The organism is Gluconacetobacter sacchari (assembly GCF_014174255.1).
Lineage (GTDB): Bacteria > Pseudomonadota > Alphaproteobacteria > Acetobacterales > Acetobacteraceae > Gluconacetobacter > Gluconacetobacter sacchari.
In genome coordinates this window covers 55,668-110,350 of sequence record NZ_JABEQJ010000005.1, presented here as the reverse complement: position 1 = coordinate 110,350, position 54,683 = coordinate 55,668, and the positions used below count along the sequence as shown (strand labels likewise).

The 54,683-nt window shown below is 69.0% G+C and carries 53 protein-coding genes and 1 other RNA gene (1 of these 54 only partly in view); 27 read left to right on the top strand and 27 right to left on the bottom strand.

Going from position 1 to position 54,683, the window contains the following annotated elements:
• The first annotated feature begins 1,027 nt into the window (after positions 1 to 1,027).
• The 4 genes from HLH48_RS05655 to HLH48_RS05640 all read left to right on the top strand — a co-directional run bounded on the left by HLH48_RS05655 (position 1,028) and on the right by HLH48_RS05640 (position 5,696).
• The gene (locus HLH48_RS05655) at positions 1,028 to 1,933 is read left to right on the top strand and encodes a hypothetical protein (protein ID WP_182996521.1); all 906 of its coding nucleotides are present in this window, start codon (positions 1,028 to 1,030) and stop codon (positions 1,931 to 1,933) included.
• A gap of 232 nt (positions 1,934 to 2,165) precedes the next feature.
• Positions 2,166 to 3,614: a class II fumarate hydratase gene (gene fumC / locus HLH48_RS05650; protein ID WP_182996520.1), complete on the top strand. Its 1,449-nt coding sequence runs from the start codon at positions 2,166 to 2,168 to the stop codon at positions 3,612 to 3,614.
• 157 nt (positions 3,615 to 3,771) lie between these two features.
• A complete protein-coding gene (locus tag HLH48_RS05645; RefSeq protein WP_373320255.1) occupies positions 3,772 to 4,839 on the top strand; it encodes a quinone-dependent dihydroorotate dehydrogenase in 1,068 nt (355 codons plus the stop codon).
• A complete protein-coding gene (locus HLH48_RS05640; RefSeq protein ID WP_182996519.1) occupies positions 4,839 to 5,696 on the top strand; it encodes a TIGR01459 family HAD-type hydrolase in 858 nt (285 codons plus the stop codon). Before HLH48_RS05645 ends, HLH48_RS05640 begins: the two co-directional genes overlap by 1 nt.
• Here the strand turns inward: HLH48_RS05640 and HLH48_RS05635 are convergent, their stop codons facing one another.
• Positions 5,697 to 6,281, bottom strand: a complete 585-nt coding sequence (locus HLH48_RS05635; RefSeq protein WP_182996518.1) for a YqgE/AlgH family protein — start codon at positions 6,279 to 6,281, stop codon at positions 5,697 to 5,699. It lies immediately after the preceding gene.
• Positions 6,282 to 6,383: 102 nt separating this feature from the next.
• Here HLH48_RS05635 and HLH48_RS05630 point away from each other — a divergent pair, with 102 nt between their 5' ends.
• From HLH48_RS05630 to HLH48_RS05620, 3 genes are read left to right on the top strand one after another with little or no spacing between them, the layout of a single operon-like run.
• Positions 6,384 to 7,157, top strand: a complete 774-nt coding sequence (locus HLH48_RS05630; RefSeq protein ID WP_220795007.1) for an SDR family NAD(P)-dependent oxidoreductase — start codon at positions 6,384 to 6,386, stop codon at positions 7,155 to 7,157.
• A complete protein-coding gene (locus HLH48_RS05625; RefSeq protein ID WP_182996516.1) occupies positions 7,154 to 8,068 on the top strand; it encodes a polyphosphate kinase 2 family protein in 915 nt (304 codons plus the stop codon). The genes HLH48_RS05630 and HLH48_RS05625 overlap by 4 nt, the downstream gene beginning before the upstream one ends.
• A gap of 2 nt (positions 8,069 to 8,070) precedes the next feature.
• Positions 8,071 to 8,523, top strand: coding sequence for a hypothetical protein (locus HLH48_RS05620; RefSeq protein ID WP_373320256.1), 453 nt, complete (start codon positions 8,071 to 8,073; stop codon positions 8,521 to 8,523).
• Between the two features lie 78 nt (positions 8,524 to 8,601).
• Here the strand turns inward: HLH48_RS05620 and clpA are convergent, their stop codons facing one another.
• Together clpA and clpS are read right to left on the bottom strand one after the other, a co-directional pair.
• Positions 8,602 to 10,935, bottom strand: a complete 2,334-nt coding sequence (clpA, locus tag HLH48_RS05615; protein ID WP_182996514.1) for an ATP-dependent Clp protease ATP-binding subunit ClpA — start codon at positions 10,933 to 10,935, stop codon at positions 8,602 to 8,604.
• A gap of 241 nt (positions 10,936 to 11,176) precedes the next feature.
• A complete protein-coding gene (clpS, locus tag HLH48_RS05610; protein ID WP_182996611.1) occupies positions 11,177 to 11,587 on the bottom strand; it encodes an ATP-dependent Clp protease adapter ClpS in 411 nt (136 codons plus the stop codon).
• A 269-nt stretch (positions 11,588 to 11,856) separates the two neighbouring features.
• Here clpS and HLH48_RS05605 point away from each other — a divergent pair, with 269 nt between their 5' ends.
• The 3 genes from HLH48_RS05605 (at position 11,857) to ggt (ending at position 15,755) form a co-directional block, all read left to right on the top strand.
• Positions 11,857 to 12,987, top strand: coding sequence for a D-alanyl-D-alanine carboxypeptidase family protein (locus tag HLH48_RS05605; protein ID WP_182996513.1), 1,131 nt, complete (start codon positions 11,857 to 11,859; stop codon positions 12,985 to 12,987).
• 133 nt (positions 12,988 to 13,120) lie between these two features.
• The gene (gene map, locus HLH48_RS05600; RefSeq protein WP_182996512.1) at positions 13,121 to 13,930 is read left to right on the top strand and encodes a type I methionyl aminopeptidase; all 810 of its coding nucleotides are present in this window, start codon (positions 13,121 to 13,123) and stop codon (positions 13,928 to 13,930) included.
• A 103-nt stretch (positions 13,931 to 14,033) separates the two neighbouring features.
• Positions 14,034 to 15,755, top strand: a complete 1,722-nt coding sequence (ggt, locus tag HLH48_RS05595; protein WP_373320165.1) for a gamma-glutamyltransferase — start codon at positions 14,034 to 14,036, stop codon at positions 15,753 to 15,755.
• On the opposite strand, the gene HLH48_RS05590 is transcribed toward ggt, so the two are convergent.
• The 9 genes from HLH48_RS05590 to HLH48_RS05550 are packed head-to-tail and all read right to left on the bottom strand — an operon-like array spanning position 15,701 to position 26,895.
• Entirely contained in the window at positions 15,701 to 17,245 is a 1,545-nt protein-coding gene (locus HLH48_RS05590) for a carboxylesterase/lipase family protein (protein WP_182996511.1), read from the bottom strand. The genes ggt and HLH48_RS05590 overlap by 55 nt on opposite strands.
• 10 nt (positions 17,246 to 17,255) lie before the next feature.
• Positions 17,256 to 18,050, bottom strand: coding sequence for an ABC transporter permease (locus tag HLH48_RS05585; protein ID WP_182996510.1), 795 nt, complete (start codon positions 18,048 to 18,050; stop codon positions 17,256 to 17,258).
• Positions 18,047 to 18,934 (bottom strand): ABC transporter permease, encoded by an 888-nt coding sequence (locus HLH48_RS05580; RefSeq protein WP_182996509.1) that lies wholly within the window; start codon positions 18,932 to 18,934, stop codon positions 18,047 to 18,049. Before HLH48_RS05580 ends, HLH48_RS05585 begins: the two co-directional genes overlap by 4 nt.
• The gene (locus HLH48_RS05575) at positions 18,931 to 20,016 is read right to left on the bottom strand and encodes an ABC transporter ATP-binding protein (RefSeq protein WP_182996508.1); all 1,086 of its coding nucleotides are present in this window, start codon (positions 20,014 to 20,016) and stop codon (positions 18,931 to 18,933) included. The genes HLH48_RS05580 and HLH48_RS05575 overlap by 4 nt, the downstream gene beginning before the upstream one ends.
• A complete protein-coding gene (locus HLH48_RS05570; protein ID WP_182996507.1) occupies positions 20,009 to 21,064 on the bottom strand; it encodes an extracellular solute-binding protein in 1,056 nt (351 codons plus the stop codon). Before HLH48_RS05570 ends, HLH48_RS05575 begins: the two co-directional genes overlap by 8 nt.
• Positions 21,064 to 22,068, bottom strand: coding sequence for a membrane dipeptidase (locus HLH48_RS05565; RefSeq protein WP_182996506.1), 1,005 nt, complete (start codon positions 22,066 to 22,068; stop codon positions 21,064 to 21,066). Before HLH48_RS05565 ends, HLH48_RS05570 begins: the two co-directional genes overlap by 1 nt.
• Positions 22,061 to 23,542 carry a flavin-containing monooxygenase gene (locus HLH48_RS05560; protein ID WP_182996505.1) on the bottom strand — a complete coding sequence of 494 codons (1,482 nt, stop codon included), beginning with the start codon at positions 23,540 to 23,542 and terminating at the stop codon, positions 22,061 to 22,063. Before HLH48_RS05560 ends, HLH48_RS05565 begins: the two co-directional genes overlap by 8 nt.
• Positions 23,529 to 24,509 carry a LysR family transcriptional regulator gene (locus tag HLH48_RS05555; protein ID WP_182996504.1) on the bottom strand — a complete coding sequence of 327 codons (981 nt, stop codon included), beginning with the start codon at positions 24,507 to 24,509 and terminating at the stop codon, positions 23,529 to 23,531. Before HLH48_RS05555 ends, HLH48_RS05560 begins: the two co-directional genes overlap by 14 nt.
• A gap of 7 nt (positions 24,510 to 24,516) precedes the next feature.
• Complete coding sequence (locus HLH48_RS05550) at positions 24,517 to 26,895, bottom strand: TonB-dependent receptor (RefSeq protein WP_220795005.1); 2,379 nt, start codon at positions 26,893 to 26,895, stop codon at positions 24,517 to 24,519.
• Positions 26,896 to 27,136: 241 nt separating this feature from the next.
• Between HLH48_RS05550 and HLH48_RS05545 the strand changes: the two genes are divergently transcribed.
• From HLH48_RS05545 to folB, 7 genes are all read left to right on the top strand, one after another.
• Complete coding sequence (locus HLH48_RS05545; protein ID WP_246386954.1) at positions 27,137 to 27,751, top strand: 2-hydroxychromene-2-carboxylate isomerase; 615 nt, start codon at positions 27,137 to 27,139, stop codon at positions 27,749 to 27,751.
• Between the two features lie 174 nt (positions 27,752 to 27,925).
• Positions 27,926 to 28,022, top strand: an RNA gene (ffs, locus tag HLH48_RS05540) — signal recognition particle sRNA small type.
• Between the two features lie 68 nt (positions 28,023 to 28,090).
• Positions 28,091 to 30,124, top strand: a complete 2,034-nt coding sequence (locus tag HLH48_RS05535; protein ID WP_182996502.1) for a DNA polymerase III subunit gamma/tau — start codon at positions 28,091 to 28,093, stop codon at positions 30,122 to 30,124.
• Positions 30,125 to 30,136: 12 nt separating this feature from the next.
• Complete coding sequence (locus HLH48_RS05530; protein WP_182996501.1) at positions 30,137 to 30,460, top strand: YbaB/EbfC family nucleoid-associated protein; 324 nt, start codon at positions 30,137 to 30,139, stop codon at positions 30,458 to 30,460.
• A 28-nt stretch (positions 30,461 to 30,488) separates the two neighbouring features.
• Complete coding sequence (gene recR / locus HLH48_RS05525) at positions 30,489 to 31,085, top strand: recombination mediator RecR (protein ID WP_182996500.1); 597 nt, start codon at positions 30,489 to 30,491, stop codon at positions 31,083 to 31,085.
• Between the two features lie 55 nt (positions 31,086 to 31,140).
• Positions 31,141 to 31,932, top strand: coding sequence for an SDR family oxidoreductase (locus HLH48_RS05520; protein ID WP_182996499.1), 792 nt, complete (start codon positions 31,141 to 31,143; stop codon positions 31,930 to 31,932).
• An 11-nt stretch (positions 31,933 to 31,943) separates the two neighbouring features.
• Positions 31,944 to 32,342, top strand: a complete 399-nt coding sequence (folB, locus tag HLH48_RS05515) for a dihydroneopterin aldolase (RefSeq protein ID WP_182996498.1) — start codon at positions 31,944 to 31,946, stop codon at positions 32,340 to 32,342.
• A gap of 40 nt (positions 32,343 to 32,382) precedes the next feature.
• Here the strand turns inward: folB and HLH48_RS05510 are convergent, their stop codons facing one another.
• Positions 32,383 to 32,709, bottom strand: a complete 327-nt coding sequence (locus tag HLH48_RS05510) for a TIGR02300 family protein (RefSeq protein ID WP_182996608.1) — start codon at positions 32,707 to 32,709, stop codon at positions 32,383 to 32,385.
• A 196-nt stretch (positions 32,710 to 32,905) separates the two neighbouring features.
• Between HLH48_RS05510 and aroA the strand changes: the two genes are divergently transcribed.
• The 3 genes from aroA to rpsA all read left to right on the top strand — a co-directional run bounded on the left by aroA (position 32,906) and on the right by rpsA (position 36,857).
• A complete protein-coding gene (gene aroA, locus HLH48_RS05505; protein ID WP_182996607.1) occupies positions 32,906 to 34,255 on the top strand; it encodes a 3-phosphoshikimate 1-carboxyvinyltransferase in 1,350 nt (449 codons plus the stop codon).
• Positions 34,252 to 34,908: a (d)CMP kinase gene (cmk, locus tag HLH48_RS05500; RefSeq protein WP_182996497.1), complete on the top strand. Its 657-nt coding sequence runs from the start codon at positions 34,252 to 34,254 to the stop codon at positions 34,906 to 34,908. The genes aroA and cmk overlap by 4 nt, the downstream gene beginning before the upstream one ends.
• A gap of 236 nt (positions 34,909 to 35,144) precedes the next feature.
• A complete protein-coding gene (gene rpsA / locus HLH48_RS05495; protein WP_182996496.1) occupies positions 35,145 to 36,857 on the top strand; it encodes a 30S ribosomal protein S1 in 1,713 nt (570 codons plus the stop codon).
• A 268-nt stretch (positions 36,858 to 37,125) separates the two neighbouring features.
• On the opposite strand, the gene HLH48_RS05490 is transcribed toward rpsA, so the two are convergent.
• The 3 genes from HLH48_RS05490 to HLH48_RS05480 are packed head-to-tail and all read right to left on the bottom strand — an operon-like array spanning position 37,126 to position 42,024.
• A complete protein-coding gene (locus HLH48_RS05490) occupies positions 37,126 to 38,325 on the bottom strand; it encodes an MFS transporter (protein ID WP_182996495.1) in 1,200 nt (399 codons plus the stop codon).
• Between the two features lie 49 nt (positions 38,326 to 38,374).
• Complete coding sequence (locus tag HLH48_RS05485) at positions 38,375 to 39,310, bottom strand: arginase family protein (RefSeq protein WP_182996494.1); 936 nt, start codon at positions 39,308 to 39,310, stop codon at positions 38,375 to 38,377.
• Positions 39,311 to 39,321: 11 nt separating this feature from the next.
• The gene (locus HLH48_RS05480) at positions 39,322 to 42,024 is read right to left on the bottom strand and encodes a M16 family metallopeptidase (protein ID WP_182996493.1); all 2,703 of its coding nucleotides are present in this window, start codon (positions 42,022 to 42,024) and stop codon (positions 39,322 to 39,324) included.
• A 100-nt stretch (positions 42,025 to 42,124) separates the two neighbouring features.
• Here HLH48_RS05480 and HLH48_RS05475 point away from each other — a divergent pair, with 100 nt between their 5' ends.
• The 3 genes from HLH48_RS05475 (at position 42,125) to HLH48_RS05465 (ending at position 44,155) form a co-directional block, all read left to right on the top strand.
• Complete coding sequence (locus HLH48_RS05475) at positions 42,125 to 43,297, top strand: serine hydrolase domain-containing protein (protein ID WP_182996492.1); 1,173 nt, start codon at positions 42,125 to 42,127, stop codon at positions 43,295 to 43,297.
• A 71-nt stretch (positions 43,298 to 43,368) separates the two neighbouring features.
• Positions 43,369 to 43,575, top strand: a complete 207-nt coding sequence (locus HLH48_RS05470; protein ID WP_182996491.1) for a (2Fe-2S)-binding protein — start codon at positions 43,369 to 43,371, stop codon at positions 43,573 to 43,575.
• Positions 43,576 to 43,633: 58 nt separating this feature from the next.
• Positions 43,634 to 44,155 carry a hypothetical protein gene (locus HLH48_RS05465; protein ID WP_182996490.1) on the top strand — a complete coding sequence of 174 codons (522 nt, stop codon included), beginning with the start codon at positions 43,634 to 43,636 and terminating at the stop codon, positions 44,153 to 44,155.
• Here HLH48_RS05465 and HLH48_RS05460 read toward each other — a convergent pair whose 3' ends face one another.
• Genes HLH48_RS05460 through HLH48_RS05420 form a run of 9 tightly spaced genes read right to left on the bottom strand, consistent with a single transcriptional unit; the run spans position 44,156 to position 49,986 of the window.
• Positions 44,156 to 44,308, bottom strand: coding sequence for a DUF1674 domain-containing protein (locus HLH48_RS05460; RefSeq protein WP_182996489.1), 153 nt, complete (start codon positions 44,306 to 44,308; stop codon positions 44,156 to 44,158). It lies immediately after the preceding gene.
• Between the two features lie 59 nt (positions 44,309 to 44,367).
• A complete protein-coding gene (locus HLH48_RS05455; RefSeq protein WP_182996488.1) occupies positions 44,368 to 44,664 on the bottom strand; it encodes a hypothetical protein in 297 nt (98 codons plus the stop codon).
• A 28-nt stretch (positions 44,665 to 44,692) separates the two neighbouring features.
• Positions 44,693 to 45,412, bottom strand: a complete 720-nt coding sequence (gene ccmI, locus HLH48_RS05450) for a c-type cytochrome biogenesis protein CcmI (RefSeq protein ID WP_182996606.1) — start codon at positions 45,410 to 45,412, stop codon at positions 44,693 to 44,695.
• A gap of 7 nt (positions 45,413 to 45,419) precedes the next feature.
• Complete coding sequence (locus tag HLH48_RS05445; protein ID WP_182996605.1) at positions 45,420 to 45,893, bottom strand: cytochrome c-type biogenesis protein; 474 nt, start codon at positions 45,891 to 45,893, stop codon at positions 45,420 to 45,422.
• Between the two features lie 8 nt (positions 45,894 to 45,901).
• The gene (locus HLH48_RS05440; protein ID WP_182996487.1) at positions 45,902 to 46,480 is read right to left on the bottom strand and encodes a redoxin domain-containing protein; all 579 of its coding nucleotides are present in this window, start codon (positions 46,478 to 46,480) and stop codon (positions 45,902 to 45,904) included.
• Positions 46,477 to 48,456 (bottom strand): heme lyase CcmF/NrfE family subunit, encoded by a 1,980-nt coding sequence (locus tag HLH48_RS05435; RefSeq protein WP_182996486.1) that lies wholly within the window; start codon positions 48,454 to 48,456, stop codon positions 46,477 to 46,479. Before HLH48_RS05435 ends, HLH48_RS05440 begins: the two co-directional genes overlap by 4 nt.
• 5 nt (positions 48,457 to 48,461) lie before the next feature.
• Positions 48,462 to 48,992 (bottom strand): cytochrome c maturation protein CcmE, encoded by a 531-nt coding sequence (gene ccmE, locus HLH48_RS05430; protein WP_182996485.1) that lies wholly within the window; start codon positions 48,990 to 48,992, stop codon positions 48,462 to 48,464.
• Positions 48,989 to 49,144: a hypothetical protein gene (locus HLH48_RS05425; RefSeq protein WP_182996484.1), complete on the bottom strand. Its 156-nt coding sequence runs from the start codon at positions 49,142 to 49,144 to the stop codon at positions 48,989 to 48,991. The genes ccmE and HLH48_RS05425 overlap by 4 nt, the downstream gene beginning before the upstream one ends.
• Positions 49,141 to 49,986 carry a heme ABC transporter permease gene (locus HLH48_RS05420; protein WP_373320228.1) on the bottom strand — a complete coding sequence of 282 codons (846 nt, stop codon included), beginning with the start codon at positions 49,984 to 49,986 and terminating at the stop codon, positions 49,141 to 49,143. Before HLH48_RS05420 ends, HLH48_RS05425 begins: the two co-directional genes overlap by 4 nt.
• Before the next feature lie 136 nt (positions 49,987 to 50,122).
• On the opposite strand from HLH48_RS05420, the gene HLH48_RS05415 reads away from it, so the two are divergent.
• The 3 genes from HLH48_RS05415 (at position 50,123) to HLH48_RS05405 (ending at position 51,848) form a co-directional block, all read left to right on the top strand.
• Positions 50,123 to 50,416, top strand: a complete 294-nt coding sequence (locus tag HLH48_RS05415; RefSeq protein ID WP_182996604.1) for a YciI family protein — start codon at positions 50,123 to 50,125, stop codon at positions 50,414 to 50,416.
• 3 nt (positions 50,417 to 50,419) lie between these two features.
• Positions 50,420 to 50,836, top strand: coding sequence for an EVE domain-containing protein (locus tag HLH48_RS05410; protein WP_182996482.1), 417 nt, complete (start codon positions 50,420 to 50,422; stop codon positions 50,834 to 50,836).
• 136 nt (positions 50,837 to 50,972) lie between these two features.
• Positions 50,973 to 51,848 (top strand): SDR family oxidoreductase, encoded by an 876-nt coding sequence (locus tag HLH48_RS05405; RefSeq protein WP_182996481.1) that lies wholly within the window; start codon positions 50,973 to 50,975, stop codon positions 51,846 to 51,848.
• A gap of 39 nt (positions 51,849 to 51,887) precedes the next feature.
• Here HLH48_RS05405 and HLH48_RS05400 read toward each other — a convergent pair whose 3' ends face one another.
• Positions 51,888 to 52,412, bottom strand: a complete 525-nt coding sequence (locus HLH48_RS05400; RefSeq protein WP_246386950.1) for a hypothetical protein — start codon at positions 52,410 to 52,412, stop codon at positions 51,888 to 51,890.
• A 189-nt stretch (positions 52,413 to 52,601) separates the two neighbouring features.
• Here HLH48_RS05400 and HLH48_RS05395 point away from each other — a divergent pair, with 189 nt between their 5' ends.
• Positions 52,602 to 53,474 (top strand): EcsC family protein, encoded by an 873-nt coding sequence (locus HLH48_RS05395; protein ID WP_182996480.1) that lies wholly within the window; start codon positions 52,602 to 52,604, stop codon positions 53,472 to 53,474.
• An 18-nt stretch (positions 53,475 to 53,492) separates the two neighbouring features.
• Here the strand turns inward: HLH48_RS05395 and HLH48_RS05390 are convergent, their stop codons facing one another.
• Positions 53,493 to 54,683, bottom strand: the 3' portion of a protein-coding gene (locus tag HLH48_RS05390; RefSeq protein WP_182996479.1) for a PTS fructose transporter subunit IIC. Its footprint extends 570 nt past the window's final position; the window shows 1,191 of its 1,761 coding nt (coding positions 571-1,761); its start codon lies off the right edge, out of view — the gene reads right to left on this strand; the stop codon is at positions 53,493 to 53,495.

Below are 54,683 nucleotides of genomic sequence, written 5' to 3'. Positions count from 1 at the left end.
GGCACCAGATCCGAGATTGGCCAGACGGTCGGGGTGGTGTCGGCGACGTGTGCGATCTGATTGATCGTGGGTGCCGCCCGTGAAAAAATATCGGCATCCCGTCATGTACAGTGCATTCTTCAAGACGGGCTCTGCCTGGCGGCCGGCTTCGTCAATGTAGCTTCGTGTGCCGTAATGGTCCGTCGGACTGCGTCATTCGACCGCAGCAAGTCGAAACAGGCGACGCACAGTCGGGCGATGCTGGAAAAAAGTAACGGTGCAGGCGCGGCTTGTATGATCGTTCTCGCGTAGTGCTATCGTCCATCTTTGTGGTCGCTGGATTACCCATGCCAGTGAAGGGTGGTCGATCGCATGAGCAACGATCGTGAAACGCGGTGATCGGTGCTTTATGTGGTAGGGAGATCGCGGTCTTCGTCCTGCATTCGATGGCCGTATGGCGGAGAGTGCTCCAACGCATGCTTCGCCGGCCATGCGATATCGTTCATGAATCGCTTGTTCGATGGGCTTCGAAACCCAGCCGGACGGACAGACCTTCAACGTATCTCATGGGGCGGTGGAGAGAGAAAATAGCCGGACTGCATGGACGATTTCCCGTCGCTGCGATTCCCGGTCGACGCGGGGCATCAGTGCCATATCGAAGAGCCAGACAGTCGCGACCTCGCGTGTCGGCAGTTTTGAGGTGGACGACGCGCGAAGCGCCATCCGCTATATAATTTGAAAAATACTATAAATAATAAAGAAAAATTGTAATTTATCTCTTTTGTCATGTGGGTCGGCGATGTCGGTCCGTGATGTCGTTCAAGAAAAAAAGACGTCTGGTTCGTGCTTTGACTTGACAGCGGCCGCCACAACGCCGAGATGATGCCAAAGAACAGAGATATTTTTGCCCGACACCCGAGTGGGCCATGGCCGGGAATGGAAACGGTCTTTAACGATTTTGGGTTCCGATCACGTCACTTTGGCGCATCGTCCTGGACGGATTGTCGATCAGCAAGACCATTAAGACAATGAAAGGTTGCATATAGTAATGAGTGACGAAACGAACGCTACCCGGCGCAAATCCCGCAAAAACGTCGAGACGGTGGTGGTGCCGGTCCCTGCCCCTGTGGCGCCTGATGTTCCGCCGGTGAAGCGCGGGCGCGGAAAGGCCAAAGCAATCGCCTCCAAGATTGAAACGGCCCCTGTCGTGGCAGCGCCCGTCGCGGTCAAGGCTGAGGAAAAGCCGGTTCGTCGTCCCCGTGCCGCGAAGGCGACCAAAGTGACGGCTGAGCCGGTTGCCGCGCCTGTCGTGCCGGCACCCGTGCGGCGACGCGGAACGGCGCGCGCGGCATTGAAAGTCGGGCCGGTCGCGGAAGAAGCCGTGACGTCGGCGCGCAAGCCCGCCAAACCGGCAAAGAAGATAGCGGTCAAGGCGGCTCCGGCGCGTAAGGTTGCCGCTGTGGCGGCGCCGGTCGTGCCGGCGAGTGCCCCGCCGCGTCGAAAAGTTGCCGTGGCACCGGTCGAGGTACCGAAACGGAGTGTGAAGCCCCGTGCCGCCGTTGTTGCCGAGGCGAAGCCGGCGTCGGTAAAGGCGCCTAAAACCTCGACGAAGTCGGCTAAGGTGGCGCCGAAGCTCGAAGTGAAGGCGCCCGTCGTGAAGGAGCCGGTCGCGAAGGCGAAGTTACCCGCCGGCCGCAAGGCCGCGCCGCAGAAGGTCGTGACGAAAGAGCCAGTGAAGAGCGTCGCGAAGGCTGGCAAGGTTCCGGCAAAGGGTTCGAAGGTGCCGGCGCCCGCCAAAAAGGCGGCTGTTGCGAAGGTCGCGCCGGTTTCCCCGCGTGGAACCAGCCGTCGTCTGGCAAAAGGAGATCGTACTGCAGTCGATTCCTGGCGCGAGGCGCGCGAGGCGCGCAAGCAGGTGCGTCTGGCCCGTCTTGCGGCGGCACGCGGCCAATAACGTCCGGCGCATTGCGCCGCTGGACTGTTCCGTTTGAAAAGGGGCGGCACGTCTTGGACGTGTCGCCCTTTTTTCTTTGAGCCTGACTGGAGACGTGTGGGGCGGACGCGTGCCGAATTGGTGATGGGGATTTGGTAGACGATGCATGGCACAGGATGGCACCGTGCCGCAGGCGGCTCGTGACGGCGCAGGCACGTCGCGATGGTGGACTCTGACGTGACGGGGGGACGACATGTCCGAATACCAATTGCATTCCGATCTGCCGGTTGGTCTGAACGTGCGGGGCGAACGGCAGGAGCATGACGCGCTGGGTATGGTGGCGGTAGCGGCCGACCGTTATTGGGGCGCGCAGACTCAGCGCAGCCTGATCCATTTTTCGATCGGCACCGACCGGATGCCGCTGGAACTGTGTCGGGCCTATGCTTTGGTGAAGAAAGCGGCGGCGCAGGTGAACCGGGAGGCCGGGCGCCTGCCCGAGTGGAAGGCTGCCGCCATCATACAGGCGGCGAACGAGGTCGCCGATGGACGGCTGGACGCGCATTTTCCATTATTCGTCTGGCAGACCGGGTCGGGAACCCAGACCAACATGAATGTCAATGAGGTCATCGCCAATCGCGCCATCCAGTTGCTGGGCGGCACGGTTGGGAGCCAGACGCCGATCCACCCCAATGACGACGTCAATATGGGGCAATCCAGCAACGATACCTTTCCCACCGCCATGCATGTGGCGACCGTGCATGAGATCGATACGCGCCTGCTGCCGGAACTGGATGCGCTGGCTGCATTGATCGAGACCCGGTCGCGAGAGTGGCAGCATGTCGTGAAAATCGGCCGCACGCACTTACAGGATGCCGTGCCGCTGACGGTCGGCCAGGAATGGTCGGGGTGGGCGCACCAGATTCGCGATGCCATGCGTGCCGTGCGGGACGCGCGGGGAAGCGTATTGGAATTAGCTGCCGGCGGGACGGCGGTGGGAACCGGCTTGAATGCGCCGGCGGGTTTCGGGCGCGCCATCGCGGCCCGGTTGGCGGAGTTGACTGGGGCCGCTTTTGTCACAGCACCCAATAAATTCGCGGTCCTCGCAGGGTTGGATGCGATGGTGCGCGTATCGTCCGCCATTCGCGGCTGTGCGGTGGTGATGATGAAGATCGCCAATGATATGCGCTGGCTGGGCTCCGGTCCGCGTTGCGGGTTGGCGGAACTGTGCTTGCCGGCGAACGAACCGGGATCGTCGATCATGCCGGGGAAGGTCAATCCGACCCAGTGCGAGGCCATGGTCATGATTTGTACCCAGATTTTGGGTAATGACGCCGCCATTGCCTTCGCAGGCAGTCAGGGGCAGTTCGAGCTGAATGTGATGCGGCCGGTGGTGATCGCGAACCTGTTGCATTCGTTGCGGATACTGGCGGACGGAGCCCGCACGTTCAGGGTCTTCTCGGTTGAGGGGACGCGGCTGAATCTTGAGCGGATTCGCCGTTATGTCGAGGAATCGGTGATGCTGGTGACGGCCCTGACGCCCGCCATCGGCTATGATCGCGCGTCGGCGATCGCGCATGATGCGATGGAGCATGATCTTTCGCTGCGCGAGGCAGCCTTGCGGTCCGGGCTGGTGGACGCGGAAACCTTCGACCGTTCGGTTCGGCCGATGGATATGGTAGGGCGCGGCGAAGCCGGCGCGTGAGAGCCTGGTTGCGCATATGTGCTGGTGGCGATCCGGCGGCCCTTTCCCATGCGGCATCTTCGATCGGGCTCTTGTCTTGGCGTGGATTGGGGAGTCAGGCGGGTTTTTGCCGCAAGACCCTTTTAACGCAGGGGGATGTACGGCAGAAAATCGGACCATGATGGATATCGTGTCGAAAATGCTGATGAAGCTGGTACGGCGGCTGGACCCCGAGGACGCGCATCGTCTTGCCCTGAATGCTCTGATGCTCGGTCTGGGGAGTGGGGCTGGTCAGGACGATCCGGCGTTGTCGGTGCGGACGATGGGGTTGCGCTTTCCCAATCCGATCGGCATTGCCGCAGGGTTCGACAAGAATGCCCAGGTGATCCGCCCCCTGGCGCGGATCGGGTTTGGTTTTGTCGAAGCCGGGACGGTGACGCCGTTGGCGCAGGAAGGCAATCCGCGTCCGCGCCTGTTCCGACTGACCGAGGACCGGGCCATCATTAACCGGATGGGCTTCAACAACCAGGGCATTGACCGGTTTACGGTCCGGATGGCACGGCTGCATCGCCTGCCGGCAAAGGGAAATGGTACCGGCGCGCGCGTACCCGTGGGAGCTAATCTGGGTATCAACAAGAACGGTGCCGACCCCGAGCGCGACTATCCCCGGTTGGTCGGGCGAGTGAAGCATTATGTCGATTATATCGTACTGAACCTGTCGTCGCCGAACACGCCCGGCCTGCGCGACTTGCAGCAGGCCGATCGCTTGAAGGCCATCCTTGAGGCGATCGGCGAGGCGCATCCCGATCGGCCGCCGCTACTGGTCAAGCTGGCGCCTGATCTGGCCCGCGATGATCTCGAACCGGTGATCGAGGCCGTGATCGCCGGCGGCGCGCAGGGTGTCACGGTGACCAACACCACGATTTCGCGGCCCGACGGGTTGCGCAGCCCCCATGCTGCCGAGGCAGGAGGATTGTCGGGACGCCCGCTACGTCCGCTGGCGACGGCGGTGTTGCGCGACGTGGCGCAGATCGCCGCCGGTCGATTGACCCTGGTGGCCTGCGGCGGGATTGAGACCGGCGCCGATATCGTGGACCGGGTGCGCGCCGGGGCCGATCTGGTGCAGATCTACAGTGCTTTCGCCTATGAAGGACCGGGAATCGTGCGGCGCCTGAAACGCGAGACCGTTCGGGCTCTGAACGCCGAAGGGTTCGAGACATTGGCCGATGCAAAGGGGAGCGCGTGATGCATTTCCTCGATGGCATGGCGCCTCTGGCTGTACGGTATGACGGGTTTATCGTCGATCTCTGGGGGGTCATCCATGACGGTGTCAGCCCTTATCCGGGGGCGCGGGACTGTCTGGCGGCGTTGCGTGCGGCGGGTCGGCGGGTCGTGCTGCTATCCAACGCGCCTCGGCGGGTTGCGGTGGTGCGCGAGGGGCTGCGTGGCATGGGCGTTGCGGACGATCTGTATGACGGCGTGATGACCAGCGGCGAATATACGCGCGGGCTGCTGTCCGATCGCACGGATCCCTGGTTCGCGGGGCTGGGGAAACGGATGCTGCATCTGGGAGCGCCGAAGGATTATAATCTGTTCGAAGGGCTGGATCTGGAGCGGGTCGAAGACCCTGCCGAGGCGGATTTCGTCCTGAATACCGGACCAAACCCGGAGCAGGGCGAGAGCGACCCTGCCCCTTATCTGCCGTTGCTGGAGGCCTGTGCCGGGCGCGGACTGAAGATGGTGTGCGCCAATCCGGACCTGGAGGTGATCCGTGCCGGTCGGCGCCTGATCTGTGCGGGGCTGCTGGCCAGCCTGTACGAGCAGAAAGGATGTTCGGTCCGCTGGATCGGCAAGCCGTATCCGGAGGTTTATGGCCCTGTCCTTCGCATGCTTGGCGTGCCGCTGGCGCGCGTGCTGGCGGTGGGCGACGCGCTGGCTACCGATATGCGTGGGGCCAAGGCGGTGGGCGTGGATGGGTGCTGGGTGATGGGTGGCATCCATCAGGAAATGATCGGCGACGATAGGGCGTTGGCAGAGGCGGAAGCTAGGTCGGCGGGGCTGGAGCCGGTGGCGTGCGTGCCATCTTTTCGCTGGGCAGACTGATTACGCGTGGCCGACGTGATGGCTGAGATGCAGCGGATCCATGTTGATGGTCGCCAGGGCCTGGCGCCATTTGGTGCTGTGGTCCAGGCCGAACAGGATTTCGTCGCTGGGCGGGGCCGGTAGCCACGCATTGCGGCGGATGATTTCGTCTTCCAGTTGATCGTCGCGCCAGCTTGCATGGCCCAGTGCCAGCAGGGCGTTGCGGGGGCCAGCGCCGTCGGCGATGTCGCGCAGCACATCGAGACTGGCGGTCAGCGTGGTGCCGTCATCGACCGTCAGGCTGCTGTCGCCGGCCCAGTCGGAGGAGTGCAGCACGAAGCCTCTGCCGCCATCCACCGGGCCGCCGGCGCAGAGCGCGATCCGCCGACGCGGCGGCACCGGATCGATCCCCAGCCGTTCCAATACATCGTCCAGCCCCGGTTGCGGCAGCCGGCGATTGACGATCAGGCCCATCGCGCCCTCTCCGGGCACATGGGCGCACAGGAAGATCACGGTACGGGCGAAGGGAGTGTCCGCGAGGGCCGGAGAGGCGACAAGCAGGGAACCCGTGAGGGAGTCGGCCGAGGTGGGGGAGACAGGAAACATGACCGTGTACATAGAACAAGAACCGTCGGTCATTGCAACCGCGCCGTGCCGATTTGCGGTCCCGGGGGGATTGGCGCTTAAAGATTGGCGACAGAAGAACGCATGGAGGGTGCCACAGTGACGAGAATTGTTTTGGTGACAGGGGCGACCGCCGGGTTCGGCAAGGCGATCGCGGAACGGCTGGTGGGCGATGGCTATCGGGTAATCGCGACCGGGCGCCGTCGGGAGCGGCTGGAGGCGCTGGCCGGATCGCTGGGGCCGGCGTTGCTGCCGGTGGCATTGGACATGGACGATACCGCCGCCCTGCGCGCGCTGCCCGGCAGCCTGCCGGAAGGATGGCGGGAGGTGGATGTCCTGGTCAATAACGCGGGGCTGGCGCTGGGTATCGGCAAGGCGCAGGACAGCGCGGTCGCGGACTGGCGGCAGATGATCGAGACCAATATCGCGGGGCTGGTCGAGATCACCCATGCCCTGCTGCCCGGCATGGTGGCGCGCGACCGCGGTCATATCGTCTCGATCGGCAGCACCGCGGGGACTTATCCGTATCTGGGCGGGAATGTCTATGGCGGGACCAAGGCGTTCGTGGCGCAGTTCATGCGAAATTTGCGCTGCGATCTGCTGGGGAGCAGGGTGCGGGCGACGAACCTGGAGCCGGGCCTGTGCGGCGGCAGCGAGTTCAGCAATGTCCGCCTGCGCGACGATGACAAGGCGGCGGCGGTGTATCAGGATACGCATCCGATCCAGCCCGAGGACATCGCCGAGACCGTGGCCTGGGTGCTGGGCCTGCCGGGGCATGTCAACATCAACCGCATCGAGATGATGCCGACCTGCCAGGCGGCTGGCGGGCTGGCCGTGGCACGGGGGCTGGACGTATGACGGAAGACGCGATTGATCTGAAGACTCTGCTCGATCGTTGCCGGATCGAGGACGGCGCGCATTTCGACCTGGCGGCTCATCCGACCCGGATCGGGGCGATCGCGGGGATCGACAAGGCGGCGGGCAAGCATCTGCTGCGCCAGGGGGTCAAGCGCCTGGCGGCATTGCAGGAGCTGCTGTACGCCAATGGTACCTGGTCGCTGCTGGTGGTGTTCCAGGCGATGGATGCCGCCGGCAAGGACGGGATGATCAAGCATGTGATGTCCGGGGTGAACCCCCAGGGCGTGACCGTGACCTCTTTCAAGCAGCCGGGGCCGGTCGAACTGGCGCATGATTATCTGTGGCGCGAGCATCTGGTGGCGCCGGCCAGCGGGCGGATCGGGATCTTCAATCGCAGCCATTATGAGGAAGTGCTGGTCACGCGGGTTCATCCCGAACTGCTGGAGCGGCAGAAGATCCCGCTGCCGTTGCGCGATGGCGCGATCTGGGAGGAGCGGTATCGCGACATCCGGCATTTCGAACAGTACCTGTCGAGGCAGGGGACGGTGGTGCTGAAATTCTTCCTGAACCTGTCGAAGGAAGAACAACGCAAGCGCTTTCTCAAGCGGATCGACCAGGACGAGAAACACTGGAAATTCTCGGTCTCGGACGCGCGGGAGCGCGCGCATTGGGATGCCTATCGCGTCGCCTATCACGATGCGATCCAGAACACGGCCCAGGCCGCAGCCCCGTGGTTTGCGATTCCCGCCGATCGGAAATGGATGGCGCGGCTGCTGGTGATGGAGACGATCATCAAGGCGCTGGAGGGGCTGAAGCTGACCGTGCCCGATCCGGCGCCCGAGATCGTCCGCGACATGGCGGTGGTGCGCCGGGAACTGGAAGCAGAGGCGCCGAAAGGGCGGCACGCATGAGAATGAAGCGGATGGCGGCAGGCGCTGCCTGTATCCTGCTGGCGACGGGGCTGGCGCGCGCCCGGGCGCAGGAGGCGATCGGGCCGGCCTGCGACGACGGGCATTTTCTGGCGCTACAGCAAGGGTTTGAAGCCGGGTCGCTGCGCGGGGACCAGCCGGTGCATGTCTGTGGCCGCGTGATCGCGGTGTCGCGCGAGCGGCGGACGCGCAGCGGTTGGCATGGCTATTTCTATGTCGATGTCGGGCAGGGGGTGTCGATCCGCGTCGTGTCGGACCTGGACCGGATGGCGGCGCCGGGGTGGCCCTGGGTTGCCAAGGGAGACAGCGTGGACGTTGTCGGCCGATATTACTACGACAATCCGCGCAGCCAGGGCATCGACTGGACCCATCATGGTACGGGGCGGACGTGGGGAATGCCGGGGTATGTCACCGTAAACGGGACCCGCTACCAGTAGAGAAGCGGTGGGTCCCGGATGGGGGAAGGAAGGGCCGCGCGGGGGATGCCGCGCGGCCCCTTGCCGTGACCAGGGAGGTCAGTCGGCGGTTTCGGATTCGCGCTCGCTGCCTTCGTCGCCCTCGGTGGCCGTTTCGCCATTGGCTTCGATATACTCGAAATCCAGCGCCCCGTCCTTGAGCGTAATCTTGACCGCGCCGCCCTTGACCAGCCGGCCGAACAGCAATTCCTCGGCCAGCGGCTTCTTGATGTGCTCCTGGATCACCCGGCCGAGCGGGCGGGCGCCGTAGAGACGGTCGTAACCGCGTTCGGCCAGCCATTCCTTGGCCGCCGACGAGATTTCGATCGTGACGTTGCGGTCGGCAAGCTGGGCTTCCAACTGGAAGACGAACTTTTCGACCACGCGGCCGACGATCTCGGGCGTCAGGTTGGCGAAGGGGATGATCGCGTCCAGGCGGTTGCGGAATTCCGGGGTGAAGATGCGCTTGATCGCTTCCTCGTCCTCGCCTTCCCGCGTGTCGCGGCCGAAGCCGATCGCTTCCTTGTTCAGGTCCGCCGCCCCCGCGTTGGTCGTCATGATCAGGACGACATTGCGGAAATCGACGGTCTTGCCGTTATGGTCGGTCAGGCGGCCATGGTCCATGACCTGGAGCAGGACGTTGTACAGGTCGGGATGCGCCTTTTCGATTTCGTCCAGCAGCAGCACGGCGTGCGGATGCTGGTCGATCGCGTCGGTCAGCAGGCCGCCCTGGTCGAAGCCGACATAGCCCGGCGGAGCGCCGATCAGGCGCGAGATCGAATGACGCTCCATATATTCGGACATGTCGAAGCGGACCAGCTCGATCCCCAGCGTCTTGGCGAGCTGCTTGGCCACCTCGGTCTTGCCGACGCCGGTCGGGCCGGAGAACAGATAGTTGCCGATCGGCTTTTCCGGGTCGCGCAGGCCGGCGCGCGACAGCTTGATCGCGGCCGTCAGGGCCTCGATCGCGCGGTCCTGGCCGTAGACCATGCCCTTGAGGTCGCGCTCCAGGGTGCGCAGCGTCTCCTTGTCGTCCGACGAGACGCTCTTGGGCGGGATGCGGGCGATCTTGGCGACGATGTCCTCGACATCCTTCAGGGTCACGGTCTTGCGGCGGCGGTTTTCCGGCACCAGCATGCGCGAGGCCCCGACTTCGTCGATCACGTCGATCGCCTTGTCCGGCAGCTTGCGGTCGTGGATGTATTTCGCCGCCAGTTCCACCGCGCCGCGGATCGCTTCCTCGGTGTAGCGGACCTTGTGGTGGCGTTCGTAATTGACCTTGAGGCCGCGCAGGATCTTGACCGCGTCCTCGACCGAGGGCTCGGCGACGTCGATCTTCTGGAAGCGGCGCACCAGGGCGCGGTCCTTCTCGAAATGCTGGCGGTATTCCTTGTAGGTCGTGGAGCCGATGCAGCGCAGCGTGCCGGCCGCCAGCGCGGGCTTGAGCAGGTTGGAGGCGTCCATCGCCCCGCCCGAGGTGGCGCCGGCGCCGATGACGGTGTGGATCTCGTCGATGAAGAGGATGCTGCCGGGGTTATTGTCCAGTTCGGTGACGACCGCCTTCAGCCGTTCCTCGAAATCGCCGCGATAGCGGGTGCCGGCCAGCAGCGCGCCCATGTCCAGCGAATAGATCGTGGATTTGAGCAGCACCTCGGGCACGTCGCCCTCGACGATGCGCTTGGCCAGGCCCTCGGCGATGGCGGTCTTGCCCACGCCCGGGTCGCCGACATAGAGCGGGTTGTTCTTGGTGCGACGGCACAGGATCTGGATCGTGCGCTCGATTTCCGAATCGCGGCCGATCAGCGGATCGACCTTCCCGTCCTCGGCCTTGCGGTTGAGGTTGGTGCAGTAGGCGCTGAGCGCGTCCTGGTTCTTCTGGCTGCCCTTGCCGCGTTCCTCGCGTTCCGTCTCCGGGTTCTCCTGCGCGCTGCCGGTGACCGGGCGGCGGGTGGACCGGTCGGGCGCCTTGGCGATGCCGTGCGAGATGAAATTGACCGCGTCCAGCCGGGTCATGTCCTGCAATTGCAGGAAATAGACGGCATGGCTTTCGCGTTCGGCGAACAGGGCGACCAGCACGTTCGAGCCCGTGACCTCGTCGCGGCCGGTGGACTGGACGTGGATGGCGGCGCGCTGGATCACGCGCTGGAACGCGGCGGTGGGCTTGGGATCGACCGTGCGGTCGGAGGCCAGTCCGGCCAGGTCCTTGTCCAGGAACTCGGTCAGGTCGGAGCGCAGCTTGTCCAGGTCGACGCCGCAGGCGCGAAAGACCGTGACCGCGTCGCTGTCGTCGACGAGGGCCAGCAGCAGATGTTCCAGGGTCGCATATTCGTGGCGCCGGTCGCCCGCCAGGGTGAGCGCACGATGAAGCGTCTGTTCGAGAGTGCGTGACAACATCCGTGACGCTCCTTTTCCTGGGCCGGACACGAACCCGACGGGTCGGGCCGGTCGAACAGAAACATATTTGGTGTGTTTTGGACGGAAAGCCAGTGGAAAGAACGATAAAGTTCCGGCGGGTGCGGGGGGCAGGGCGCCCGCGCGCCGCGCGCGCGGGCGCCGGTAGGAGCCGGACGATCGTGGTGGCGCGATATGAACTTTAAAAACAACGGCCTGGCGCGGGCGTTGCCGGTGACGGAGGCTAGTCTTTTTCGATCGTGCATTGCAGCGGGTGCTGGTTCTGCCGCGCCAGATCCATCACCTGGGTCACCTTGGTCTCGGCGACCTCGTACGTGAAGACGCCGCAGACGCCCACGCCGCGCTTGTGGACATGCAGCATGATGTCCGTCGCCTCCTCGCGCGATTTCTGGAAGAAGCGTTCGAGCACATGGACGACGAATTCCATCGGCGTGTAGTCGTCGTTGAGCATCAGGACCTTGTACATCGCCGGCTTGCGCGTCTGCGGCCGGGTCCTGACGACGACGCCGATGGTCGGGGAATCGGGGTTGTCCGGATCGGAATTCTGTCCGTTGCCGCTGCCGTCGCGCCGGGTGGGGTTGTTGCCGCCATGCGCCCGCGCCCGGTCCACCGCTGCGACGGGCGGGCCGGTCATGGCACGGACAGGGGTGAATGCTGCTGTCATGGTCACACCATATTGGATCGATGTCGGGTGTTGGAAGAGCGAAGCGGGGGAATTTTAAGCATGGCTGGCCCCGCGGCGGGACGGCCGGCCGGCCGGGCGCGGGCGGCCTGGGGTGAAAAGACAGTATTTTCTTTTGCTTATCGTGGTTTTCTCTGGACGGGTCGCGGAAAATGGCCATAAGGTTGCCGGATGACGCGGATCCTGTGACGAGGGGACAGGCGGTGGCCGACGGAGCATGGATGGACGGGAAACAGGGATGGCTCGCCCGGCTGCGTCGCGCCGTGGCCTTTCTGGCCCCCGGCGGCGGCCGAACCGTGCGCGTGTCGCTCGGCCTCGCCGCCGGATATCTGGCGACGAGCGTCGTCGCCGTGCCGCGCGCCCACGCGCAATATGTGGGGCAGATCAGCTCCATCGTGATGGATGCCCGCACCGGCGCCGTGCTGTCGCAGAGCAACCCCGACCTTCAGCGCTATCCGGCCAGCCTGACCAAATTGATGACCCTGTACCTGGCATTCAAGGCCATGCGGGCCGGGCAGATCACGCTGGACCAGTCGGTGCCGGTCTCGGCCCATGCCGCTTCCATGGAGCCGTCGAAGCTGGGGCTGGTGCCGGGCAGCTATCTGACGGTGGAACAGGCGGTGCTGGGGCTGGTGACCAAATCGGCCAATGACGCGGCCTGCGCGCTGGGCGAGCTGATGGGCGGCGGCGACGAAGCCCGTTTCGCGGAGCTGATGACCCGCCAGGCGCGGGCGCTGGGCATGGTCAATACCTCGTTTCGCAATGCCTCGGGCCTGCCGAACGAGGAACAGGTGACCTCGGCGCGCGACCTGGCGGTGCTGACCCGGCAGATCATCACCGAATTCCCTGAATATTATCATTATTTCTCGGTTCCGGCCTTCTATTTCCATGGCCGGCAGGTGCCCAACCATGACCCGATGCTGCGGATCTATCCCGGCGCGGACGGGTTGAAGACGGGCTATACCGCGCTGGCCGGGCGCAACCTCGTGACCTCGGCCATGCGCGACAATGTGCGGCTGATCGGCGTGGTGCTGGGCGCGCGCAGCAACCCGCAGCGCAGCGCGCTGATGGCCGGGCTGCTGGATGACGGATTCCGCCAGGAGGGTGTGGCCGACGTGCGCCGGCCGCTGGTGCTGGCGCGCGGCAGCCGCCGCCGGGCCGCGATCATGCTGGCCGCCGCGGCGCGCGGCAGCGCCGGGCCGGAGCAGGTGGCCGAACTGCCGGCGCCCCGCCACCGCGGCGCGGCGCGCCATGGGCATGCCCATGCGCCCGTTCATGCGCCCGTTCATATGGTGGCGGCCGGCCATGCCGGCCATGCGGCCGCGCGCCGCCATCGGCGCAGCCATGGCTGAAGCCCGGCCTGGCGGGCTTGCGGATGCGGGTCGATCGGGTGGTTGCCCTTGCCTTGTGGCCGTGTCCCGCGCATTTATCCCCGAGAGTTGATGATGCCGATTTGCGGCGGATGAACAAGCGAGGGGCATCGTGATGGACGGTGACACGGACGCGCGGCGGGTGATCCTGCATACGCCGGAGGATTTCGCCGGCATGCGCGCGGCGGGGCAACTGGCGGCGCGGACGCTGGACATGATCGTGCCGCATGTGCGCGCGGGTGTGACGACCGGCGAACTGGACCAGTTGATCCATGACTTCATGATCGCGCACGGGGCCACCCCGGCGACGCTGGGCTATCGCGGCTATCCGAAATCGAGCTGCATCTCGCTGAACCATGTGGTGTGCCATGGCATTCCCGGCGACAGGCAGCTTCTGGACGGCGATATCCTGAATATCGACGTGACCGTGATCCTGGATGGCTGGTTCGGCGATACCAGCCGCATGTACACCGTCGGCGCCGTGTCGCGAAAGGCCGAGAAGCTGATCGAGGCGACCTATGAGGCGCTGATGCTCGGAATCGGCCAGGTGCGGCCGGGCAGCACGCTGGGCGATATCGGCCATGCGATCCAGACCTTTGCCGAATCGCACCGTTTTTCGGTGGTGCGCGATTTCTGCGGCCATGGGATCGGCCGTACCTTCCACGCCGCGCCGAACGTGCTGCACTATGGCCGCCCCGCCGAGGGGCTGGTGCTGCGCCCGGGCATGTTCTTCACCATCGAGCCGATGCTCAATGGCGGCCGGCCGGACGTGAAGGTGCTGGATGACGGCTGGACGGCGGTGACGCGCGACCGGTCGCTTTCGGCGCAGTTCGAACATATGCTGGGCGTGACCGAGGACGGGTGCGAGATCTTCACGCTGTCGCCCGCCGGCCTGGACCGCCCGCCCTATGCCACCGCCGCCTGAGTGCCGGCCCCCTGTCGTTGAAAGGTTCGTGATGCGTTTTTCCCTGCTTCGGTGCCGGTGGACCCCGCTCGTGCTGGCGGGCTCGATGCTGGCGGGCCTGGCGATGCCGGCCATGGCGGTGCCGGCGGTGCAGGGGGATGCGCTGACCTTCGGCGCGGCGCAGACGGCCCTGCCGCCCCTGGCTCCGGCGGAAGGGGCGCACGGCATGGTGGTGTCGGCGCAGCATCTGGCCTCGGAGGTCGGCGCGCGCATCCTGGCGCAGGGCGGCAACGCGGCGGACGCGGCGGTGGCGGTGGCCTATGCGCTGGCCGTCGTCTATCCGGCGGCCGGCAATATCGGCGGTGGCGGCTTCATGACGCTGCGTGCCCCCGACGGGCAGACGGTTTTCATCGATTTTCGCGAGCATGCGCCGCTGGCCGCGACGCCGACCATGTATCAGGACGCCAGGGGCGGCGTGATCCCGAACCTGTCGATCGTGGGCTGGAAGGCCGTCGCGGTGCCGGGGACGGTGGCGGGCATGGACATGATCCTGCATCGCTGGGGGCATATGACGCGCCAGCAGGTGATGGCGCCCGCGATCGCCCTGGCGCGCGACGGCTTCGTGCTGGCCGAGGGCGATGTGCAGTTGCTGAACACCTCGACCGCCGATTTCGCCCGCGATCCGGAGGCGCGGCGGATCTTCCTGCGGCCGGACGGCACGCCGCTGCGGGTCGGCGACCGGCTGGTGCAGGCCGACCTGGCCGACAGCCTGTCGCTGATCGCGCGGGATGGGGCGGCGGCCTTCTATCGCGGGCCGATCGCCGATGCGATCGTGCAGGCCAGCAAGGTGGGGGGCGGGATTCTGCAATCCGAGGATTTCCGCCGCTACGCGCCCCGCGTGCTGCCGACCCTGACCTGTTCCTATCGCGGCTATCGGGTCGACACCGCGCCGCCGCCCAGCGGCGGCGGCGTGGCGCTGTGCGAGATGCTGAACATTCTCTCGGGCTATGACATGCACCGGCTCGGGCTGCATACCGCGCCCGCCGTGCAGCGCGAGGTCGAGGCGATGCGCCGGGCCTATGCCGACCGGCAGGACCTGGGCGACCCGGCCTTCGTGCGGAACCCGGTGACGCATCTGATCGACCCCACCTATGCGCGGGAGGTGCGCGCGACGATCCCGACCGACCACGCCGTGCCGTCGGCCTCGCTGAAGCCCGGGCAGGTCGAGCCCGAGAAGCACGAGACGACCCAGTTTTCGGTCGCCGACGACAAGGGCATGGCGATTTCGGTCACCTATACGTTGAATGGCTGGTTCGGCGCGAAGGTGATCGGCGGGCATACCGGCATCTTCCTGAATGACGAGATGGACGATTTCTCGTCGCGTCCCGGCGTGCCCAACATGTTCGGCATCGTCGGCAGCGCCGCCAATGCCATCGCGCCCGGCAAGACGCCGCTGTCGTCGATGTCGCCCACCATCCTGTCGCGCAACGGCAAGCCGGTCATGGTGATCGGCAGCCCGGGCGGGTCGCGCATTCCGACCATCGTGCTGTCGGCGATCCTGGGCGTCGTGGATTACGGGCTGGATATCCAGCAGGCGGTGGACCTGCCGCGCATCCACGAGCAATGGCAGCCCGAGCCGGTCGAGATCGAGCAGGGGGCGCTGACCGACGCGGTTGCCGCGACGCTGGAGCGGGAAGGATACACGCTGGCTCCGCATGCGCCGTGGGGCGTGGCGGAAGGCATCCTGGTGGGTGGGCCGCGCCTGGGGGCGCGGCATGTCGGCACGGCGCGTTATTTCGGCGGGTTCGACCGGCGCCATCCGGGTGGGGCGGCCGTCGGGGAGTAGGTGGCCCCTTCGGCCGGCCAGAGGCCCGGCCGGTACCCGAACGGATCGGGCGTGACGATGGTGCCGGATGGACGGATCCAGAGAACGGCCGGTGCCGCGCGCGCGTGGCGCGGCCACGGTCCTTCGGCGCACAGGGCCGTCTCGCCGATGATGAAACGGCGCCAGATATCGTGGACGCGGCGGCTGAGGGCCGGGTCGAGATTTCGGTAGCGCTCCGGCAGCGTGGCGCGGCCGGTCGCGTCGTTCCACCATACGCAGCCGAGTTCGTCGCCGTGGGCGGCGCCGGTTTCGTTCGGCCCGATGGCGCCGAAGAGATATTTATGGACCGGCTGCCAGTCGCTCAGGAGGGCGGCGTAGCGTGTCGTCGGGTTCTGGAAGACCAGATCGCCGGCGATGGCGCGCCATAATCCGGTTGCGTCATGGTCGGGGAGTGCCGCGCGGTAGCGGGCGACGATCTCGGCGCCCGTCGTCCCGGCGGGCCGCACGCGGGGATCGAGAAGCCGGATGGTGTCGTCCAGCGACAGGTGGGGGTGGGCGGTCGAATGGGTGAGATATTCGGCCGATGTCGTGCCGATCATCACCGGAACGGGCATGACGCGGCCCGTGATCGCGGCCTGTTCGGGGTGCATCGGCAGGGTCGGGGGATCGATCACCGGCTGAAACGGGATTCCGACCATCGTGACGGTGCCGTCGCGGACCGGATCGTGGTGCTCGTAGCATTGGTCGCAGAGGTCGCGCTGGGCTTCGAGAAGCCGGGACATGGGCAGGGTTTCCAGCGCGGCGGCGTCCGCGCCCAGCCGGTCGAGGAAGCGGCGCGTGACGGCGCGGGCGTCGGCCATCGGCAGGATGGCGGGCGTCGCGCCCGACTGGATCATCGCCCGGGAGAACAGGCCCCGCGCCGCCGGCATGGCGAGCAGCGTGGCGACGGCGAAGCCGCCCGCCGAGCGCCCGGCCAGCGTGACGCGCGCGGGGTCGCCGCCGAAGCGCGCGATATGCCGCCGCACCCATTCCAGGGCCTTGATGACGTCGAGCAGGCCGCGATTTTCCGGCTGTCCGTCGAGGCTGAGGAAGCCGAGGGCGCCGAGCCGGTAGTTCGGCGTGACCTCGACGATGCCGCTGGCCGCGAAGGCGCCCGTCTGGAGAATCGGCTCGTTGCCCGAGCCGACGGCGTAGCCGCCGCCATGCAGCCAGACCAGGACCGGCGCCTGCCCGCGCAGGTCCGGGCTGCGGATGTTCAGGGTCAGGAAATCCTCGCCCGCCTCGTGCCGCGATGTCGCGCCACGGCCGACGGGGCCATAGGTCGCGACCTGCGGGCAGATGGCGCCGAGCGCCCTGGCCGGGCGGACGCCCTGCCAGGGCGGGACGTCGCGGGGGGCGCCGAAACGGTGTCCGGGCGTGACGGGCGCCGCATAGGGAACGCCGAGAAAGACGTCGATGCCGTTTTCGGACCGGCCGTCGATCCGGCCGCTGTCGAGCGTGATGATCGTCATGGGGGTTCCTTCAGCCGCCGACCGCGCGGCGCAGGCTGATGCCGCGTTCGACGATCGCCACCGGAATCATCGTGAGCGCCACCACCAGCACCGAGAGCGCCGCCACCTGCGGGTCGGTCCGGAACTGGATGTACTGGTAGATGGCGAGGGGCAGCGTGGTCGCGTCGTTGCCGGCGATGAAGAGGGCGATGACCGATTCGTCGAAGGAGAACAGGAAGGCGATCAGGCCGGCGGCGACCAGGCCGGGCCGGAGGCCGGGCAGGATGACCCGCGCGAAGGTCTGCCACGGCGTCGCGCCGTGGAGGCGCGCGGCTTCCTCGCAGGAGCGGTCGAGCGCCGCCAGGCTCGATGAGACGATCCGCGTCGTATAGGGCACGGTGATGCCGATATGGGCGAGGACCAGGCCGCCCAGCGTATCCAGCAGGCCCAGCGGCTGGAGCGTCATCATCAGCCCGACCGCGAGCACGATATGCGGTACCAGCATGGGCGAGAGGAACAGCCACTGGACATAGGCCCGGCCGCGAAACGTGCCGCGTGCCAGGGCGAACGCCGCCGCGGTGCCGAGGACCAGCGACAGGCTGGCGGCGGCCGCCCCGACCGTGAGGCTGGTCAGGCCGGCATGGCGGAAGGCGGGGTTGCGCAGGACCGCCGCGTAGGAATGCAGCGAGACCGTGGCCGGGGGGAAGCTGAGATACGGCCGGGTGTCGAACGACACGACCAGGACGACGGCCAGCGGGGCCAGCAGGAACGCGTAGAGCAGCGCCACCAGCAGGCGCCAGCAGAACGTGCCCGCGCGCGGGCTCATGCCTGGGCCTCCATGCGGGCCAGGACGCGCTGGTAGAGCGAGATCACGAGTCCGAACAGGATCAGCAGCACGACCGACAGCGCGCCGGCGAAGGGCCAGTCGAGGGTGACGGTCGTGGCGTTGAAGATCTCGGTGGCCAGGACGAACACCCGGCCGCCCCCCATGAGTTGCGGGGTCACCAGGGAACTGATGGCCAGGACGAAGACGAGCAGCGCCGCCGTGAGCAGGCCGGGCAGCGCCAGCGGCAGGATGATCCGCAAAACGATCTGGGGCAGGCGGGCGCCCAGCAGCGCCGCCGCCTGTTCCAGTTCGACATTCACGCGGCCCAGGGTGCTCAGGATCGAGATCACCGCGTAGGGCATCAGGATTTCGACCAGCGCCACCACGGTCGCGAAGAGGCCGTTGTCCAGCCGGATCGGCATGGCCAGCAGGCCGGTTTGCAGGAGCAGGCTGTTGATGATCCCGTGGCGGCCGAGGATGACCATCCAGCCATAGGTGCGGATGACGGTGGACGTCATCAGCGGCGCGATGGCCAGGACCACGAGCACGCCGCGCCAGGCGCTGGTGGAGCGGGCGAGGAACAGCGCGATCGGGAAGGCCATCGGCACGGCGAGGCAGGCCGTCACCACGCCGATGCCGAGCGTGCGCCCGATGATCCACCAGTAGAACGGATCGCCGAGCACCCGGGCATAGGCGCCGGCCGACAGGCCCGTGGCCGGCACGCTTGGCCCGGCCTGCGGCAGCAGAGACACGGCCTGCGGCAGGAGGGACACGCGTGCCAGCCACGCCACCGGCAGCACGAAGGTGATGAGCAGCGCGGCCAGGCCGGGCGCCAGCAACGCGGCCTGGAGCCAGCGGGGCGGCGTGGTGGCGTGGTCGTTCATGGCTGGTCGGGGTCCAGCACGACCATGTCGTCGGCGCTCCAGGACAGTGCGATCGCCTGGCCGGGCGCGAAGGCGCGGCCGGTTCCGGCGGGCTGGTCCACCGTCAGGCCGAGCGGCCCGACCCTGACGGAGAGGGTGTGGCGCTCGCCGGTATAGACCACGTCCTCGACGGTTCCGGTGCAGCGGACGTCCCGGTCGCCCGGCGGGCGCGCGTGGATGTGATGGGGGCGCAGCAGGAGCGTCCGGGTGCCGTGCCACGGCGCGGCGTGGGCGGGGATCGGGAGGGTGCCCAGCCCGTCGATGCGGGCGGTGCCGCCGCCCTGCCAATGGGCGGCGAGGAAATTGCCGCGCCCGATGAACGAGGCGACGAAGCGGTCGACCGGGCGCTCGTAGATGTCGGCCGGCGTGCCGGCCTGGCGGATCCGTCCGTCCGCCATCACCGCGACCTGGTCGGCCATCGACAGGGCTTCTTCCTGGTCGTGGGTGACGAAGATCGCCGTGACGCCCAGCCGGCGCTGGAGCGCGCGGATTTCGGCGCGCATGGCGTCGCGCAGCTTGACGTCGAGATTGGCCAGCGGTTCGTCGAGGAGAAGGATGTCGGGCTTTATCGCCAGCGCGCGGGCGAGCGCGACGCGCTGGCGCTGGCCGCCGGACAGGCTGGTGACCGGGCGGTCTTCCAGCCCGTCGAGATGCATCATCGCGATCATTTCGGCGACCTGCCGGTCGCGCGCCGCCCGCGCGACGGCGCGGACCTCCAGCCCGAAGGCGATGTTGCGCGCGACGCTGAGATGGGGAAAGAGCGCGTAGGACTGGAAGACCATCCCCATGTTGCGCCGGTGGAGCGGCACGTCGGCCATGTCGCGCCCGCCGACCAGCAGGCTGCCGGCATCCGGCGCGACCAGCCCCGCGACCATGCGGAGCAGCGTCGTCTTGCCGCAGCCGGAGGGGCCGAGCAGCATCAGCATGCCGCCGCGTTCGAGCGTGAAGCCGACGCGATCGACCGATGGGGCGGCCGTGCCGGGGAAGCGTTTGCTGAGGCCGCGCGCCGCCAGGTAGGCGGCGGGGTGGTCGGGGTTATGCACTGATCACCTCGCGCTGGATGCGGCGGATCCAGTTGCCGTAGTGCGCACTGATGAAGGTCCAGTCCAGGTGCATTTCCCGCGCGGCGACGGCGGGGCCGCCGAAGATGCCGTCGGACAGGGATTCCGGCAGGACCACCTGGGCGTTGGTCGGACCGTAGAAGGCCATGCGCGCGAAGGCGGCCTGCGTTTCGACCGACAGGGCGTGGTCGATGAAGGTCGCCCCCAGCGCGGCGTGGGCGGAGCCGGCCGCGAGGTTGATGGTGTTGATCTGCGCCACGCTGCCCTCTCGCGGGATGACGGCCCGGATGGTGCCCGGGTTGGCCCGGCCGATCATCTGTCCCCGGCCGTTCCATCCCACGCCGAGGGCCGCCGTCTGGGCGAGGAGGAGGGTGTAGAGATCGGGCTGGGCGTTCCAGCTCGCCACGTTCGGCGCGAACCGGCGCATCAGCGCCAGGCCCGGATCGATGCTCGCGCGATAGTCGCCCCCCGCCATGCGTGTCAGCACCGGCAGGAGCGCCACGCCGCGCGTGTCCTCGACCGGCATGCAGACCTGGTCCACCAGCGCCGGACGCCCGAGATCCATCCAGCTCTCCGGGGCGGCGGGGATGACCCGGCTGTCATAGACCAGCGCCAGGTTGTCGCGCGAGAAGGCGAGCCCGTTGAAATTGCGGCCACGGCCCCAGTCCGGGATCGCGGCCCGGTTCGGGACCTCGCCGTCCGACAGGGGGGCGAGAAGCTGCTCGGCGGTCGCCAGGATCGAGATCGAGATATCGGCGATCGCGACGTCGATCCGGGGGGCCGCCCGTTCGAGCCGGAGCAGCGCCAGGAGCTGCGCGGAATTCATGATCGGCCGGTAGACGACCGCGACACCCGGGTGCAGCCGCAGGAACGGGGCGATGACGGCGGCCTGGAAGGCCTTCTGGAACGGCCCGTGGAATCCGCAGACCGTCAGTGTCGGCATCGTCGCCGCGCGGGCGCGGACGAACGGCGCCGCGCCGAGGCCGGCCAGGGCGCCGCGCCGGGACAGGGCGGATGCGCGTCCGCGCATCACACCTCCGCGGCCCAACTGTCGCGGAATACGCGCATCCAGTTCAGGCCCAGGATCTTCTCGACCCGGCTCTCGCTCCAGCCCCGGCGCAGCATGGCCCGGGTGACGTTGGGGGTCTCGGAGATCCGCGCGAAGCCGGCGGGCTTGCGGATCACGCTGCTGCCGAATTCGGTCAGCGTCCGCGCGTAGCCCTTGTCGCGATTCGCCCAGACCTGCCACGGGCCGGGGCGCGGGTGGCCGGTGCTGAAATCGGTGCCGAGGGCCACATGGTCCTCGCCCACCACGTTCAGGACGTGGCTCATCGCGTCGAGATAATCCTCGATCGTCGCATCGTTGCCGGCCTTGAGGCCCGGGGCGAACAGGCTGACGCCGATGACGCCGCCCTTTTCGGCGCAGGCGCGGAACAGGTGGTCGGGCTTGTTCCGCTTCACGTCGCGCAGGGCGCGCGGCAGCACGTGCGAGATGCAGACCGGCTTGCGGGAATGGGCGATGACCTCCTCGGACGTGAGGTCGCCGACATGGCTGAGGTCGCACAGCACGCCATGGCGGTTCATTTCCTCGACGACCTCGTGGCCGAAGCCCGTCAGGCCGCTGTCGCGCCGTTCCAGGTAGCCCGCCCCGGAATAGTTCTGGGTATTGTAGGTGAGCTGCATGATGTTGACGCCCAGCATCTTGAACAGGCGCACATAGTCCAGCCTGTCTTCGAGCGGCGAGGTGTTCTGCCAGCCGATGCTGATGCCGGTCCGGTTGGTCGCCCGCGCGGTCTCGATGTCGCCGATGCCGCGAACCGGCAGGATCAGGTCGGCGTTTTCGGCGAAAAGCCGTTCCCACTGGCGGATATAGGCCATGCCCTCGCTGAAATTCTCCCACAGCAGGGAGGCGGCGTTGACCATCGTCAGGCCGCCGGCGCGCATCTCCTCGAAGACGCTCCGGCTCCACGCGCAGGTCTGCAAGCCGTCGATCACGAGGCTTTGCCCATGCAGCCGCCGCGCGGTGTCAGTCATGCTCTGTTTTTCCTTGGACAGGAGGAAGGGGGGCCACGACCTGCGTGGGGTGCCATTCGTCGCCGGTCAGTTCCGGCCGGCTGTAGTCGCGGAACGCATCGAGATGGCGCTTGCCGTCCTCGCGCAGGAAGGACGCGGCGACGCCCCGCGCCAGCCTGCCGGCGGCCTCGGTGAGGGCGGGCACGCCGCTGGTCAGCTTGCCGTGGCTGAGTACCGCGTCGAAGGTGAAGCAGTAGAGGCGCGACAGCGCCTCGTCATCGGCCGGGTCCCTGGCCTGGAACGAGAAATCCCGGCCGAGATAGGGGGCCATGCCCAGATGGCTGCTTTCCTCGTCGGGCGCCGGGACGTAATGGTCGGCCCACAGCCGGATCAGGGGGGCGATCCTTGCCAGTTCGGGGCGCGTCGCCGGCGCGCAGGCGAAGCCCGTCGCGAAGATCAGGATGTCCAGCCCGGTCGTGCCGTGCGGTGTCGTGACGCGAATCCCGCCTTCGCCTTCCTCGACGGACAGGATCGGGCTGGAGAGGTGCATGCGGGCGTTGGGATGGCGGAAGACCCGCCGCGTGCTGTCGCGCGGGGCCGGAACGGGATAGTCCAGCCCGTAGCGCATCATGCGCCATTTCAGCGCGTCGGGCAGGGTGACATAGCCCGTCACCAGCCCGTCGCTGCTGATGCCGCTGAACTTGTCGATGGACGGCAGGGCGTCGCGCCGGACGAAGAGATCGAGCGACGCGGCGCCGCATTCGAGCGCGGTCGCCGCGTTGTCCATGGCCGAGGCGCCCGCGCCGACGACGCCGACCCGCTTCCCGCGGAACGCCTCATGGTCCAGGAGTTCGGCGGAATGGGCGTAGAAGCGGCGGCTGACGGTGCGGACCACCGGCGGGATGAAGGGAGCGCCCAGCCCGTCGATGCCGGTGGCGATGACGACGCGTCGGGCGCGGAGTGGCCGGGCATCGCCCTGGATCGCGATGTCGGTCATGCCGTCGGCGCGCGGGGCGATGTCGGTCACGGCGCAGTCGTTGCGGACGGGAATGGCCAGGATATCGCGGTACCAGCGCAGATACGCCATCCATTGCCCGCGTGGGATCCTGCCCAGATCCTGCCAGGCGGGGGCGCCGAACTGCGCCTCGAACCAGGCGCGGAAGGTCAGGCTGGGGATGCCCAGCGCCGGGCCCGTGGCCTCCTTCGCGGTGCGCAGCGTGTTCATGCGGGCGTAGGTCACCCAGGGCCCTTCCTGGCCCTTCGGCGCGCGGTCCAGGCAGATGACGGACTCGATGCCCCGGAAGCGCAGCGCCGCCGCCGCGGCCAGCCCCAGCATGCCGGCGCCCACGATGACGACGTCGTAATCGGGACGCTCCTGCCCCGCCACGGGCAGGACCCAGGGGCGGGCGGGCAGGTTGAGGAAGGCGAGGTCGCCGCGGACCCGGTCGGCGAGGGCGTCGAGGCCGCAGGGGCGGGGCTGTTCAGGCGCGGGCATCGGGACCTGGCTCCGTCTTGAAGAGGCGTGTCTGGAGCCGGTCGAGGGCCTCTGGCGGATGGCGGACGAAACCGGGCAGCAGGTCGTACGCCATGGTGCCGACCCGCTCGATGAGATGCTCGACCTCCGGGTGGGGCGGGCGGAACTCCGGCGTGAGAACGCCCCATACCGACGGGATCTGCTCGGCGAGCGGCCGGACCACGGTGCCGCGCAGGGGGATGCCGTATGCCGTCACCGGCTCGACGATCGCGACGCCGAGCCCGGCGCGGGCCGCCATGATCGCGATCAGCGAGGTGTTGGTTTCGAGCTTCGTATGGGGACTGACGGCGTCGGCTTTCAGGGCGGCGTCGATCGACCGCCTGAGACGGAAGGGATTGCCGACCGTCATGACGTGGCGGTTGTGCAACTGTTTGAGCGATAGCACGTCCTGCGTCGCCAGCGGGTCGTTCTCGGACAGGACCGCGACGCAGGGGGCCTCGCCGATCCAGTGGACGCGCACGTTCGCGATATCGATCGGCAGGGTGGCGAGGCCGATATCGAGCGTTCCCTCCGCCACGGCGCTGACGACGTTCTCGGACGCCATGCTGGTGAGGGAGGCCGGCATGTCGGCCCCCAGGGGCCCGCACCCCGCGACGACCTCCGGCAGGAGGCCGCCCGACAGGGCCGGCGTGGCGCCGACGGCGATCCGGCGCCTGGTATCGCCGGAGGCGAGCTGCCGCGCCCGTGACTCGATATTGCGCAGGCCGACATAGGAGCGCCGGACTTCCTCATGGAGGAGCATGGCGTTTTCCGTGGGTTGCAGCCGCGCGCCCGCCCTGTGGAACAGCTCGAAGCCCACGACCTCTTCCAGGTCCAGGATCAGGCGGCTGATCGCCGATTGCGTGCGCCCGAGATGACGGGCGGCGCCCGTCATGCTGCCGACGGAGACGACCGCGTGGAAGGCTTCGATCTGGCGCGCTGTGATCATGATCCGTTCAGAACCCGGTGCTGACGCTGACGACCGCCGCGAACCCGCCGCCGAGATAGTAGGACGGGGCGCTGCCGGCGATGGTCGTCCCGCGCACGCCACGCGTCGGGCGCGCGTTGGTCCTGACCGTATAGATCCCCGAGAGATAGTTCGCATCGCCGATATTGATGAAATTGGCCTGAATCTGCGGATGGCGGAGAAAACCGACCGACCGCATCCGATAGCCCAGGGTGACGTTGCCGGTCTTGTAGGCCGGAATGCCCTCGTCATTCATGAAGGTGGAGTACTGGGCATCGACATAGTGGAACGACGCGTTGCCGAAAAAACGCCCGTCATCGTACGAGAGGCCGGCCGAGGCGGTGAATTTCGGGGTCATGATCGCCGTCCTGCCGCGGGTCGGCAGCAGGTCGTTCCCGACCGCGACGTCATTGTCGATGGTCGCGTGCAGATACTGCCCCGAGACGTAAGGCGAGAAATGGTGCCACGGACGCAGCGCGATTTCGGCCTGCGCGCCGCGCGTGGTCTGTCCGCCCGCGTTGATGAAGTTCGTGGTCAGCGCGCCGTCGACATAGACGGAACTGGAAATCTGCCGGTTGGTGAAATTGTAGTTGAAGAAGCCGACGGACGCCGTGACCAGTCCGGTGTAGCGGTATCCGACTTCCTCGGAAATCGCGTATTCGTCCTTCAGGTCGGTCTTGCCCACGGTCGAGATCTTGCCGGTCGTCATGTTGAAGGCGTCGAAATACGGCACGTCGGAGGTCGGCGCGTGAAAGCTCGTGTTGGCGTTGATGAAAACCTGATTCCGTGGATCGATCGCGTAGCTGACCGAGAAGCGGGGCAACGGGGTGGCGGTGTCGGACGCCCAGTGATACGCGGCCCCCGGCAGGGCGTTGGTGCCCGCGCGCGACAGGAGGACCTCGCGGAATCCGGCCGTGACGGTCAGCCTGTGGTTCAGCAGCGAGAGCGTATCCTCGATGGAAAAGGCGTTGACCTGCTGCATCAGGTGGAAATTCTTCGAGGCCAGGACCTGTCCGCCCTGCGTCATGATCGTCGTGTCCATGATGGCCCCGGACGAACTGACCGGAGAATAGTCATAGAGCGAGTTCTTCGTGAGGTTGCCGTACCAGTAGCCGACCCTGAGCGTGTTGACGCCGGTATGCAGCGCCAGGCTGCCGTTGAAACCCGCATTGAAGCTGTTGGAGCCCGCATTCGCCGCGACGGCGGCCTTGCCCTTGTAGACCGTCGGGAAGTCGATCGATCCGGCGGGGCTGTCGCCATAATAGATCTTGCCGGGCGTCAGCGTCGCGCCTGACGGGACCAGGCCGCTCATCCACTGGTAATACGGGGTCAGTTCCGCCGTGAGATGGCGGCCGAGGCGGAAATGCGCCGGCGCGCTGATCATCATGGATGTGCGGTCGTACTGGAAGAGACGGTAATAATTGGTCGCGCCGGGCGTGTAGGACCCCGCGTAATTGTAGGAGCGGCCATATTGCTCCCACTGGCCGAGCGTCAGGTAGAGATTGGGCGCCTCGTCGATGCTGTTCCATGTGAAGATGGCGGCGGCGCGATTGTCCTCCCCCCATTCCTTCACCAGTTTCGCGTCGACATGATAGCGCCGGTTGGTGCCCGGCCCGCGCCAGTTGTTGTTGCGCGTATAGGAGCCGGAGACGAAGGCGACGACGCCGGAATGCCCGATCTCGCCGGTATCGAAACGGAGGAAATCCTTGTTCGTGGCGTGCGTGCCGCCGGTGAGTTCCAGCTCGCCGCCGCGCACGCGCGACGGGTCGCGCAGGGTTTCGGTGATCTGTCCGCCCACGGCATTGTACGTGGGCGCGTTGATGTCGCTGCTGCCCTGGGTGAGGTTGACGTGGCCGATATTCTCCGAATCCGCCCATTCCGACGTGTCGGCCAGGCCGTAGATCGGGTCGCCGGCCGGCATGCCTTCGAAGACCATGCCGATTTCGGTCTGGTCCATGCCGCGGATGCTCAGGGTGGTGTGGTCGGCCAGGCCCAGCGGGTCCGAATTCGCGACGACCGCGCCCGGCGTCATCTGAAGCAGGTTCAGGGTGTTCGTCGTGGGCGCCTGTTTCGCGATGAAGTCGCGGGTGATGCCGCTTTGCAGGCGCGGGACGGTCTGGACGGGCATGAGGCCGCCGCCCGGCGTGGTGTTCGTCACGTCGCCGGGCAGGGTGCGGGCGACGACATCCAGGACCTCGGGCGCGGCCGGGGCGGCGGCGGGGTGATGGGGGGCGGGGCCGGGCGCCTTCCGTCCATCGGCGGCGTCATGCCTGGTCCCGACCGCCGCCAGGGCGGTGGACGCCAGGCCTGTCATCGCCGTCTGGCACATCACCGCGAAGGCGAGCGGGACGAAGCGGGCTGACGGCATGGCGGTACCTCGCGGAATGATCGGCGGACAGGACGGGGACCCTGATCCACCCGTTCCAAATTCGGAATGACATGTCGGCCGGCGTAGCGTGATGTCATGACAGATATATGAGTTTATGATATGACGCAAGAATCATGATGCGAAAAACTCATACATCGATTGGTCCCGGGGCACGCGCGCTACGGGGCCGTCGAGCGGTTCACGCTGGAGGGATGCCGGAATGTCGCGGGAGGCTCGGTCGATGACCATTGAGGTCTATTACGGAATTTCGTCGCCCTGGGCTTATCTGGGCATGCCCCGGCTGCGGGCGATCGCGGCGGAGGAGGGCGTTGCCCTCGCGCTCAAGCCGATTCGCATCATCGAGGCGAATGGCGGGATTCCCCTGCGGACGCGTCCGATCGCGCGGCAGGCCTATCACGTTGTCGAACTGAAACGGTGGCGCGCTTATCTCGGGATGACGCTCAACGTCGCGCCGAAATATTACCCGTGCCGTACGATCGAGCCCGCTGCGCGCATGGTCATCGCGGCGCAGCGCGCGGGAATGGACGATGTCGCCCTCTCCTGGGCCATTCAGCGTGCCCTGTGGGCGGAAGAGCGGGATATCGCCGACGACGAGACGCTCGCCGCCCTCGCGCGCGAGGCCCTGGGTGCCACGGCGGGCGATCTGCGCCACCTGGCCGATGCCCCCGAATGCGTCGCGGCGTGGGACGCCAATCTGGCGGATGCCGAGCGCATGGGGATCTTCGGCACGCCGACCTATGTGGTCGATGGAGAATTGTTCTGGGGGCAGGACCGGCTGGATTGTGTCCGCAGGCGAATCCGGGGCCTCCGGTTCGGCGAGCCGGCGGCCTGCTGATCCGATGCGTCGGGAGCGGGCGATTCGGCTGGGGTTCCGGTCGTGAAATCAACAGGTTGATGCCTTGGTTGCGGCAGGGGGAGCCATGTTGACCGTCGCCGGCGGCCTGTCGGCCCGGGCGCCCTCATGCTCCCCCTTGTGCCCGCCACCCCTATGCGTGCTAAGAAGGCGCCGGGAGATCGGCGGCGGACGGACGCCTTGCCAACCCGGTCAGGTCCGGAAGGAAGCAGCCGCAGTGAGTTTCGTCCGGGTCGTCTGTCCGGTCTCCCACCCCGGAATGTCTGTTTTCGATGATGCCGCCGCCCCGGGTGCGGTGCCGCCCTTCCGCCGGAAATCGTGATGACCGTGTCTTCGGACCAGGATCTGTCCGGGGGCCCGGACCTGCCGCTTCCGCCCGATTCGGGCATGGGCCTGTTCGGGGATGAGCCGGGACCCGCCTCCGTCGCCGCCTCCGTGCCTGTCGCCGTGCCCGCGCAGGGGCCCTATCGCGTGCTGGCGCGCAAATATCGCCCGACGACCCTCGACGACCTGATCGGCCAGGAATCCACCGTCCGTATCCTGCGCAATGCCTTCGCGCTGGGGCGGGTGGCCCATGCCTTCATGCTGACGGGCGTGCGCGGGGTGGGCAAGACGACCACCGCGCGCATCATCGCCCGGGCCCTGAACTGCGTCGGGCCGGACGGCACGGGCGGGCCGACCGCCGATCCGTGCGGGGTCTGCGCCAATTGCGTGGCGATCCTGGCCGACCGCCATCCCGACGTGCTGGAAATGGACGCGGCCTCGCGCACCGGCGTGGACGATGTGCGCGAGATCATCGAGGCCACGCGCTTCCGCCCGATGCAGGGACGGATGAAGGTCTTCATCATCGACGAGGTCCATATGCTGTCGCGCAACGCGTTCAACGCGTTGCTCAAGACGCTGGAGGAGCCGCCGGCGCAGGTCACCTTCATCTTCGCCACCACCGAACTGCGCAAGGTGCCGGTGACGGTGCTGTCGCGCTGCCAGCGATTCGACCTGCGCCGCGTGCCGCAGGCCGAGCTGGCGGCCCATTTCGGCCGCATCGCCCGTGCCGAGGGCGCGGACTGCACGCAGGATGCCCTGGCGCTGATCGCCCGCGCCGCCGACGGGTCGGTGCGTGACGGGCTGTCGCTGCTGGACCAGGCGATCGCCCAGGGTGGGGCGGGGGCGGATGGCGCGGCGGGGGGCGGCCCGATCGGCGCCGCGCGCGTGGCGGACATGCTGGGGCTGGCCGATCGCGGCCGGGTGTTCGACCTGCTGGAGGCGGTGCTGGCCGGGCAGCCGGACCAGGCGCTGACGATTACCGACGAAGCCCATGCCCGGGGCGCCGACCTGGGCGTGATGCTGGGCGATCTGCTGGAACTGATCCATACCGTGTCGCGCCTGAAGGCCGTGCCCGTGCTGCGCCGGGCCGCCGACCTGCCGGAGGCCGAGCGCGAGCGGGGCGGGGCGCTGGCCGACCGGCTGTCGGTGCCGGTGCTGGGGCGGACCTGGCAGATGCTGCTGAAGGGATTGTCGGAGGTCGAGATGGCGGCCGACCGGCGCCAGGCGGCGGAGATGGTGCTGATCCGCCTGTGCTATGTCGCGGACCTGCCGCCGCCCGGCGACCTGGTGCGGCGCCTGACCGAGGGGGAGACTGCCGCCGCCGCGCCGGCGGCGCCGGGCGGGGCGTCGGATGGCGGGCCGCCGCCCTCGGGGGTGACGGGATCGGGGCGGCCGGGCGGCGGGCAGGTGGTGGCCCATGGCGGGTTGCGGATGGTGGCCAATGGCGGCGTGCGGATCGCCGACCCGGAGCGGGAGCCGGCCGGCGACTCGGTCGCGGAGGTGGTGCCCGGGCCGGTGCAGGAGCCGGAGCCGGTGCCGGAGACCCCGGCGCCGCTGACGACCTGGCGGGAGGTCGTGGCGTTCGTGTCCGGGCGGGATGCCATGCTGCATGGGCATCTGCGCCATTCCACCCATCTGGTCGCCTTTGCGCCGCCGCGCATCGAGATTCGGGTGCAGCGGGCCGGCTTGCCGGGGCTGGTGCGCCGGCTGGAGACCCTGCTGCGCCGGGAAACCGGGCAGGAGTGGGAGGTCCGGGCCTCGGCCGGGGAAGGGCAGCCGACCCTGGCGGAGCAGGGGGCCGAGATCATCCAGTTCCATCGCGCGTCGGCCGAGGCGCATCCGCTGGTCCGCGCGATCTTCGCGCGGTTTCCGGATGCCACGCTGGGGGCGGTGACCGATCATTCGCTTGACGATTACGGGCTTCCGCCCGAAGAGGCGGCATCCGTCACGCTGGCGCCGGATCTGGAATTCGCTCCGCTCGATGCCGAGCTGGTGGACGAGGACGATCTGGACGCGGGCGACGAGAGGTAGGGAGAGACAGCGATGAAGAATCTTGCCGGGCTGATGAAGCAGGCCACCCAGATGCAGGCGCGCATGGAGGAGATGCAGTCCAAGCTGGAGGGCATGACGATCGAGGGCCATGCCGGGGCCGGCATGGTGCAGGTGACGCTGAACGGCAAAGGCGACATGAAGGCCATCAGGATCGACCCCAAGCTGGCCGATGCGAACGAGATGGAAATGTTGCAGGACCTGATCGTCGCCGCCTGCGCCGACGCGCGCAAGCTGCTGGACGAGCGCGCGTCCGAGGAAATGAAGAAGGTCACGGGCGGTTTGAACCTGCCGGCGGGCCTGAAGCTGCCGTTCTGAATCGTGTTCTGAATCGAGTCGGGGCGGCATGGGCGGAGCGGATATCGAACGGCTGATCGCGCTGCTGGCGCGCCTGCCGGGCCTGGGCCCGCGTTCGGCCCGGCGCGCGGCGCTGGCGCTGTTGCGCCAGCCGCAGGCGCGCATGCTGCCGCTGGCCCAGGCGATGGAGCAGGCGGCGCGATCGGTGCGGACCTGTTCCACCTGCGGCAACCTGGACACCCGTGACCCGTGTGCGATCTGCACCGATCCGGGGCGCGACCGGGGTGTGGTCTGCGTGGTCGAGACGGTGGGCGACCTGTGGGCGCTGGAGCGCGCCGGCGTGCATCGCGGCGTCTACCAGGTGCTGGGCGGCACGCTGTCGGCCCTGGCGGGTACCGGCCCCGACGACCTGAACCTGGCGCCGCTGCTGGCGCGGCTGGAGGCGGGCGGGGTGCGCGAGGTGATCCTGGCGCTGGGGGCGACGGTCGAGGGGGCCGCGACGACGCACTGGTTGCAGGATCGTCTGGTGGGCTTCGACGTGCCGGTCAGCCGCGTCGGGCAGGGACTGCCGATGGGCGGCGCGCTGGACGTGCTGGATGACGGGACGCTGGCCGCCGCCCTGACGGCGCGAAAAATCCATTCGTAAGCGCGCATCGGATCGGCGCCGGACGGCGTTTGCGGACAGGGGGCCGCGGGAGGGGATGAGCATGTGGCCGGTCAGCGAGGCGATTCCCCGGGTGGCGTTCGTGACCGGCGGGGCGGCGCGGCTGGGGCGGGCCATTGCGCTGGCGCTGGCGGATGCGGGCTTCGCCGTCGCCATTCATTATCGGTCGGGCGAGGAGGAGGCCGGGCGCACGGTCGCGGAGATCGTCGCGCGGGGGCGGCGCGCCTGCATGCTGGGCGCCGATCTGGCCCGCGAGGCCGAGGTGGCGCCGCTGATCGACCGCGTGCGGGCGGAACTGGGGCCGGTCGGCGTGCTGGTGAACAATGCCAGCACGTTCGAGCGCGACGAATGGGACGACGCGACCCGCGCCGGCTGGGACGCGCATCTGGAGCCCAACCTGCGCGCGCCCTTCGTGCTGGCGCAGGCCTTCGCCCGCCAGGTGCCCGACGGGGCCGAGGGCATGGTGCTGAACATGCTCGACGAGCGCGTCTGGTCGCTGACGCCGCATTTCGTCAGCTATACCGTCTCGAAATCCGCCCTGTGGACGCTGACGCGGACCCTGGCGCTGGCGCTGGCGCCCCGGCGCATCCGGGTCAATGCCATCGGGCCCGGGCCGGCGCTGCCCAGCCCGCGCCAGAGCGCCGCGCAGTTCGCGCGGCAATGCGCGTCGGTGCCGATGGGGCGCGGGACCGGCCCGGACGAGGTCGCGCGGGCCGCGCTGTCGCTGCTGTGCCTGCCGTCGGTCACCGGGCAGATGCTGGCGCTGGATGGCGGGCAGCATCTGCAATGGTCGCCGGCGCCGCCGGCCGGCCACACACCGGAAGAATAAGAGGCCGTTCGATGTCCATTTTCGCCGCCTGGCCGGTCAAGCCGCCGCTGCGCCGCGTGTTCCTGAAGGACATGGTGTTGCAGGCGCATATCGGCATCTATCCGCACGAGCAGGGGGTGACCCAGCGGGTGCGGGTCAATATCTCGTTCGGGGTGCCGGACGAGCCGGGGCTGGCGATCGGCCGCGACGACCTGAGCCGCACCGTGTCCTATGAGCGGATCGTGCTGATGGTGCGGCGGATCATCGCCGAGGGCCATGTGCGGCTGGTCGAGACGCTGGCCGAGCGGATCGCCGTCGGCGTGCTGGCCGACGAGCGGGTGCGGGTGGTGCGGGTGCGGGTCGAGAAGCCGGATATCTTCGACGATCTCGATGCCGTGGGCGTCGAGATCGAGCGTTGGCGCGACGGCTGACGGACGGCGTCCCCCTGCCCTGAGGCAGGGGGTGCGGCGGTCAGTTGTCGTGCTCGTCGGAGTCGGTGCTGACGTCGATGTCGGCGCTGATCTCGTCGTCGTCATCGTCGAGGTCGGACGTGTCTTCCATCACGTCGTCATCGGCGTCTTCATCGGTATCGAGATCGACGGCGGTGTCGATGTCGCCGTCCTGGGCCTTCTTGGGGCTCTCGGGGATGACATCCACGGGGGTGCGGCGCGGGCGGGGCACGTCCGCCGGCTGCTCGGTGCCGCATTTCGGGCAGATGGCCGGGCTCTTGCCCAGATCGTAGAAGCGGGCGCCGCAGGAGACACAGACGCGCTTGGTGCCGAGATTGGGCTGGGCCATGCTTGAAACCTGTCGATCCTGGAATGGGTTGGACGAAAGCCGCGGCGAAGGCTGCTCAGGGCGGAGCCCCATGCCAGCTTGCGCGGCGCCTGTCAAACCATGATCGTTGCGGCGCGGACATTTCGTCGTTTTTTTGTCGGCGGGACGCATGCCGGTCATTGACTTCGCCGCCGACAATCCGGAAGGGATTGCTCCCATGGAAACCATGCATGCCTCGGCCTCGCGCCCGTTGACCGTCCGTTCGGCGACCGCCCCGCTTTCCGGGTCGGTCGCGGTGCCGGGCGACAAGTCGATCAGCCATCGCGCCCTGATGTTCGCGGCGCTGGCGCGTGGCGAGACCGCGATCACCGGCCTGCTGGAAGGCGAGGACGTGCTGCGCACCGCCGCCGCCATGCGGGCGCTGGGCGCCACCGTCACCCGCGTGGCGCCCGGGCGCTGGCAGGTGACGGGGCGCGGGCTGGGCGCGTTGCAGGAGCCCGACGACGTGCTGGACATGGGCAATTCCGGCACCGCCGCGCGGCTGCTGTCGGGCATCCTGGCCAGCCACGGCATCTTTTCCGTGATGACCGGCGACGGCAGCCTGCGCGGCCGGCCGATGAAGCGGGTGACCGACCCGCTGTCGGCCACCGGGGCGCGCTTCACCGCGCGGGCGGGCGGGCGCCTGCCGCTGGCGATCGAGGGGGTGGCCGAGCCGGCGCCGCTGTCCTATCGGCTGCCGGTGGCGTCGGCGCAGGTGAAGTCGGCCGTGCTGCTGGCCGGGCTGAATGCCGCCGGCACCACGCGCGTCGAGGAGCCGGTGGCGACGCGCGACCATACCGAAAACATGCTGCGCCATTTCGGCGCCGAGCTGTCGGTCGCGCCGCTGGGGGCCGGCGGGCGGGTGATTACCCTGGCCGGGCGGCCGGACCTGGTGGCGCGGGACGTGGCCGTGCCGGGCGACCCGTCATCGGCCGCGTTCGTGCTGGCGGCGGCGCTGCTGGTGCCCGGATCGTCGGTGACGGTGCGGGGCGTGGGGCTGAACCCGCTGCGGACCGGGCTGTTCGCCACCCTGCGCGAGATGGGCGCCGACCTGCGCCTGTCGAACGAGCGGGTGGAGGGCGGCGAGCCCGTGGGCGACCTGACGGCGGTGGCGGGGCCGCTGCGCGGTGTGGACGTTCCGGCCGACCGCGCGCCGTCGATGATCGACGAATATCCGATTCTGGCCGTGGTCGCGGCCCATGCGGCCGGCCCGTCGCGTTTTCGCGGACTGGAGGAGCTGCGGGTGAAGGAGAGCGACCGCCTGTCGGCCACCGTGGCGCTGCTGCGGCGCAATGGCGTGACCGTGGAGGTGGTCGGGGACGACATGCTGGTGACCGGCACCGGCGGGGCGGTGCCCGGCGGCGGGCTGGTCGAGACGCGGATGGACCACCGGCTGGCCATGAGCGCCACCGTGCTGGGCCTGGTCGCGGCCGCGCCGGTGACGGTGGATGATACCGCCTTCATCGACACCAGCTTTCCCGGCTTCATCGCCCTGATGAACGGCATCGGCGCGGGGCTGGCGGCATGAGCCGCGCGCTGGTCATCGCGGTCGACGGGCCGGCGGCGGCCGGCAAGGGCACGCTGGCCCGGCGGCTGGCCGAGGCGCTGGGGCTGCCGTACCTGGATACCGGGCTGCTGTATCGCGCGGTGGGGCGGCGGATGCTGGATGCGGGGCTGGACCCGGCGACGCATCCGGCCGACGAGCAGGCGCGGCGGGTGACGCCGGAGGACTTGGCGCGCGGGGACCTGCGGGTGCCGGAGGTCGATCGGGCGGCCAGCCTGGTCGCCGCCCAGCAGGCGGTGCGGGCGATCCTGGTCGATGTGCAGCGCGATTTCGCGCGGGCTTCCGGCGGGGTGCTGGACGGGCGGGATATCGGCACCGTGATCTTCCCCGAGGCGCAGGTGAAGCTGTTCATCACCGCCTCGCCCGCCGCGCGGGCCCGCCGGCGCTGGGAGCAGTTGGCGCGCGACCGGAACGCGCCGGACCGCGAGGCCGAGATCGCGCGGGTGGAGGCGGAACTGGTGGCGCGCGACGCCGCCGATGCCGGCCGCGCCGTGGCGCCGCTGAAGGCCGCCGAGGACGCGGTGGTGATCGATACCGACCGCCTGACCGCGGAGCAGGTGCTGGCGGAGGCGCTGCGGCTGGTGCGGGCGCGAGCCGGGGCTCTCGGCACCGTGTAGACGGATCGCGCCTTGCGGGGCGGATTTGCGCGGGTTTGTGTTGACAGGGCGGGGGTCGAGGGTGTCTGTGCTTCCCACGCGCGGTTCCGCCCTGGGGGCGCGCTGATGTATCGGCCGTCAGGCATGTCGCGACAGGGGTCGTGGACCAAGCCGGGCAAGTCGTTCCGCCACTGACCGGCGGTGCGCAAGACATCCGGTCCGCCCGCCGTGCCGGAGACAGGATTTACAGGTACCTCATGGCTTCAGCCACCTTACAGTCCGCCGATCATTTCGGCGGCGAAGATTTCGCGACCCTGCTGGACGAGACCCTCGGCCGCGACACCGCGTTCGACGGTTCGGTCGTCACCGGCCGGGTCGTGCGCCTGACCGACGAATTCGCCATCGTCGATGTCGGCCTCAAGAGCGAAGGGCGCGTCGCGCTCAAGGAATTCGGCCTGCCGGGCGTGTCGCCCGACGTGAAGCCGGGTGACGTCATCGAACTGTTCGTCGAGCGTTATGAAGACCGCGACGGCTCGATCGTCCTGTCGCGCGAGAAGGCGCGGCGCGAGGAAGCCTGGACGAACCTGGAAAAGGCGTTCGAGAACAACCAGCGCGTCAACGGCACGATCTATGGCCGCGTCAAGGGCGGCTTCACCGTCGACCTGGGCGGCGCCATGGCGTTCCTGCCCGGCAGCCAGGTCGATATCCGCCCCGTGCGCGACGTCACCCCGCTGATGGGCGTGCCGCAGCCGTTCCAGATCCTGAAGATGGACCGCGCGCGCGGCAACATCGTCGTCTCGCGCCGCGCGGTGCTGGAAGAGACGCGCGCCGAGCAGCGCAGCGAGCTGATCCAGGGCCTGAAGGAAGGGATGATCCTGGACGGCGTGGTCAAGAACATCACCGACTATGGTGCGTTCGTCGACCTGGGCGGCGTGGACGGCCTGCTGCATGTCACCGACATCGCCTGGAAGCGCATCAACCACCCGTCCGAGGCGTTGCAGATCGGCCAGCCGGTGCGCGTGCAGGTCATCCGCTTCAACCCGGATACGCAGCGCATCTCGCTGGGCATGAAGCAGCTCGAGGCCGATCCGTGGGAGAACGTGGCGATCAAGTATCCGCCGGGTGCCCGCTATTCCGGCCGCGTCACCAACATCACCGACTACGGCGCGTTCGTCGAGCTGGAGCCGGGGGTCGAGGGGCTGGTGCATGTCTCCGAGATGTCCTGGACGAAGAAGAACGTCCATCCGGGCAAGATCGTCGCGACCTCGCAGGAAGTCGACGTCATGGTGCTGGACGTGGACAGCGGCAAGCGCCGCATCTCGCTGGGCCTGAAGCAGGTGCAGCGCAACCCGTGGGAGCAGTTCGCCGAGGAGCACAAGATCGGCTCCACGGTCGAGGGCGAGATCCGCAACATCACCGAGTTCGGCCTGTTCATCGGCCTGTCGGCGGACATCGATGGCATGGTCCATATGTCCGACCTGTCGTGGGACGAGACCGGCGAGGTCGCCATGACCCACTACGAGAAGGGTCAGGTCGTCCAGGCGAAGGTGCTGGATGTCGATGTCGAGAAGGAGCGTATCTCGCTGGGCATCAAGCAACTGCATGAAGACCCCGCCGCCGATGCGCTGGGCAAGGTGCAGAAGGGTGCCATCGTCACCTGCATCGTGACCGCCGTGCAGTCGAACGGCATCGAGGTGAAGGTGGACGACGTGCTGACCGGCTTCATCCGCCGCGCCGAACTGGCGCGCGACAAGGCCGACCAGCGTCCGGAACGCTTCGCCGTCGGCGAGAAGGTCGATGCGAAGATCGTGTCGGTCGATCGTGCCGCCCGCAAGCTGGCCCTGACCATCCGCGGCCGCGAGGTCGAGGAAGACAAGCAGGCGATCAACGAGTATGGCTCGTCGGACAGCGGTGCGTCGCTGGGCGACATCCTGAGCGCCGCGATCCGTCGTCGGAACGCCGACGCCTGATCGGTCCGGCCTGACGGACTGAACGAAGAAGGGGCGGTGCCGGAAACGGCACCGCCCTTTTTGATGGTTCCGGTCTTTTGCGAGGGGATGGCGACGCGGAGGATGTCCTTGAGCCAGGGCGGATTCACATCAAAGGAGCTATGGTCGGAGATCGCGACTTGCGCGTGTACGATGTTGGTGAGCCGCGCTGGACCTGACCTGATCGGGGTGATTGGTCTGGCGTCGCCATGAGTCGTATCGCATGGCGGCATGGATCTGCGCCGCTGTCTTATGGCGCGTCTGTTCCAAGACGGAAAAGTAGAAACGCCGTGCCGAACAGGACCAGGGCGGCGCCGGACCACAGCGCGCCGGAAACGCCCAGTCCGGATGCCAGGGGGCCTGCCAGGACGTAGCCGAGCGGCATCAGGCAATAGGAGCCGAGCATGTCGTAGGCGGAGACGCGCGACAGGCGGTCCGGCGGAATCGCGCGTTGCAACGTGCTTTCCCACAGGACGTTGACATGCGCCATTTCGATTCCGCCGAGTATGGCGCAGATGCCCTGGACCCAGTAGGGAGCGGCGGCCGCCAGGCCGATCGGCAGCAGCGGATAGAGCAGGAGCCACAGCAAGATCGCCCGGATGGCGCGTTGTGGCCGGGCGCGCGTCGCCATGATCGCGCCGATGATTGCGCCGCCGCCCATCAGCGACAGCAGGGCCCCCCAATGCAGGGCGCCGCCTGGCTGGTGGGAATAGAGAAGCGCGCCCAGCACCTCGGTCGGTGCCCAGGACAGCAGGTGCATGGCCCCGAACAGGCAGACCATGAGCCAGACCCACGACCGGGCGATGAATGCGCTCCAGCCGTCCCGCAGCGAGCGAAGCAGGGAGGGATCCGCCGCGTCTGTCGCGGTCTCGTCGCCGGGTGGGCGTATCAGGGTCAGGAGACAGGCGCTGGCGAGATAGGTCAGCCCGTCCAGCGCCACCGCCCATGATGCCCCGGCCGACGCGACGAGCGCGCCGCCGAGGGCGGGTCCGATCAGGCCGGACGCGGAGGAGGCCGCCATCAGGCGGCCGTTGGCGGCGGGGAGGCCGTCCGCGCTGACGATCTGCGTCAGAAAGCGGTTGCGGCCGGGGGCCTCCAGCGCCGTTCCCGCGCCCAGCATCGTGACGAGTGCCAGGACGGCATAGAAGGCGCCGCTGCCGGGCACAGACATGTAGGCCAGAAGGGCGGCGAGGAGCATTTGCGTGCAGGCGCGCAGCAGGTCGGCCGCGATCATCATGCGGCGCGGCGCGAAACGATCGGCCAGCGCGCCGCCCAGCAGGAGCAGACCGATCAGCGGCAGGGCCTCCGCCGCCATGACCAGACTCACGCGCTCCGTTCCCGATCCGCCCGCGAAGAGCGCGAAGGTGAGGGCGACCGGGGCCGCGCCGGTACCGATGGCGGACAGGGACGATCCCGCGAGAAAGAGTGTGAAATTCCTTCCGCCGGTCATGTCCGGACCGGTCCGGCTCGTCCGGGCGCGCGTGGTTTCATCCGTTGCTCTATGGTTTTCCGCGAAAGGCGTCGGAGAGACAGTGTACGATGGATGCCGCGTCGTGCCCCGACGGGTCCATGTCGGGATCATAGATGGCGAGGTCCATGCCCGCGATGCGGCCCGTCGCGAGAAGAATTCCGAGCAGCGTGGCCAATTCCTGGAACGTCATGCCCGGTGAACCGGGAGAATCGACGGCCGGCATCAGGGCCTGGTCGATGACGTCGATATCGAGGTGGATCCATGCCCGGGTGATGCCGCGCCGCTCCGCCCAGTCCTGGACCTGATGCGCGGCGGCCGTGGGGCCGAGCTGGTGAAACCGGCGGATGAGGATCCTGCCGATGGTGAGGTGGTCCAGTTCGGAAAACGGATAGTCGGTGTCCTCGCTCTCGCGCTCGCCGATCTGGCAGGCGTCGGCATCCGCTACGAGCGGGCCGTTGATGCTGGGCCACTCGGTCAGCACGGGCTCGCCCCGGCCGGTGGCGAGCGCGAGATCCATGCCGGCGGCGGAGCGGAGGGAACAGGCGTCGTCGTAATTGCCGGGGTGGAAGAAGTCGCTATGCCCGTCGATATGGATCAGGCCCCGTCCGCCGTGGCGTCGCAGGCCCAGCAGGCAACCCAGCAGGTTGCTGCAATCCCCGCCGACGACGAGGGGAAATTGTCCTGCTTTCAGGCTGTTTTCCACGATGGATGCGAGCTTGAGAGTGAAGGCGCGGAGTGAATCGGCATTGCGGATCCGCGATCCGCCCTGGGCATCGCGGCTGTACTCCATTGCCGCGAGGCCGGGTGCCCACGCGGCACCCAGGGCCCGCGAGAGGCCCGCATGTTCGAGAGCGGCGGGCGCGCGCGTCGTTCCGGCCAGCTTGCCGGCGGGGCCGGGGCGCAGGCCGAGATTCGTCGGTGCCGCGATGAGCGCGACGGGATGCGGGGGGGCGCGTCGGCTCATCGCTCCTGCCCTCATGGCGTGGGTGTCGGCCCCTTGACGATTTCGGCCATGTCCCGCGGGCGGACCCAGGTGCGGAAGGCGGCCTGCACGGCGGGGGCCGTCATGTCGTAATAGGCGTGGGCGGCGCGGTCGGGGGTGTCGAGCGGCAGGCCGAGTTCGATCAGGTGCAGGTCTTCCGACGCGATGGAATCCAGGCTGGCGCGGGCCAGCGGCAGGCCGCGCAGCAGGGACGCCTTGGCCAGGGTCAGTTCGGCGTCGGTCACGGGGTGGTCCCGCATGGTCTGGAGGTCGTGCAGGGCGGCGTCGCGCGCGCGGGCGACCTTGTCGGGGTCGGCGCCGAAGCTGATGCTGTAGCCGCCGCGATGGCGCGACCAGGAGAAGCTGCTGCTGACGGAATAGACATAGCCCGTGCGCACCCGCAGGTCGCGGTAGAGGCGGGACGAGAAGCCGTCGCCCAGGATCTCGTTGCCCACGGCGAGGGCGAAATGGTCGGGGTGCTGGGCGGTCAGGCCCAGGCTTTCGGCCAGGACCGCGCTATCCTGCACGCTGGTGCGGTCGGGCACCTGGGTGCGCGAGGCGCGGCTGTCGGGGCGGGGGGGCAGGTCCACGGCCGGGGTGGGGCCGGCGGGCCGGGGCCAGGCGCCGAAGGTGCGGCCGATGACGGCGTGCGCCTGTTCGGGCGTGACGTCGCCCACCACCACGATGGTCGTCAGGTCGGGCCGGTAGGCGCTGGCGTAGAAGGCGCGGACGTCGGCGGCCTTCAGCGCCATGATCTTCCGTGGGTCGGGCTGGCGCAGCGTGGGGTCGCCCGCCGGCGAGACGGCGGCCCTGACCGCGCGGCCGAACAGGTAGCTCGGCGAGGTCAGCAGCCCGGCATAGGACTGGGCCGTCTGCATGCGGACCACCTGGAACGCGCGGTCGGGCAGGGCGGGATGCAGTTCGTTGTCGGCCAGCAATTGCGTGGCCTTTTCGAAATCGGGCGTCAGGACCGAGACGCTGAAGCCGGGGCCGGCGCTTTCGGTGGCCGCGATGTCGTCCAGCGCCTTCTGGAAGGCGAGCCGGTCGAGCGACTGGCTGCCGTAGCTGAACAGGTCATCGGTGATCGCGGCGATGCCGTCCTGGCCCTTGGGCTCCTGCATGTTCGCGTTCTGGCGGATCTGGCCATAGACCGACACGGTGTGGTTGACATGCGCCGGGTGGACGATCAGCCGCAGCCCGTTGGGGTAGGTGAAGACGGCGGGCAGGCCGACCGGCGGCGGCAGGTTGACCGTCGAGAGGGCCTCGTGCGCCCAGTCGGGCAGGGGGACCGGGTGGTCGGGCGGGGTGGCGAAGGATTCGGAGCCGCCGAAGCCCTTGCCGGCGACCGGGTGGCCGGAATCCTCCGGTGTCAGCAGGGCGGTGACGGCCTGGCGCGGGTCGAGGATCTGCCGGGCCAGGCGGTTGACGTCGTCCACCGTGACGGCCTTCAGCGCGGTGCCGAGGGCGTCGGGCGAGTCCAGCCCCATCACCGCCAGCGCCTGCGACCAGGTTTCGGCCAGGCCGCTGATGCTGTTGGCCGAGAAGCCGATCTGCGCCAGTTCCTTGCGGCGGGCGGCCTCGACCAAGTCGGGGGGCACGCCCTTGTCGCGGATGGCGGCGATGATGCCGTTGATTTCGGCCAGCAGGGGGGCCGGGTCCTGGGTGCGGGGATAGGCGGCCACCGCGATGCCGATGCCGGCATCGGCCTTGGGCGCGAATTCGAAGCCGGCGAACAGGGCCTTGCCGGAGGGCACGAGGTCGTAGAGCGCGCCGCGCTGGCTGGTCAGCACGTCGGCCAGGATCTGTGCGGTTGCGTAATCCTTCGATTGCAGGCCGGGCATGCGCCAGGCGACCGTCGCCAGGCCCACGGGATAGTCGGTGGGGAAATGCAGGGTCTGCGCCGTGATCGGGCCCGGCTGGACGGGCGAGCGCGCGGGCAGCGCGCGGCGGGGGATGTCGCCGAAGATGGCCCTGACCCGGGCGATCGCGCGGTCGGGGTCCACGTCGCCGGCGATGACCAGGATGGCGTTGTTGGGCGCGTACCAGGAATCGTAGAAGCGGCGCAGCAGGGCGGCGTCGGTCTTGTCGAAGGAGGGGCGGGTGCCCAGCGCGTCATGCTCATAGGGCGTGCCGGCGAACAGGATCGATTGCAGGCGAGTGAGATACTGGTAGCTGGGGCTGGAGAGGTCGCGCGCCACTTCCTGCTCGATCGCGCCGCGTTCCTTCTCCCAATCGGCGTCGGCCAGGGTGAGGCCGCGCATGCGCAGGGCCTCGATGCGCAGCATGACGTCGAGGTCCTCGGCCGGGGCGGTGTAGAAATACTGGGTGACGTTCTCGGTCGTGTCGGCGTTGTAGCTGCCGCCCAGGCGGGCGCCGATGGCCGCCAACTGGTCCTTGTCCAGCCCGGCGCTGCCGCGGAACATCATATGTTCCAGCGCGTGGGCGGTGCCGGGAAAGCCTTTCGGCGCCTCGCTGGAGCCGACCAGGTAATTGACCTCGGTCGTGACCACCGGGGCCAGCCGGTCGCGCACCACCACCACGCGCAGCCCGTTGGGCAGGGTGGCGCGGACGGCGGTGTCGGCGACGGCGGCCAGGGGGCGGGGAGGCGGGGCGTCGGCCCGGGCCGACCCGGGCAGGGGCATGGCCAGGAGGGCCAGGGAAAGGCTTAATGCGGTGGTGGCCAGGCGTGCTGTCATGATGAACGGGGACTCCTGCTGACCCGGACAGCGTAGACGCGGGGCGCCCGGCTGAAAACCGGGAAGCAGGCATGCGAGGGAACGGACAAGGGAGGATGCGATGAGCGAGGCCATGCCGGATGCGGGAATGGACGAGCGTGTCGGCCGGGTGATGGAAGCGGCGGTGGCGCGCGGACGGCTGGTGGGCGCCGCGGTGATGGTGTCGGTGGACGGACGGGTGACGGTGCGGCGCGCGGCCGGGCTGGCGAATCGCGAGGCGGACGAGGCGATGCGGCCCGATACGCTGGTCCGCCTGGCGTCGCTGACCAAGCCGGTGGTGACGGCGGTGGCGCTGGCGCTGGCCGAGCGGGGCGCGCTGTCGCTGGAGGACGCGGTGACGCGCTACCTGCCCGATTTCCGCCCCGCCTGTGCCGACGGCTCGGTGCCGGCGATCACGCTGCGGCACCTGCTGACGCATACGGCCGGCCTGTCCTACGGGTTTTCGTTCCCGCGTGACGACAACCCTTATGTCCGCGCCGGAGTCTCGGACGGGATCGCCGAGCCGGGGATGGCGCTGGACGACAACCTGGCCCGCCTGGCGACGGTGCCGCTGCTGTTCGCGCCCGGGGCGGGCTGGGCCTATTCGCTGGCGCTGGATGTGATGGGCGGGGTGCTGGAGCGCGCGGGCGATGCGCCGCTGCCCGAACTGGTGCGGCGCCATGTCGGCGCGAAGCTGGGCTGGGAGCGCACCGGCTTCGCGGTGCCCGATCCGGCGGCGCTGTGCCCCGCCTATGCCGATGCGCGGCCGGTGCCGGTGGCGATGGGGGCGCGATACGTGATGCCGCGCCAGTTGGGTGGCGGCAAGGTGAGCGAGATCGTGTTCGCGCCCGGGCGGGTGCTGGACCCGCGATCCTATCCCTCGGGCGGCGGCGGCATGGTGGGGACGGCCGAGGAATTCCTGCGCTTCGTCGATGCGCTGTGCCGGGGCGGCGGCCCGATCCTGTCGGCGGAGAGTGTCGCGCTGTTCGGGCGGAACGCCATCGGGGACCTGTCGATGGGGCCGCTGAACGACGGCATGCGCTTCGCGGTCGGGGCGGCGGTCGTCGATGACCCGGCGCGGGCGCGGACGCCGGTTTCGCGCGGCGGATTCACCTGGGGCGGGGTCTATGGCCATCAATGGATCGCCGATCCGGCGCGTGGCGCTTCGATCGTGATGATCAGCAATACCGCGCTGGCCGGCATGGCGGGGGCGTATCCCGACGCGGTCCGCGACGCGGTCTATGGCGTCGGGTAGGCGATGAGAATGCTATTGCGAACCATTATCATTCGTGCTTGAAGGGAGGGGCACGGAGATGAGACGCCCTGATGTTTGTCTGTTCTTGCAATATGCTCACCGATCATGATGTGGAACACGCGGTGGAGGGCGGGGCGACCCGCCCGCGCGAGATCTATGCGTCGCGCGGCTGCCGGGCGCAGTGCGGCAATTGCGTGCCCGGCATGCTGTGCCTGCTGCGCCGCGCGCTCCAGGCGCGGGCCGACATGGCGGCGACGGAGGCCCTGCCCGCCGTTTGAGGCGGGCGGGTTCCGAAAAGGGGATGCGGCGGCGGGGGCGGCTTGATACAAGGTCCGCATGTCTTTTGGTGATCGCATCAATCAGTTCGACGTGTGGCTGCTGGACCGGGTGTTCCAGCCTTTCGCCGACCGCCTGCCCGAGCGGCTGCCCGCGATGGCCCTGGGGATGAGTTTTCAGTTCGGCGCCATCATGCTGTCGGCGGCGTCGATCATCGCCATGATCGTCGTCGGGCACATGTCGATCAGCGACGCGATGTTCAACGTGCTGGTCTGGTGCCTGGGGCTGGCATTCTATGTCGGGATCAACCGGGTGCGGCCGCTGGTGCGGCCCGGGCATATGAACCCGCTGCGCGTGATGCTGTCGGGCATGCGGCCGCTTTCGATCCCGTTCGCGATCTATGCGCTGTATCAGGGCGCCAGCGCGCCGCCGCATTTCGAGATCGCGCTGTGGTTCAATTCGCTGGCCAATGTCATCTTCGTCGCCGGGATCTATCTGATCTCGTGCGAGGTGCGGCCGCCGGGCCATCGGCAGGCCGCCCGCGCGCGCTTCGGGCGGATGCAGGAACAGGGCGGGCTGTAGTCAGAAATCGATGCAGCGGCCCTTGACCGTCCAGTCGCCGTAGCGGGTGGGCTGCTTCTCCTTGGGGCCGCCATATTCCCGGGCCTCGGAGGCGGGCGCGTCCGGAGCCGGGGTGGCGGGGGCTTCGTCTTCTTTTCGATCGGTGCTGGTCATGGCGCCAGAATGGCCGGAGTCGCGGCGGCGGGCAAGGAACGGGCGTGTGATCGGCCGGGTCAGGGCTTGCCGGGCGGCTTGATCCAGCGGTCGCCGGCATGGCGGGAATGGGCCACGAAGAAGCCGAGCAGGCCGCCGATCGCCGCCGCCAGGACGGCCAGCGTGGTGCCCGCGCCGATCAGCAGCATGAAGACCGGGCCGGCCGTCACGCCGACCGCGAAGGTCAGCACGCTTTCGCGCAGGGTGGGGCCGAACCGCCGTTCCGCGCCGCAATGGGGGCAGATTTCGGCCGTGCCGCGAATCGTGCGGTGGCAGAACGGACATTGCTCGACGGTGCCGGCGACGGGTTCGATCATGAGGGCTTCCTGGAGGCTGCCGCCGTGGTCATTGATGCTCGGACTGGGCGATCCGCTGCTGGGCGGCCATGCGCCACGGGGCGTCGGCGGGGGCGGCGTCCAGCGCGCGGCGGAACAGGGCGGCGCTTTCGGGGCTGACGCGGCCGTCGGCCAGGGTCTGGGCCTCGGCCGCGCGGACCGCGATCTCGGGGATGAAGCGGATCGTCATCGCCTGGCGCCAGGCCTCGGCCGCCGCCGCGTAATGGTCGCGCGCGGCCTCGGCCTGGCCCAGCAGCAGGAAGCCCTGGAAGCGATTGGGATCGTCGGGCGACATCCGGGCCAGGCCGGCGCGCAGTTCCGCCAGCAGCGCGTCGTCGCGCCTGTCCTGCGCCTTCTGGGCCGCCAGGCGGGGCGCGAGCGGCTGCGCCGGCAGCGTCGGGTGGCCGCACAGCAGATAGAGGCCCGTCGCGGTGAGCGGCAGCAGCAGCAGGCAGGCCATGACAACCGGGGTGGTGACGGAGCGGCCGAGGCCGCGCGCGGACGCCGCGTCGGAGGCGAGCAGGCGGCGCTGGATTTCCAGCCGCGCGCCCGCGTGCTCGCCGTCGGCGATCAGGCCGCTCTCGCGGTCGCGGTCCAGCTCGGCGAGCTGGGCCCGATGCAGCAGCATGGCCGATTCCCGTTCGTCCCGCAGGCGGGTCGTGCGGCGGAAGGCGAGGAGAGAAGGCAGCAGCACCACGGCGCTGAGCAGGAAAATGCCAATCCAGATCATCATTATCTCAGCGCGGTCGGGTCAGGTCGGTCAGGCGCGCGCGCTCGTCGTCGCTCAGTGGCGCAGGGCCGGTGCCGCGGGCGCGGCGGAAGGACAGGAAGGCGACGACGCCGCCGACCAGCAGGGCGAGGACCGGCATCAGCCACAGCAGGACCGTGCCGATAGTCAAAGGCGGTTTCAGGCGGATGAAATTGCCGTAGCGATCGACCATCCAGTCCATGATCTGGCGGTTGGATTCGCCCCTGGCGACATGTTCGCGCACCACGTGGCGCAGGTCGCGGGCCAGGCCGGCGCTGCTGTCCTCGATCGATTCGTTCTGGCAGACCAGGCAGCGCAGTTGCGCCCCGATGGCCTCGGCGCGGGCTTCCTGCGCGGGGTCGGACAGCATTTCCGACGGGTCGTCGACCGCGATCGCGGCCAGGGGGGCGAGACCGACGGCCAGGGCCAGGACGGTGGCCAGCATGGCGGCCAGCCGGCGCATGGCGGCGGTCACGAGCGCAGGCTCGCGGCGAGGGGGAGCAGCGTCCGCCGGGCCGTGGCCTCGTCCAGCGCGGCGGCGGAATGCCAGCGGATGATGCCGCCCGGGCCGATCAGGAACGATTCCGGCACGCCGGACACGCCCCAGTCGATCGCGGTCATGCCCGACAGGTCGCTGGCGATGCGGGCGTAGGGATTGCCGGCGCGCCGCACGAAGCCCTGTGCCTCGGCCGGCTTGTCCTTGTAGGCGATGCCCCAGATCGGCAACCGGTCCTTCAGCGCGTTGAGCTGCGGCATCTCGGCGACGCAGGGAATGCACCAGGAGGCGAAGAAATTGACCAGCACCGGCGCCTTGAGCGCCCGCAGGTCGGCGGCGCCGAAACCCTGGGCCGGCGGCAGGCCGGGCAGGGCGAAGTCCGGCACCGGGCGGTCGAGCGCCGGCGCGTGGATGTCGTGCGGGTCGAACGACCCCTGGCGCATGCCCGACAGCATGCGCCAGAACGCGACACCGGCACCGCCCGCGACGACCAGGGGGGCGGCCATCAGCAGGCGCCGGCGTGCCGGGTTGGGGGGGGATGCGGCCTCGGTCATGGCGTGGCCGCCAGGCCGGCGGTCGCGGCGCGGCGGGGAGCGCCCACGCGCATCCGCCGGTCGGACAGGGACAGGGCCCCGCCCAGCGCCATGATCAGCCCGCCCAGCCACATCCAGGGCGCCAGCGGGTTGTAATGCAGGCGCAGCACGTAGGTGACGTCGGTGCCGTTCTCATGCCGGTCGCCCAGCACGCCATAGAGGTCGGACAGCAGGTTGGTGTGGATGGCGACCTCGGTCGTCGTCTGGTTCTGGCTGGCGAAGGTGCGCTTGGCGGGGTGCAGCACGGTGACCAGGCGGCCATGATGCCGGACCTCGATCGTGGCGACCAGCGCGGTGTAGTTGGGCCCCGGCGCGGCGCGGACCCCGGTGAGCGTCCAGGCGTCGCCGGCCAGCATTTCGGTCTGGCCGACATGGACCTCGACGATGCGGTGCTGGGCCTGCGACATCGCGGCCAGCCCCAGCACGCCGACGCCGACGCCGGCATGGGCCAGCGCCGCGCCCAGCGCCGCGCGCGGCAGCATGCGGGCGCGCTGCCAGCTCGCGCCCAGGGGCAGGCGGAACAGGCGGATGCGCTCGGCGATGTCGGCGATGCTGCCGGCGATGACCCAGACGGCCCCGGTGGCGGCCAGCAGCGGCAGCAGGTCGTGGACCCGCCAGACCAGGACGGCGAAGGCCAGCACGGTCGCGGCGCCGGCCCACCACAGGCGGCGCAGGATTGGCCAGAGCTGCGCGCGCTTCCACGGCATCATCGGGCCCAGCCCCATGAAGGCCATCAGCGGGATCGCCATCGGTGCCGCCGTGGCGTCGAAGAACGGCTTGCCGACCGAGATCGTGCGGCCGAACAGCAGGGACATGAAGGGCGGATACATCGTGCCCGTCAGCACCACCGCGCAGATCGAGCACAGCAGGATGTTGTTGAGCACCAGCAGCCCCTCGCGCGAGACGGGGGCGAACACGCCGCCGGCGGTGAGGCGCGGGGCGCGGAGGGCGAACAGCAGCAGCGAGCCGCCGATCACCAGCCCCAGCAGGCCGAGGATGAAGACCCCGCGCGCGGGGTCGTTGGCGAAGGCGTGGACGGAATTGAGGATGCCCGAGCGCACCAGGAAGGTGCCGGACAGCGAGAAGGAGAAGGTGCCGATGGCCAGCAGCACGGTCCAGATCTTCAGCGCCTCGCGTTTTTCCACCACGATGGCGGAATGGACCAGGGCGGTGCCGGTCAGCCACGGGATCAGGGAGGCGTTTTCCACCGGGTCCCAGAACCAGTAGCCGCCCCAGCCCAGCACGTAGTACGACCACCAGGACCCCAGCGCGATGCCGCAGGTGAGGAAGCACCAGGCCGCGACCGCCCAGGGACGGACCCAGCGGCCCCACGCGGCATCGACCCGGCCCTCGATCAGGGCGGCGATGGCGAAGGCGAACGGCACCGCGAAACCGACATAGCCGGTGTAGAGAATGGGCGGATGGAAGGCGAGGCCGGGATCCTGCAACAGCGGGTTCATGCCCTGGCCGTCCATCGGCGCCGGCCAGACCCGGTCGAACGGGTTGGAGGTGGTGAGGCAGAAAAGCTGGAAGCCCGCCGAGACCCCGCCCAGCACCGCGATCACCCGCGCCCGCAGGGCGGAGGGCAGGGTGCGGCCGAACAGCGCCACCGCGCCGCCGCACAGGCCCAGGATCAGGGCCCAGAGCAGGATCGAGCCCTCGTGGTTGCCCCAGACGCCGGTGATCTTGTACAGCAGCGGCTTGGCGGCCGCGCTGTTGGCCGCGACGTTCTGGACCGAGAAATCGTCGCGGATCGCGGCATCGACCAGGCAGGCGAACGAATAGAGCAGCGCCATCAACTGCCCGATGGCCAGGGCGGGGGCCAGCGCCATCAGGCGCGGATCGCGGCGCTGCGCGCCGACCAGCGGCAGCACCGCCTGCCCGGCCGCGAGGCAGCAGGCCAGCGCGAGGGCGAAATTTCCCAGTTCCGGGGTCATGTCAGTCAGCTTCCATGCTGCGGGGCAGCTTTGTCGGGGCCCGTGCCGCTGGCGGCCATGCTGTTCCAGCTCGCGGCGTCGGGGGGCTTGCCGTAGCGCGGGTCCCACTTGCCGCTGCGGCGCAGGGCCTCGGCGACTTCCTTGGGCATGTAGGTTTCGTCGTGCTTGGCCAGCACTTCGCTGGCGCGGAACGCGCCGTCGGCCTGCAGGCTGCCGACCGCCACCACGCTCTGCCCCTCGCGGAACAGGTCGGGCAGGATGCCTTCGTACCGCACGGTGACGGCATCCTGGCCGTCGGTCACGTCGAACTGGTTGACCGGGGTGTCGCCGGTCTTGCTCTGGCGCACCGAGCCGGCCACCACCATGCCGCCGAGCCGGATGGTGCGGTCGGCGGCCGGCGGGTGGGCGTGGACCTGCGACGGCGCCATGAAGAAGACGATGTTGGAGGAGAAGGCGCTCAGGGTCAGCGCGGTGGCGGTGCCCAGCCCGACCAGGCACCCGCCGACCAGCCACAGGCGACGGCTCTTGCGGGTCATGGCGCGTTGGTCCTCGTGGCGCGGGCGGGGCGCTCGACCGCCGCCAGGCGGGCGCGGGCGCGGCGCAGGCGCAGCGCGGCACTGGTGCCCAGGAGGACGGCCAGCCCGACGGTCAGCCCGTAGGCGGCGGCGATGTAGGGCAGGTGGGTCATGCGACGGCTCCGCCCAGGTCGCGGTCCGGCTCGCGGTCCGGCTCGCGGGTGGCGTCGTGCGGGTCGGCCCGGCGCATGGCCAGCGCCGTGCGGACGCGGCTTTCCATGACGGCGGCGCGCAGGCGGGCCACCAGGATGGCGGCGAAGCCGAGCGTGAAGCCCAGCGTGCAGACCAGCAGCGGCCACAGCATGGCGGTCGACATGGTGGGGGCGGCGGTCAGGGTGATGCTGTCGGGCTGGTGCAGGGTGTTCCACCATTGCACGCTGAACTTGATGATCGGCAGGTCGACCGCGCCGGCCAGGCCGAGGATCGCGGCGGCGCGATAGCCGCGCTGCGGCTCGTCGAAGGCGCGGATCAGCGCGATATGGCCCAGATAGAGGAAGAACAGCACCAGCACCGAGGTCAGCCGCGCGTCCCACACCCACCAGGTGCCCCACATCGGCTTGCCCCACAGCGAGCCGGTGGCGAGGCAGATGGCGGTGACCGAGGCGCCGACCGGCCCGATTTCCACCGCCGCGAGGTCGGCCAGCGGATGGCGCCAGACCAGCGACAGCAGCGAGCAGACCGCCAGGCCCATGTAGCCCGACGAGGCCAGCCATGCGGCCGGCACATGGACATACATGATGCGCACGCTGTCGCCCTGCTGCCAGTCGGCGGGGGACAGGAACAGGCCCCACACGATGCCCGCGACCGACAGCACGATGGCGGGCCAGGTCAGCCAGGGTTGCAGGCGCGCGCCCAGCCGGAGAAACCGCCCCGGATTGGCGTAGCGGTGAAGGAAATTGCCCGTGCGTGCGGCGAGGCTGGGTGTGGCGTTCAAGACGGTCTCGTTCTCCCCCATGGGCGGGGGCTCCTGGTCTGGGGCGTTTCGCTTCCCGTTCCTACACGAACATGCGAAGAAAGGCACGACCCGCGCCGGCCACGCCGGCGCGATGGTCGTCTCTCGGGCCCGCGCGCGTTTCCGGAAGGGAATTTCCATGCTGTTCGCCATCATCTGCACCGACAAGCCGGGGGCGCTGGAGACACGCATCGCCACGCGGCCGCAGCATCTGGCCTATCTCCAGGCCTATCAGGACCGGATCATCCAGGGTGGCCCGCTGATGGGCGCGGACGGACGGCCCTGCGGCACCATGCTGCTGATCGACGTGGCGGACCGCGCGACGGCCGAGGGCTTTGCCGCCAGCGATCCGTATGCCAAGGCCGACGTGTTCGAAAGCGTGGTGATCCGCCCCTTTCGCCCGGTCTTCCGCGATGGCGCGCTGGTGGAATAGCCGATGGCGCACTGGCTTGTGAAATCCGAACCCGATGCGTTTTCGTGGGACCAGCAGGTGGCCCATGGCGTCGAGCCCTGGACGGGGGTGCGCAACCACCAGGCGAAGCGCAACCTGATGGCGATGGCGCGCGGCGACCGGGCCTTCTTCTATCATTCGAATGTCGGCCGCGAGATCGTGGGCGTGGTCGAGATCGTGCGCGAGGCCTATCCCGACCCGACGGCGGAGGGCGGAGCGTGGGTCTGCGTCGACGTGCGCGCGGTAGGGCCGATGCCCCGGCCGGTGACGCTGGCGGCGATCAAGGCCGATCCGGCGCTGGCCGACCTGGCGCTGGTGCGCCAGTCGCGCCTGTCGGTGGTGCCGGTGTCGGATGCGCAGTGGACGTATCTGTGCCGCATGGGCGGCTGGGCGGGGCCGTAGCCATCCCGTTTCGGCGGGGCGGCTCCCGAGAGGGTTACCTCCGCCGCACCCTGTCCCGAAAACATGCCTCCTTCACACTTCTGTCGGTCTCACCTAGTGACCTTCTGTCAATCAGGAACCATTAGGGAGATCGATCATGCCGACAATGCCTAAGCTTCTGGTCACCGGTGCCACCGGCCAGCTTGGACAGCACGTCATCGACGCATTGCTGGAGACGGTGCCGGCCGGTGCCATCGTCGCGGGCGTGCGCGATCCGGCGAAGGACGCCGCGCGGGCCATCGGCGAGAAGGGCGTCGCGCTGCGCGTCGCCGATTATTCCCGACCGGAGACGCTGGCCGCCGCGCTGTCGGGCGTGGAGCGCCTGCTGCTGATCTCCGGCAGCGAACTGGGCCGGCGCGCGGCGCAGCATCGCAATGTCATCACCGCCGCGAAGGACGCGGGGGTCGGTCTGATCGCCTATACGAGCATTCTGCATGCCGACACGTCGCCGCTGTTCCTCGCGGCCGAGCATCGGGAGACGGAGGCGGACCTGGCGAAGTCCGGCGTGCCGTTCGTGCTGCTGCGCAACGGCTGGTACAGCGAGGTCTATACGTGGCGGCTGCCGCTCGCCCTCGAACGGGGCCAGTTGATGGGCGCGGCCGGCGAGGGGCGGATTTCGTCCGCCGCCCGCGCCGATTATGCCCGGGCGGCGGCGGCGGTGCTGGCCGGCGGCGAGCATGCCGGCCGGATCTACGAACTGGCGGGCGATACGTCCTTCACGCTGGCGGATTTCGCGGCGCTTGCCGCGGAGATTTCCGGCAGGGCGATCGGCTATCGGAACATGGACGCGGAGGCGTTTCGGGCCGCGGTGCTCGCGGCCGGCGTGCCGGAGATCTTCGCGAAAATCCTCTCCGATACGGATGCCGGCGTGGCGCGGGGGGCGCTGTTCGACGAGGGCGGCGAACTGGCGCGGCTGATCGGGCGCCCGACCACCCCGTTGCGCGACACGCTGGTCCGGTTCTTCGGAGCCTGACGGACGCGCGGGTTGATGCCCCGTGCTTGGGCGTAGCCCCTATGGCTGGCCGGCGGCGCCTTCCGCGCCGATGGCGTTGATGCCGCGTCCGGGCTGGCCGGCGTAGGTGGAATAGGTGAAGTCCGCGTTGTACGAGGGCTGGACCGGGGCGTCGAATTTGACCGGCACGCCGAAGACGCTGAAATGCGAGGGGACGTCCCGATCGTCGCGCGGGGTCTGGCGGGCCTCGATCGAGGGCAGGCCCGGCCCGTGCAGCGCCGTGACGGCGGGGCTGAAGGTTTCGGCCGTCACGTCCTCGTCCTGCACCACCTGATAGCCGTCGGGAGGGGGCGGGGCGGGGGGATTGTCGGGATCGACGGTCGGGTCGCCATGGGGACCGGCCGCCGGCGTGCCGAGCGCGGCGGAGACCGGCGCGTTCAGCGTGCCGGTGCGCGCGGCCGGGGCGGCGGCGTGGCGCGGGGCGGCCATCGCGCCCGGGCCGGCCAGCAGGGCCAGGCCGGTGCCGAGCAGCATGGCCAGGCGCGTCGTCCGTCCGGCGGGCCGTGGGGCCTTGATCGCATCCATGGGGTTTCTCCTTGCGTTCGGACTGTGCCCGGGCCGCGGTCGGACCGGCCATTCCCGGCAGGGCATGGCGGCCCTGCGTGACCAACCATATACGGCGTGACGTCGGATTTGCGAGAGGGGTAATATGCTTGATAAAGCAGAACTCCCCCATCGTGAGCGGGGGCATGGGATCGGCAGGAGGGTTGGGGAATGACCATTCGAACCGGGGGCGAGATCGCTCCACTGGTGCTGGACGCCCCGGCGATCGCCGAGTTGCAGCGCGCGCTGGAGAAGGTCGAATCGGGCCGTGGGGTGCTGGTGCGGCTGGCGGACCTGATGGGCGGGGCCGTCGGCCAGGCCGCGCTGCTGGGCATGCGGGGCCTGGGCATGGCCCCCACCATGCAGGCCAAGCTGAAGGGAATCGCCGAAAGCGCGATTTCACGGGCTTTTGATGTCGCGATCGTCGGCATGACGCCGCTGAAGGGCGAGCTGGCGGTACTCGAATCGGCCGAGGCGCCGGCGGCGGCGCCCGTGCCGCTTGCCGCGCCGGCCTGGCGGGGGCCGGCGCTCCAGGCGGCGGTGGCGGTCTCGGGCGCGGTCGGCGGGTTTGCCGGCATTGCCGGCCTGCTGCCCGATGTCACCTTCACCACGCTGACGATCATGCGCGAGATCGCCCGCATCGCCCGCGAGGAGGGCGAGGACCTGTCCACCCAGGATGCGCGGCGCGCCTGCCTGGAAGTCTTCGCGCTGCGGGCCTTTCCGGTCGGGCGGTCCGACGAGGAGAGCGAGCTGGGATATTTCTCGGCGCGCGCGATGCTGCGCGGCCGGCCGGTGGTGATGCTGGTGTCCGAGGTGGCGTCGCATTACGGGCTGGGCCTGTCGCGCAAGCTGGCCGTGCAGATGATGCCGGTGGCGGGCGCCCTGTGCGGCGCGTCGCTGAACGCCGCGTTCATGGCGCATTATCGCGCCCTGGCGCGTGCGCATTTCACCATCCGGCGGCTGGAACGCGAACATGGGCCGGAAGTGCGGCGGACCGCCGAATCGCTGCGCGCCGGCATGACCGGCGCGAGCGAGGCGTTCTGACCGCTCCCGGAGGGGAGGTCAGGCCGGCTTTTCGGCCCGGACGGGCGCGCGCATCAGCAGGCCGATCAGCACCGCGCTGATGACCGTGCCGGCGAGCAGCGCCACCACATAGGCGCCCAGATGCGTGACGGCGCCGGGAATGGGCAGGACGAAGATGCCGCCATGCGGCACCTTGAGTTCCACGCCCGCGACCATCGAGATCGCGCCCGCCGTCGCCGAGCCCGCCATCATGGCGGGAATCATCCGCAGGGGGTCGCGGGCGGCGAAGGGAATGGCGCCCTCGGTGATGAAGGCCAGGCCCAGCACCGCCGCCGTCGCCCCGGCCTCGCGCTCCTCGACCGAGAAGCGGGCGCGGAACAGGCGCGTGGCCAGCGCCGCCGCCAGCGGCGGCACCATGCCGGCGACCATGGTCGCGGCCATGGGCGTGTAGACCGCGCTGCCGATCAGCCCGACCGAGAAGGCATAGCCGGCCTTGTTGACCGGGCCGCCCATGTCGAAGGCGGACATCGCCCCCAGGATCAGCCCCAGCAGGATCGCGCTGGACCCCTGCATGCCGCGCAGCCATTCGGTGAGGAAGGCCAGCAGGGCGGCGACGGGCGCGCCGATGGCGTAGACCGTCAGCAGGCCGGTGACCAGCGTGCCCAGCAGCGGCAGGATGAGGATCGGCTTCAGCCCTTGCAGGGTCTTGGGCAGGCGGATCAGGCGATTGAGCCCGTCCACCGCGTAGCCCGCGACGAAGCCCGCCGCGATGCCGCCGAGAAAGCCCGCATTGAGGTTGGCGGCGAGCATGCCGCCGATCATGCCCGGGGCCAGGCCCGGACGGTCGGCCACCGAGAAGGCGATATAGCCCGCCAGCGCCGGGACCATCAGCGCGAAGCCGGCCTTGGCCCCGATGGTGAACAGGGTATGGGCCAGGGTGCCCGCCGACGTGGCGTCGTTGGCGTGGATGCCGCCCAGCGCGAAGGCGATGGCGATGAGCAGGCCGCCGGACACGACGAAGGGCAGCATGAAGGACACGCCCGTCATCAGATGCTTGTACGGGCCGGCCCGCTCGCCGCGCCCCGAGGATTGGGACGCCCCGCCGGATGCGCCGGAGACGGGCTGCACCGTCGCCTCGGCCAGGGCCTTGGCGATGACGGCGGCGCCGCCGGTGATGGCCGGCTTGGCGCCGGTGACATAGACGCGCTTGCCGCCGAAGCGGGCGCGGTC

Coding starts and splice junctions, on each gene's coding strand:
- HLH48_RS05655 (WP_182996521.1), top strand. CDS start 1,028: ATGAGTGACGAAACGAACGCTACCCGGCGCAAATCCCGCAAAAACGTC.
- fumC (WP_182996520.1), top strand. CDS start 2,166: ATGTCCGAATACCAATTGCATTCCGATCTGCCGGTTGGTCTGAACGTG.
- HLH48_RS05645 (WP_373320255.1), top strand. CDS start 3,772: ATGATGGATATCGTGTCGAAAATGCTGATGAAGCTGGTACGGCGGCTG.
- HLH48_RS05640 (WP_182996519.1), top strand. CDS start 4,839: ATGCATTTCCTCGATGGCATGGCGCCTCTGGCTGTACGGTATGACGGG.
- HLH48_RS05635 (WP_182996518.1), bottom strand. CDS start 6,281: ATGTTTCCTGTCTCCCCCACCTCGGCCGACTCCCTCACGGGTTCCCTG.
- HLH48_RS05630 (WP_220795007.1), top strand. CDS start 6,384: ATGGAGGGTGCCACAGTGACGAGAATTGTTTTGGTGACAGGGGCGACC.
- HLH48_RS05625 (WP_182996516.1), top strand. CDS start 7,154: ATGACGGAAGACGCGATTGATCTGAAGACTCTGCTCGATCGTTGCCGG.
- HLH48_RS05620 (WP_373320256.1), top strand. CDS start 8,071: ATGAAGCGGATGGCGGCAGGCGCTGCCTGTATCCTGCTGGCGACGGGG.
- clpA (WP_182996514.1), bottom strand. CDS start 10,935: ATGTTGTCACGCACTCTCGAACAGACGCTTCATCGTGCGCTCACCCTG.
- clpS (WP_182996611.1), bottom strand. CDS start 11,587: ATGACCGGCCCGCCCGTCGCAGCGGTGGACCGGGCGCGGGCGCATGGC.
- HLH48_RS05605 (WP_182996513.1), top strand. CDS start 11,857: ATGGACGGGAAACAGGGATGGCTCGCCCGGCTGCGTCGCGCCGTGGCC.
- map (WP_182996512.1), top strand. CDS start 13,121: ATGGACGGTGACACGGACGCGCGGCGGGTGATCCTGCATACGCCGGAG.
- ggt (WP_373320165.1), top strand. CDS start 14,034: ATGCCGGCCATGGCGGTGCCGGCGGTGCAGGGGGATGCGCTGACCTTC.
- HLH48_RS05590 (WP_182996511.1), bottom strand. CDS start 17,245: ATGACGATCATCACGCTCGACAGCGGCCGGATCGACGGCCGGTCCGAA.
- HLH48_RS05585 (WP_182996510.1), bottom strand. CDS start 18,050: ATGAGCCCGCGCGCGGGCACGTTCTGCTGGCGCCTGCTGGTGGCGCTG.
- HLH48_RS05580 (WP_182996509.1), bottom strand. CDS start 18,934: ATGAACGACCACGCCACCACGCCGCCCCGCTGGCTCCAGGCCGCGTTG.
- HLH48_RS05570 (WP_182996507.1), bottom strand. CDS start 21,064: ATGCGCGGACGCGCATCCGCCCTGTCCCGGCGCGGCGCCCTGGCCGGC.
- HLH48_RS05565 (WP_182996506.1), bottom strand. CDS start 22,068: ATGACTGACACCGCGCGGCGGCTGCATGGGCAAAGCCTCGTGATCGAC.
- HLH48_RS05560 (WP_182996505.1), bottom strand. CDS start 23,542: ATGCCCGCGCCTGAACAGCCCCGCCCCTGCGGCCTCGACGCCCTCGCC.
- HLH48_RS05555 (WP_182996504.1), bottom strand. CDS start 24,509: ATGATCACAGCGCGCCAGATCGAAGCCTTCCACGCGGTCGTCTCCGTC.
- HLH48_RS05550 (WP_220795005.1), bottom strand. CDS start 26,895: ATGCCGTCAGCCCGCTTCGTCCCGCTCGCCTTCGCGGTGATGTGCCAG.
- HLH48_RS05545 (WP_246386954.1), top strand. CDS start 27,137: ATGACCATTGAGGTCTATTACGGAATTTCGTCGCCCTGGGCTTATCTG.
- HLH48_RS05535 (WP_182996502.1), top strand. CDS start 28,091: ATGACCGTGTCTTCGGACCAGGATCTGTCCGGGGGCCCGGACCTGCCG.
- HLH48_RS05530 (WP_182996501.1), top strand. CDS start 30,137: ATGAAGAATCTTGCCGGGCTGATGAAGCAGGCCACCCAGATGCAGGCG.
- recR (WP_182996500.1), top strand. CDS start 30,489: ATGGGCGGAGCGGATATCGAACGGCTGATCGCGCTGCTGGCGCGCCTG.
- HLH48_RS05520 (WP_182996499.1), top strand. CDS start 31,141: ATGAGCATGTGGCCGGTCAGCGAGGCGATTCCCCGGGTGGCGTTCGTG.
- folB (WP_182996498.1), top strand. CDS start 31,944: ATGTCCATTTTCGCCGCCTGGCCGGTCAAGCCGCCGCTGCGCCGCGTG.
- HLH48_RS05510 (WP_182996608.1), bottom strand. CDS start 32,709: ATGGCCCAGCCCAATCTCGGCACCAAGCGCGTCTGTGTCTCCTGCGGC.
- aroA (WP_182996607.1), top strand. CDS start 32,906: ATGGAAACCATGCATGCCTCGGCCTCGCGCCCGTTGACCGTCCGTTCG.
- cmk (WP_182996497.1), top strand. CDS start 34,252: ATGAGCCGCGCGCTGGTCATCGCGGTCGACGGGCCGGCGGCGGCCGGC.
- rpsA (WP_182996496.1), top strand. CDS start 35,145: ATGGCTTCAGCCACCTTACAGTCCGCCGATCATTTCGGCGGCGAAGAT.
- HLH48_RS05490 (WP_182996495.1), bottom strand. CDS start 38,325: ATGACCGGCGGAAGGAATTTCACACTCTTTCTCGCGGGATCGTCCCTG.
- HLH48_RS05485 (WP_182996494.1), bottom strand. CDS start 39,310: ATGAGCCGACGCGCCCCCCCGCATCCCGTCGCGCTCATCGCGGCACCG.
- HLH48_RS05480 (WP_182996493.1), bottom strand. CDS start 42,024: ATGACAGCACGCCTGGCCACCACCGCATTAAGCCTTTCCCTGGCCCTC.
- HLH48_RS05475 (WP_182996492.1), top strand. CDS start 42,125: ATGAGCGAGGCCATGCCGGATGCGGGAATGGACGAGCGTGTCGGCCGG.
- HLH48_RS05470 (WP_182996491.1), top strand. CDS start 43,369: ATGTTTGTCTGTTCTTGCAATATGCTCACCGATCATGATGTGGAACAC.
- HLH48_RS05465 (WP_182996490.1), top strand. CDS start 43,634: ATGTCTTTTGGTGATCGCATCAATCAGTTCGACGTGTGGCTGCTGGAC.
- HLH48_RS05460 (WP_182996489.1), bottom strand. CDS start 44,308: ATGACCAGCACCGATCGAAAAGAAGACGAAGCCCCCGCCACCCCGGCT.
- HLH48_RS05455 (WP_182996488.1), bottom strand. CDS start 44,664: ATGATCGAACCCGTCGCCGGCACCGTCGAGCAATGTCCGTTCTGCCAC.
- ccmI (WP_182996606.1), bottom strand. CDS start 45,412: ATGATCTGGATTGGCATTTTCCTGCTCAGCGCCGTGGTGCTGCTGCCT.
- HLH48_RS05445 (WP_182996605.1), bottom strand. CDS start 45,893: ATGCGCCGGCTGGCCGCCATGCTGGCCACCGTCCTGGCCCTGGCCGTC.
- HLH48_RS05440 (WP_182996487.1), bottom strand. CDS start 46,480: ATGACCGAGGCCGCATCCCCCCCCAACCCGGCACGCCGGCGCCTGCTG.
- HLH48_RS05435 (WP_182996486.1), bottom strand. CDS start 48,456: ATGACCCCGGAACTGGGAAATTTCGCCCTCGCGCTGGCCTGCTGCCTC.
- ccmE (WP_182996485.1), bottom strand. CDS start 48,992: ATGACCCGCAAGAGCCGTCGCCTGTGGCTGGTCGGCGGGTGCCTGGTC.
- HLH48_RS05425 (WP_182996484.1), bottom strand. CDS start 49,144: ATGACCCACCTGCCCTACATCGCCGCCGCCTACGGGCTGACCGTCGGG.
- HLH48_RS05420 (WP_373320228.1), bottom strand. CDS start 49,986: ATGGGGGAGAACGAGACCGTCTTGAACGCCACACCCAGCCTCGCCGCA.
- HLH48_RS05415 (WP_182996604.1), top strand. CDS start 50,123: ATGCTGTTCGCCATCATCTGCACCGACAAGCCGGGGGCGCTGGAGACA.
- HLH48_RS05410 (WP_182996482.1), top strand. CDS start 50,420: ATGGCGCACTGGCTTGTGAAATCCGAACCCGATGCGTTTTCGTGGGAC.
- HLH48_RS05405 (WP_182996481.1), top strand. CDS start 50,973: ATGCCGACAATGCCTAAGCTTCTGGTCACCGGTGCCACCGGCCAGCTT.
- HLH48_RS05400 (WP_246386950.1), bottom strand. CDS start 52,412: ATGGATGCGATCAAGGCCCCACGGCCCGCCGGACGGACGACGCGCCTG.
- HLH48_RS05395 (WP_182996480.1), top strand. CDS start 52,602: ATGACCATTCGAACCGGGGGCGAGATCGCTCCACTGGTGCTGGACGCC.